Annotated in this window: 46 protein-coding genes (1 of these 46 only partly in view); 28 read left to right on the top strand and 18 right to left on the bottom strand. The window is 72.5% G+C overall.

Features of this window, described 5'->3' with window-relative positions; translation table 11 throughout:
* Positions 1 to 139: 139 nt before the first annotated feature.
* Positions 140 to 1,321 carry a YihY/virulence factor BrkB family protein gene (locus AQI88_RS14100; RefSeq protein ID WP_208615780.1) on the bottom strand — a complete coding sequence of 394 codons (1,182 nt, stop codon included), beginning with the start codon at positions 1,319 to 1,321 and terminating at the stop codon, positions 140 to 142.
* Between the two features lie 131 nt (positions 1,322 to 1,452).
* Between AQI88_RS14100 and AQI88_RS14095 the strand changes: the two genes are divergently transcribed.
* The 22 genes from AQI88_RS14095 (at position 1,453) to AQI88_RS13995 (ending at position 27,534) form a co-directional block, all read left to right on the top strand.
* Positions 1,453 to 3,090, top strand: coding sequence for an acyl-CoA dehydrogenase family protein (locus tag AQI88_RS14095; protein WP_066997604.1), 1,638 nt, complete (start codon positions 1,453 to 1,455; stop codon positions 3,088 to 3,090).
* Positions 3,091 to 3,519: 429 nt separating this feature from the next.
* Positions 3,520 to 4,794 (top strand): GAF domain-containing protein, encoded by a 1,275-nt coding sequence (locus AQI88_RS14090; protein WP_208615779.1) that lies wholly within the window; start codon positions 3,520 to 3,522, stop codon positions 4,792 to 4,794.
* Between the two features lie 141 nt (positions 4,795 to 4,935).
* Positions 4,936 to 6,270: a hypothetical protein gene (locus AQI88_RS14085; protein ID WP_066997598.1), complete on the top strand. Its 1,335-nt coding sequence runs from the start codon at positions 4,936 to 4,938 to the stop codon at positions 6,268 to 6,270.
* 87 nt (positions 6,271 to 6,357) lie between these two features.
* Positions 6,358 to 6,921, top strand: coding sequence for a GNAT family N-acetyltransferase (locus AQI88_RS14080; protein ID WP_066997595.1), 564 nt, complete (start codon positions 6,358 to 6,360; stop codon positions 6,919 to 6,921).
* Between the two features lie 92 nt (positions 6,922 to 7,013).
* Entirely contained in the window at positions 7,014 to 7,097 is an 84-nt protein-coding gene (locus AQI88_RS48785; protein ID WP_309486338.1) for a putative leader peptide, read from the top strand.
* A gap of 124 nt (positions 7,098 to 7,221) precedes the next feature.
* Positions 7,222 to 8,919, top strand: a complete 1,698-nt coding sequence (locus AQI88_RS14075) for a nitrite/sulfite reductase (RefSeq protein ID WP_066997593.1) — start codon at positions 7,222 to 7,224, stop codon at positions 8,917 to 8,919.
* A complete protein-coding gene (locus tag AQI88_RS14070; protein ID WP_066997590.1) occupies positions 8,916 to 9,098 on the top strand; it encodes a hypothetical protein in 183 nt (60 codons plus the stop codon). Before AQI88_RS14075 ends, AQI88_RS14070 begins: the two co-directional genes overlap by 4 nt.
* Positions 9,095 to 9,805 carry a phosphoadenylyl-sulfate reductase gene (locus AQI88_RS14065; RefSeq protein WP_066997587.1) on the top strand — a complete coding sequence of 237 codons (711 nt, stop codon included), beginning with the start codon at positions 9,095 to 9,097 and terminating at the stop codon, positions 9,803 to 9,805. Before AQI88_RS14070 ends, AQI88_RS14065 begins: the two co-directional genes overlap by 4 nt.
* A complete protein-coding gene (cysC, locus tag AQI88_RS14060; RefSeq protein ID WP_079057561.1) occupies positions 9,802 to 10,368 on the top strand; it encodes an adenylyl-sulfate kinase in 567 nt (188 codons plus the stop codon). Before AQI88_RS14065 ends, cysC begins: the two co-directional genes overlap by 4 nt.
* Positions 10,365 to 11,303: a sulfate adenylyltransferase subunit CysD gene (gene cysD, locus AQI88_RS14055; protein WP_066997585.1), complete on the top strand. Its 939-nt coding sequence runs from the start codon at positions 10,365 to 10,367 to the stop codon at positions 11,301 to 11,303. The genes cysC and cysD overlap by 4 nt, the downstream gene beginning before the upstream one ends.
* Positions 11,304 to 11,305: 2 nt before the next feature.
* Positions 11,306 to 12,634, top strand: a complete 1,329-nt coding sequence (locus tag AQI88_RS14050) for a sulfate adenylyltransferase subunit 1 (protein ID WP_066997582.1) — start codon at positions 11,306 to 11,308, stop codon at positions 12,632 to 12,634.
* Between the two features lie 232 nt (positions 12,635 to 12,866).
* Positions 12,867 to 13,979 (top strand): aliphatic sulfonate ABC transporter substrate-binding protein, encoded by a 1,113-nt coding sequence (locus AQI88_RS14045; RefSeq protein ID WP_066997579.1) that lies wholly within the window; start codon positions 12,867 to 12,869, stop codon positions 13,977 to 13,979.
* Between the two features lie 36 nt (positions 13,980 to 14,015).
* Positions 14,016 to 14,795 carry an ABC transporter ATP-binding protein gene (locus tag AQI88_RS14040; protein ID WP_066997576.1) on the top strand — a complete coding sequence of 260 codons (780 nt, stop codon included), beginning with the start codon at positions 14,016 to 14,018 and terminating at the stop codon, positions 14,793 to 14,795.
* Positions 14,782 to 15,678 (top strand): ABC transporter permease, encoded by an 897-nt coding sequence (locus AQI88_RS14035; RefSeq protein ID WP_066997573.1) that lies wholly within the window; start codon positions 14,782 to 14,784, stop codon positions 15,676 to 15,678. Before AQI88_RS14040 ends, AQI88_RS14035 begins: the two co-directional genes overlap by 14 nt.
* A 6-nt stretch (positions 15,679 to 15,684) precedes the next feature.
* On the top strand, positions 15,685 to 16,425 hold the full coding sequence (locus AQI88_RS14030) for a sirohydrochlorin chelatase (protein ID WP_066997570.1): 741 nt from the start codon (positions 15,685 to 15,687) through the stop codon (positions 16,423 to 16,425).
* A gap of 206 nt (positions 16,426 to 16,631) precedes the next feature.
* The gene (locus tag AQI88_RS14025; protein ID WP_066997567.1) at positions 16,632 to 18,833 is read left to right on the top strand and encodes a hypothetical protein; all 2,202 of its coding nucleotides are present in this window, start codon (positions 16,632 to 16,634) and stop codon (positions 18,831 to 18,833) included.
* A gap of 3 nt (positions 18,834 to 18,836) precedes the next feature.
* On the top strand, positions 18,837 to 20,078 hold the full coding sequence (locus tag AQI88_RS14020; protein WP_066997565.1) for a TRAFAC clade GTPase domain-containing protein: 1,242 nt from the start codon (positions 18,837 to 18,839) through the stop codon (positions 20,076 to 20,078).
* Positions 20,075 to 22,753, top strand: coding sequence for a GTPase-associated protein 1-related protein (locus AQI88_RS14015; protein ID WP_066997562.1), 2,679 nt, complete (start codon positions 20,075 to 20,077; stop codon positions 22,751 to 22,753). The genes AQI88_RS14020 and AQI88_RS14015 overlap by 4 nt, the downstream gene beginning before the upstream one ends.
* The gene (locus AQI88_RS14010; RefSeq protein WP_107118553.1) at positions 22,750 to 24,414 is read left to right on the top strand and encodes a TRAFAC clade GTPase domain-containing protein; all 1,665 of its coding nucleotides are present in this window, start codon (positions 22,750 to 22,752) and stop codon (positions 24,412 to 24,414) included. Before AQI88_RS14015 ends, AQI88_RS14010 begins: the two co-directional genes overlap by 4 nt.
* Positions 24,415 to 24,592: 178 nt before the next feature.
* Positions 24,593 to 25,270, top strand: a complete 678-nt coding sequence (locus AQI88_RS14005; RefSeq protein ID WP_066997560.1) for a vWA domain-containing protein — start codon at positions 24,593 to 24,595, stop codon at positions 25,268 to 25,270.
* Entirely contained in the window at positions 25,264 to 26,196 is a 933-nt protein-coding gene (locus AQI88_RS14000) for a protein phosphatase 2C domain-containing protein (RefSeq protein WP_079057559.1), read from the top strand. The genes AQI88_RS14005 and AQI88_RS14000 overlap by 7 nt, the downstream gene beginning before the upstream one ends.
* Complete coding sequence (locus AQI88_RS13995) at positions 26,197 to 27,534, top strand: protein kinase domain-containing protein (protein WP_066997557.1); 1,338 nt, start codon at positions 26,197 to 26,199, stop codon at positions 27,532 to 27,534.
* A 42-nt stretch (positions 27,535 to 27,576) separates the two neighbouring features.
* Here AQI88_RS13995 and AQI88_RS13990 read toward each other — a convergent pair whose 3' ends face one another.
* The 6 genes from AQI88_RS13990 to AQI88_RS13965 form a co-directional block, all read right to left on the bottom strand.
* Positions 27,577 to 27,900 (bottom strand): hypothetical protein, encoded by a 324-nt coding sequence (locus AQI88_RS13990; protein ID WP_066997554.1) that lies wholly within the window; start codon positions 27,898 to 27,900, stop codon positions 27,577 to 27,579.
* Positions 27,901 to 27,946: 46 nt separating this feature from the next.
* A complete protein-coding gene (locus tag AQI88_RS13985) occupies positions 27,947 to 29,467 on the bottom strand; it encodes a hypothetical protein (protein ID WP_079057558.1) in 1,521 nt (506 codons plus the stop codon).
* A 299-nt stretch (positions 29,468 to 29,766) separates the two neighbouring features.
* Positions 29,767 to 30,414, bottom strand: a complete 648-nt coding sequence (locus AQI88_RS13980) for a mycothiol-dependent nitroreductase Rv2466c family protein (RefSeq protein ID WP_066997551.1) — start codon at positions 30,412 to 30,414, stop codon at positions 29,767 to 29,769.
* Between the two features lie 67 nt (positions 30,415 to 30,481).
* Entirely contained in the window at positions 30,482 to 31,381 is a 900-nt protein-coding gene (locus AQI88_RS13975; RefSeq protein ID WP_066997548.1) for a sigma-70 family RNA polymerase sigma factor, read from the bottom strand.
* A 147-nt stretch (positions 31,382 to 31,528) separates the two neighbouring features.
* The gene (locus AQI88_RS13970; protein ID WP_066997545.1) at positions 31,529 to 32,554 is read right to left on the bottom strand and encodes a ketopantoate reductase family protein; all 1,026 of its coding nucleotides are present in this window, start codon (positions 32,552 to 32,554) and stop codon (positions 31,529 to 31,531) included.
* A gap of 47 nt (positions 32,555 to 32,601) precedes the next feature.
* Positions 32,602 to 33,153, bottom strand: a complete 552-nt coding sequence (locus tag AQI88_RS13965; protein WP_066997542.1) for a DUF1697 domain-containing protein — start codon at positions 33,151 to 33,153, stop codon at positions 32,602 to 32,604.
* A gap of 397 nt (positions 33,154 to 33,550) precedes the next feature.
* Between AQI88_RS13965 and AQI88_RS13960 the strand changes: the two genes are divergently transcribed.
* Positions 33,551 to 35,800, top strand: a complete 2,250-nt coding sequence (locus tag AQI88_RS13960) for an MMPL family transporter (RefSeq protein ID WP_107118552.1) — start codon at positions 33,551 to 33,553, stop codon at positions 35,798 to 35,800.
* A gap of 60 nt (positions 35,801 to 35,860) precedes the next feature.
* Here AQI88_RS13960 and mgt read toward each other — a convergent pair whose 3' ends face one another.
* From mgt to AQI88_RS13940, 4 genes are all read right to left on the bottom strand, one after another.
* On the bottom strand, positions 35,861 to 37,075 hold the full coding sequence (gene mgt, locus AQI88_RS13955) for a macrolide-inactivating glycosyltransferase (RefSeq protein ID WP_317931426.1): 1,215 nt from the start codon (positions 37,073 to 37,075) through the stop codon (positions 35,861 to 35,863).
* A gap of 61 nt (positions 37,076 to 37,136) precedes the next feature.
* Positions 37,137 to 38,417, bottom strand: coding sequence for an ABC transporter substrate-binding protein (locus tag AQI88_RS13950; protein ID WP_066997538.1), 1,281 nt, complete (start codon positions 38,415 to 38,417; stop codon positions 37,137 to 37,139).
* Positions 38,417 to 39,250: a carbohydrate ABC transporter permease gene (locus tag AQI88_RS13945; protein ID WP_066997534.1), complete on the bottom strand. Its 834-nt coding sequence runs from the start codon at positions 39,248 to 39,250 to the stop codon at positions 38,417 to 38,419. Before AQI88_RS13945 ends, AQI88_RS13950 begins: the two co-directional genes overlap by 1 nt.
* The gene (locus AQI88_RS13940; RefSeq protein WP_208615778.1) at positions 39,247 to 40,170 is read right to left on the bottom strand and encodes a carbohydrate ABC transporter permease; all 924 of its coding nucleotides are present in this window, start codon (positions 40,168 to 40,170) and stop codon (positions 39,247 to 39,249) included. Before AQI88_RS13940 ends, AQI88_RS13945 begins: the two co-directional genes overlap by 4 nt.
* Before the next feature lie 166 nt (positions 40,171 to 40,336).
* Here AQI88_RS13940 and AQI88_RS13935 point away from each other — a divergent pair, with 166 nt between their 5' ends.
* Positions 40,337 to 41,200 (top strand): phosphotransferase enzyme family protein, encoded by an 864-nt coding sequence (locus tag AQI88_RS13935; protein WP_066997527.1) that lies wholly within the window; start codon positions 40,337 to 40,339, stop codon positions 41,198 to 41,200.
* 102 nt (positions 41,201 to 41,302) lie between these two features.
* Here the strand turns inward: AQI88_RS13935 and AQI88_RS13930 are convergent, their stop codons facing one another.
* From AQI88_RS13930 to AQI88_RS13915, 4 genes are all read right to left on the bottom strand, one after another.
* Complete coding sequence (locus AQI88_RS13930) at positions 41,303 to 42,028, bottom strand: 3'-5' exonuclease (protein WP_066997524.1); 726 nt, start codon at positions 42,026 to 42,028, stop codon at positions 41,303 to 41,305.
* Positions 42,029 to 42,130: 102 nt separating this feature from the next.
* Complete coding sequence (locus AQI88_RS13925; protein WP_079057556.1) at positions 42,131 to 43,372, bottom strand: SAV2148 family HEPN domain-containing protein; 1,242 nt, start codon at positions 43,370 to 43,372, stop codon at positions 42,131 to 42,133.
* Positions 43,373 to 43,475: 103 nt separating this feature from the next.
* On the bottom strand, positions 43,476 to 44,816 hold the full coding sequence (locus AQI88_RS13920; protein ID WP_079057555.1) for a copper amine oxidase: 1,341 nt from the start codon (positions 44,814 to 44,816) through the stop codon (positions 43,476 to 43,478).
* 58 nt (positions 44,817 to 44,874) lie between these two features.
* Positions 44,875 to 45,690, bottom strand: a complete 816-nt coding sequence (locus AQI88_RS13915) for a Tat pathway signal sequence domain protein (protein ID WP_066997519.1) — start codon at positions 45,688 to 45,690, stop codon at positions 44,875 to 44,877.
* Positions 45,691 to 45,887: 197 nt separating this feature from the next.
* On the opposite strand from AQI88_RS13915, the gene glgX reads away from it, so the two are divergent.
* Positions 45,888 to 47,996, top strand: a complete 2,109-nt coding sequence (glgX, locus tag AQI88_RS13910; RefSeq protein WP_066997516.1) for a glycogen debranching protein GlgX — start codon at positions 45,888 to 45,890, stop codon at positions 47,994 to 47,996.
* A 20-nt stretch (positions 47,997 to 48,016) separates the two neighbouring features.
* Here glgX and AQI88_RS13905 read toward each other — a convergent pair whose 3' ends face one another.
* On the bottom strand, positions 48,017 to 49,309 hold the full coding sequence (locus AQI88_RS13905; RefSeq protein WP_066997512.1) for an MFS transporter: 1,293 nt from the start codon (positions 49,307 to 49,309) through the stop codon (positions 48,017 to 48,019).
* An 81-nt stretch (positions 49,310 to 49,390) separates the two neighbouring features.
* Between AQI88_RS13905 and treY the strand changes: the two genes are divergently transcribed.
* On the top strand, positions 49,391 to 51,760 hold the full coding sequence (treY, locus tag AQI88_RS13900) for a malto-oligosyltrehalose synthase (RefSeq protein ID WP_208615777.1): 2,370 nt from the start codon (positions 49,391 to 49,393) through the stop codon (positions 51,758 to 51,760).
* Between the two features lie 6 nt (positions 51,761 to 51,766).
* Here treY and AQI88_RS13895 read toward each other — a convergent pair whose 3' ends face one another.
* Entirely contained in the window at positions 51,767 to 52,699 is a 933-nt protein-coding gene (locus AQI88_RS13895; protein WP_066997506.1) for a LysR family transcriptional regulator, read from the bottom strand.
* 87 nt (positions 52,700 to 52,786) lie between these two features.
* On the opposite strand from AQI88_RS13895, the gene lpdA reads away from it, so the two are divergent.
* Both lpdA and AQI88_RS13885 read left to right on the top strand, forming a co-directional pair.
* Positions 52,787 to 54,220: a dihydrolipoyl dehydrogenase gene (gene lpdA / locus AQI88_RS13890; RefSeq protein WP_066997503.1), complete on the top strand. Its 1,434-nt coding sequence runs from the start codon at positions 52,787 to 52,789 to the stop codon at positions 54,218 to 54,220.
* A 135-nt stretch (positions 54,221 to 54,355) separates the two neighbouring features.
* Positions 54,356 to 55,606, top strand: a complete 1,251-nt coding sequence (locus tag AQI88_RS13885) for a M14 family zinc carboxypeptidase (RefSeq protein ID WP_066997500.1) — start codon at positions 54,356 to 54,358, stop codon at positions 55,604 to 55,606.
* A gap of 45 nt (positions 55,607 to 55,651) precedes the next feature.
* On the opposite strand, the gene AQI88_RS13880 is transcribed toward AQI88_RS13885, so the two are convergent.
* Positions 55,652 to 55,670, bottom strand: partial view of an SSI family serine proteinase inhibitor gene (locus tag AQI88_RS13880; RefSeq protein WP_066997497.1) — the final stretch only. Its footprint extends 404 nt past the window's final position; the window shows 19 of its 423 coding nt (coding positions 405-423); its start codon lies off the right edge, out of view — the gene reads right to left on this strand; the stop codon is at positions 55,652 to 55,654.

Genomic DNA, 55,670 nt, shown 5'->3' with positions numbered 1-55,670 from the left:
ACGGGTGCCGGGCGTCGGGCACCGCCCGGGGCCCCCAGGTCCGCCGGGTCCACCCGGTCCGCCGTCGAGCTTCGCGTCGTTGCGGCGGTCTCGGACGGCGGCCGGTGCCCGAACACGCTCCCCGAGCTGCCGGTGCCGGTTACTTGCGGTGTGGTGGTGGGCTCCCGTTCGCGCCGTTGGCGCCCTTCACGCCGTGCTCCTTGTGCGGGTGGTGCGGGTTCTTCGCGTGGGTGCGCAGGCGGGCTGTGACGTCCTCCGGGGGAAGGAAGCGGGACCAGCGCTCGGGGAACTCGGAGGGCATGTCGGGATCGTCGGGGTCGGCCTCGCGGGCGGCGGCGACGCGGGCGACGTACTCGACGACCTCCGCCTCGCGCAGCCGCACGTTGGCCGCGCGGGCGGCGGCCGTGGCCGCGGCCGGCCAGACCCGGTCGATGGCGGCGTTCACCGCCGCGCCGACGAGCACGGCGAAGGCCGACACGCCGATCCACAGGAGGACGGCGACGGAGGCGGCGAGGGAGCCGTAGATCGTGGCGCCCTCGATGGTGTTGGTGAGGTAGATGCGCAGGAGGAAGCTGCCGAGGACCCACATGGCCAGGGCGACCAGGGCGCCGGGGACGTCCTCGATCCAGGGGGAGCGGACGGGCACGGACACGTGGTACAGGGTCGTCAGGAAGACGATGGACAGGACGATGACGACCGGCCAGTACAGGACCTGGATTCCCGTCTCCGACCAGGGCACGATCCCCACCACCGCGTCCGGTCCGGCCACCATCAGCGGCAGCGCGACCGAGCCGATCAGCAGGGCCACGATGAACAGCAGGAAGGACATCATCCGGGTCTTGACGATGCCGCGGACGCCGTCGAGGCCGTACATGACGGTGATCGTGTCGATGAAGACGTTCACCGCGCGGGAGCCCGACCACAGCGCGAACAGGAAGCCGATGGAGATGACGTCCGGCCGGCCGCCCCTCATCACGTCGTGCAGGATCGGCTCGGCGATCTCCTTGACACCCTTGTCCGACAGGACCGTGCGGGAGGCCTCCAGGATGTTGTTCTCCAGGCTCTGGATGGTGTCCGCGCCGGTCCAGGCGTCGACGTAGCCGAGGAGGCCGATGAGGCTCAGCAGCAGCGGCGGCACGGACAGCAGCGTGAAGAACGCCGCCTCCGCCGCCAGACCCAGGATGCGGTACTCCATGCAGGAGTTGACGGTGTCCTTCAGCAACAGCCAGGCGGTCCTGCGCTTGGAGACGTTCCGGTAGAGGACTCTGGCCCGGTGGAGCCGGCCCGGGGGCCGCTCGGGGGTTTCACTTCCTGGCTGCACGACCTAACGGTATCCGCCGTACCGGGCCGCCCTCACCTTCCGGGGCCGGTGACCGGCGCCGACGCGCCCGTGGGCGGTGCTGTGTCACTCTGGAAGCCCCCGTCGCCGCCGTCCCGGGTAGGTTCGCAATCATGGCAGGCAACTCCACCCACACCGTGACGAACCAGCCTCCTGCGCTGGTGGGATACGACCTCTTCACCGCCGACCGGGCCCTCGTGGAGGCGGTCGGGCGGTACACCGGTCCGGACGTGCTGGACGAGGTGCGCGACGAGCTGTCCGCGCTCGGCCGGGCCTCGGGTTCGGCGCAGGTGCAGGAGTGGGCGGTGCAGGCGAACGAGCACCCGCCGCGGCTGCGCACCCACGACCGCTACGGCCACCGGATCGACGACGTCGACTTCCACCCGGCCTGGCACCGGCTGCTCGGCAAGGGGGTCGGGGCGGGGCTGACCGGCGCCTGGACGCGCCCTGCCGGGCATGTGCGCCGGGCGGCCGGGTTCCTGATCTGGACGCAGGTCGAGGCGGGCAACTGCTGCCCGCTGTCGATGACCCACGCGGCCGTACCCGCGCTGCGGGCCGACCCGGAGCTGGCAGCGGAGTGGGAGCCGCGGCTGACGTCCACGATCTACGACCGTGAGCTGCGACCCGCCGCGCAGAAGCCCGGCGCCCTCTTCGGCATGGGCATGACCGAGAAGCAGGGCGGCAGCGACGTACGGGCGAACACCACCGAGGCCCGGCCGCTCGCCGAGGCGGGGACGTACACGCTGACCGGGCACAAGTGGTTCTGCTCGGCGCCGATGTCGGACGGCTTCCTCGTCCTCGCCCAGGCCCCCGGCGGGCTCACCTGCTTCCTCGTCCCGCGTGTCCTCGCCGACGGCAGCCGCAACGTGTTCCTGATCCAGCGGCTCAAGGACAAGCTGGGCAACCGGTCCAACGCCTCCGCCGAGGTGGAGTTCGACGGCACCTGGGCCCGCCGGGTCGGCGAGGAGGGCCGCGGGGTGCGCACCATCATCGAGATGGTCACGGCGACCCGGCTGGACTGCGCGCTCGGCTCGGCGGGCCTGATGCGGCAGGCGGTGGCGCAGGCCGTCCACCACTGCACGCACCGGGAGGCCTTCGGCGGGAAGCTGCTCGACAAGCCGCTGATGCGCAACGTACTGGCGGACCTCGCACTGGAGTCCGAGGCTGCGACCGCGCTGACCCTCAGGCTCGCGGCCGCCTACGACGACGGAGGCGAGCAGGAGCGCGCCTTCCTGCGGCTCGCGGTGCCGGCCGCCAAGTACTGGATCACCAAGCGCTGCGCACCGGTGGCGGTGGAGGCCGCCGAGTGCCTGGGCGGCAACGGGTACGTCGAGGAGTCGGGGCTGCCCCGGCTGGTGCGCGAGTCGCCGCTGAACTCCATCTGGGAGGGCGCCGGGAACGTACAGGCGCTGGACGTGCTGCGGGCGCTGCAGCGCGAGCCGGGCGCCCTGGACGCCTGCCTCACCGAGATCGGGCGGGCGCACGGCGCCGACCACCGGCTGGACCGGGCGGTGAAGGACCTGTTCACCGAACTCGCCGACCTGGACGGCATCGAGGGCCGGGCCCGGCGGCTGGTCGAGCGCCTCGCACTGGTGCTCCAGGGATCACTCCTGGTACGGCACGCGCCGCCGGAGGTCGCCGACGCCTTCTGCGCCTCCCGGCTCGGCGGCGACCGGGGCGCCTCCTTCGGCACCCTGCCGTCCGGCTTGGACTTGAAGTCGGTGGTGGAGCGGGCCCGGCCGACTTCTTAAGGCACTCGCGACGCCCGTCCCAAGGGGCGCGGGGCTCTGCTGGTATGCGGCTCCGCCGCGTGGGCGCGACCAGCCACGACGGCCCCGCAGACGCCAACGCACCTCACGCCGCACCCCCTGTCGCGCCCTCGCCGAACCCCCGGAAGGGGTGGTGCTGCGCCGACACGGCACCACCCCCGCCTCATGGGCCCGTTCGAGGCCACGAACACCGCTCGGAGGCGGTGTCGTGGTCAAGTCTCAGCCACCTTCGTGCGGTTCACCAGGGTTGCAGGGGGTTGCAACTTGTTGGTGTCTGTGCGCGGAGTGTGTGCCTCCGGCATGGTCCGGGCGGCAGTATGAGAGATACAGCCGGACCGGAAACCGCCGCCGGAACGGCTTGACAAGTGTGTTCGATGCCTTTCCCGGAGGACCCCAGTGGTGAACCCGCCGATGAACGTGGCGCGCCTGGCCGCCGTGGACGCGGCGCAGGCGGCGCGGGTGCTGAGCGAGGTGCGCGAGGCCACGCTGGCAGGACATCGGGCACGGATCGCGCCCCGGCCGGTGATCGAGCAGTCCTGGGGACGGATGCTGCGCAGCGGGGTCGACCCCGACCACGACTTCAGATCCCGGCTGCTGCCCTTGGACGAAGTGCGGCGCAGACGGGAGGAGTCACCGCTCAGGCACATCCTGCCGGTGCTGCGCGAAGGTCTGCTTTCGGTCGCGGACGTGGCCCAGCACATCATGGTCGTCGCGGACGCCGAGGGCCGCGTGCTGTGGCGGGAGGGCTCCCCGCCGGTGCTGCGCAAGGCCGACGGCCTCGGGTTCCTGCTCGGCGCCGACTGGCGGGAAGACGTCGTCGGCACCAACGGCGTGGGCACCCCGGCGGTGGTGCGGCGGCCCGTGCAGGTCTTCGCCGCCGAGCACTTCGTCCGCTCGCACGCCTCCTGGACCTGTACGGGCGCTCCGATCACCGACCCCAGGGACGGCCGGCTCATCGGCGTGGTGGACGTGAGCGGCCCGCTGGAGACCATGCATCCGGCGACCCTCGCCTGGGTGGACTCAGTCGCCAAGCTCGCCGAGGCCCGCCTGCGCGAGCTGCACCTGGCCTCGCTGGAGCGGCTGCGCACGATGGCCGCCCCGGTGCTGGCCCGGCTGGACGGGCGGGCGCTGGTGGTGGACCGGGACGGCTGGGCGGCCGCCGTGACCGGGATGCCCTACGTACGGCGCCTCGCGCTGCCCAAGTCCCTTGCGCCGGGGCGCCGGTGGCTGCCCGCGCTCGGCTCGTGCGCGGTGGAGCCGCTGGCCGGGGGCTGGCTGCTGCGGGCGGCGGAGGAGGACCCGGCGTCCGCCGCCACCCGGATCGTGCTGGACCTGAGCCGGCCGGTCCGCGGCTCGGTGACCGTGACCGCCTCGGCGGGCTCCTGGTCACGCGAACTCAGTCCCCGGCACGCCGAGTTGCTCTATCTGCTCGCCGCACACCGCTCCGGGCGCGGCGCGGCGGGCCTCGCCGAGGATCTGTTCGGCGATCCCTCCAGAACAGTGACCGTAAGAGCAGAAATGTCCAGAATTCGCCGATATCTGGGGGACCTTCTACGACACCGGCCGTATCGTTTCTGCGAGGACGTGGAGGTCGAGGTGCTGCTGCCCGGCGACCTCTGCGACCTGCTCCCCCAGTCGACGGCACCGGCGGTGGCACGGCGACGGGCGGCGGTGGGGGCCGACTGACAGCGCGGGCGGCTTCCGCATATTTGCGGCGCCTTGGCCCCGCAACGCCCCTCACTGCCGTAGCATCCCTATGGGCCTCCCCACCTGCTCCTCGGTCAACGTACGGACCGCCAGGCGCAGTTGGCCCGCTCGGGAGGAAATATGAAGCATCGCGGCAGACACCGTCGGCGCAGGCGGGGCGCGGCCCTGCGTGCGGTCCTCGCCGGGACCGCGCTGGCCCTCACCGCGGCCGCCACCCTGATCAGCGCCTCGCAGGCCGGGGTCGCCGAGAACCCCGGCGCGCTCAGGCCGCTGACCTCCCCGGCGGACACCGGCCCCCTGCAACTCCAGGAGCACCTGGTACCCGCCCCCACGCTGAACCGGCTCGCCGCCTCCATGGGCCGCCCGGTCGGCGTGGACGCCGTACTGCAGGACACCGACCGCACCCTGGGCGAGGGAGCCGGCTGCACCGACGAGGACCGCGCGAGCCTGCCCGTCACCCCGGCCGCCGTCCGCGCCTACTGCTGGGACCGGGCCGATACCGCCACCACCGCCTGGCAGCCGGCCTCGGTGACCACCTCCGGGGACGCCGACGACGACGGTGTCTGGGGCACCCACCGGGTGATCCTCACCGGCTGGACCCACAGCACCACCACCGGCCCCGCCGCCGAGCGGGGCCTCGCCAGGGTCGCCTTCGTCGACGCCGACGCCCCGAGCCGCCCCGCCTACCGCTGGGTGCTCCTGGTGGTGCCCGTCGACGGCGGCCGTGACTACCGCGGCCTGGCCTCCCGTGTCTCCGGCATGGTCTGGTACCAGGACAAGCTGCTGGTCACCACCACGACCGGCAGCGCCGACGCGCTCTACGTCTACGACCTCGACCGCATCCAGCGCGCCACGGTGGACGGGCCCGCGATCGGCCGGGTGCCCGGCGGCTGGTCCGCCGACGGCTACCGGTACGTGATGCCCGCCGTCGGCTCCTACCGCTTCTCCGCCGGCCGCTGCGCCGCCTCCGGCCCGCCCTGCCCCGGCACCCTCTCCCTCGACCGCGGCACGGCACCCGACAGCCTCGTCGCCGGCGAGTGGACCGCCCCCGGCGGCGGCCGGCACGCCCGGCTGTGGCGGTACGCGTTCAGCACGGACCCCGCGCGCGGCGGCCTGCTCGCCACCGACGCCGCCGGACGGGCCGACGCGGTGGAGGCCTACCGGACGCGGACGTCAGGGATCCGGGGCGTGCTGTCGTACCGGCAGCCCGGGGCGGCACGTCCGTCCTGGTATGTGGGACGGCTGTCCGGCTCCATGGACGGCCATGGCGGGCTGTGGCGCCAGGACACGAAGGGGGCGTCGGCGGCACACTGCGGCTCGGAGGGCTCGCACCACTGCTGGGCCGCGTCCGCGGGCTCCCTGTCCTACTGGCAGGAGACCGGCGAGGTGTGGTCCCTGTCGGACCGGATGCTGTTCGCGGTGCCGCTGGCCGCGCTGGACCGGTCACTGGGCTGACGGCCCGGCCCCGGCGCCGATCGGAGTGATCTGCGCAGTGACCCGGACGATCGACAGACGGCCGGGCGGGATGATTCCCTGGCACGCATGAGCAGCGTCCCCGTCACCACCTGGTCCCTGGAACAGACCTCACCGGCCGACCTCCTGCCGTCCGCGGCCCCCGAGGGCGATGTCCGGATCGTCCGCGCCGAGGTCCCCTCCCCCGAGTTCAGCCGGTTCCTGTACGCCTCGGTCGGCGGCGACATCCACTGGACCGACCGCCTCGGCTGGACCTACGCCCGGTGGCAGGAACACCTGGACCGTCCCGGCGCGGAGACCTGGGTGGCGTACGACCGCGGCACCCCCGCCGGCTACGTCGAGCTGGACCCGCAGGACGAGGGCGTGGTCGAGATCGTCTACTTCGGTCTGATCCCGGCCTTCCGCGGCCGCCGGATCGGCGGCCCCCTGCTGTCGTACGGCACCGCCCGCGCCTGGGACCTGGCCGAGCGGTGGCCCGAGCGGACGCCGACGAAGCGGGTGTGGCTGCACACGTGCAGCAAGGACGGCGAGTTCGCGATGGACAACTACCAGCGGCGGGGCTTCAAGCTGTTCGACACGAAGGTGGAGCTGGAGCCGGACGTGGCGACGCCGGGTCCCTGGCCGGGAGCGTGACCCAGAACACTCTGTCTCGCCATTCAGAATAGTTCCGTCCAGATTATGGACAATGGTGGACTGGCCAGAGATCCCCGTGACACGCTTCCGTCATGTCTGGAACTGGAATTGCCTTGGTGAGTCGGCGGCACGTCGACCTCGGCCGCATGTCCAGCGCCATCTGTCCGGCGAGCTGACCGCCCCAGCACCGCCGACCTCCCCGTACCTGTTCCCTGCTGCGCAACGCCGCGCACGCATGCCTCCATGCGCGCGTATGCGCAGGTCAGAGCCGCTTTCCGCCTGTCCGAAGGACGTAGAACCATGGCCGCCACCCCGCAGAATCCCGCCGCGCCAGCGCCCCGCCGCAAGGTGAGCCGTCACCGCGGTGAGGGTCAGTGGGCCGTGGGTCACTTCACCCCGCTGAACGGCAACGAACAGTTCAAAAAGGACGACGACGGTCTCAATGTGCGGACACGCATTGAGACGATCTACTCCAAGCGTGGCTTCGACTCGATCGACCCCAACGACCTGCGCGGCCGGATGCGCTGGTGGGGGCTGTACACCCAGCGCAAGCCCGGGATCGACGGCGGCAAGACCGCCATCCTGGAGCCGGAGGAGCTGGACGACAAGTACTTCATGCTGCGGGTGCGGATCGACGGCGGTCGCCTCACCACCCAGCAGCTGCGCGTGATAGGCGAGATCTCGCAGGAGTTCGCGCGCGGCAGCGCGGACATCACCGACCGGCAGAACATCCAGCTGCACTGGATCCGCATCGAGGACGTCCCGGAGATCTGGAACCGCCTGGAGGCCGTCGGGCTGTCCACGACCGAGGCCTGCGGCGACTGCCCGCGTGTCGTCATCGGCTCGCCGGTCGCCGGCATCGCCGAGGACGAGATCATCGACGGCACCTGGGCGATCGACGAGATCCAGCGGCGCTACATCGGCAGCAAGGAGTTCTCCAACCTGCCCCGCAAGTTCAAGTCCGCGATCTCCGGCTCGCCCCTGCTCGACGTGGTGCACGAGATCAACGACATCGCGTTCGTCGGCGTGGAGCACCCCGAGCACGGCCCCGGCTTCGACCTGTGGGTCGGCGGCGGCCTGTCCACCAACCCGAAGATCGGCGTCCGGCTCGGCGCCTGGGTGCCGCTGGACGAGGTCCCGGACGTCTGGGCCGGCGTGATCGGCATCTTCCGCGACTACGGCTACCGGCGCCTGCGCACCCGTGCCCGCCTGAAGTTCCTGGTCGCCGACTGGGGTCCGGAGAAGTTCCGCCAGATCTTGGAGGACGAGTACCTCAAGCGCAGCCTGGTCGACGGTCCCGCGCCCGCCGAGCCCACCGAGCGCTGGCGCGACCACGTCGGTGTGCACCGGCAGCAGGACGGCCGTTTCTACGTCGGTTTCGCCCCGCGCGTCGGCCGCGTCGACGGCGCCACGCTGACGAAGATCGCCGAGGTCGCGGAGGCCCACGGCTCGGGCCGCGTCCGTACCACGGTCGAGCAGAAGATGATCGTCCTCGATGTCGAGGAGGCGCAGGTCGAACCGCTGGTCGAGGCCCTGGAGGCGCTGGACCTGACGGCCAAGCCGTCCCCGTTCCGGCGCGGCACCATGGCCTGCACCGGCATCGAGTACTGCAAGCTCGCCATCGTCGAGACCAAGCAGCGCGGCTCCTCCCTGATCGACGAACTCGAGCGCCGCATCCCGGACTTCGACGAGCCGATCACCATCAACCTCAACGGCTGCCCGAACGCCTGCGCCCGTATCCAGGTCGCGGACATCGGTCTCAAGGGCCAGCTGGTCCTCAACGACCAGGGCGAGCAGGTCGAGGGCTACCAGGTGCACCTGGGCGGCGCGCTCGGCCTGGAGGCCGGGTTCGGCCGCAAGGTCCGTGGCCTGAAGGTCACCTCCCAGGAGCTGCCCGACTACGTCGAGCGCGTCCTGAAGCGCTACCAGGCGGAGCGCGAGGACGGCGAGCGGTTCGCCACGTGGGCTGCGCGGGCTTCCGAGGAGGCGCTGTCGTGAGCGAGCGTGCGGCGCCCTTCCACTGCCCCTACTGCGGTGACGAGGACCTGCGTCCGAATGAGCAGGGCCACGGCGCCTGGGAATGCGGGGCGTGCAACCGCGCATTCCAGCTGAAGTTCCTCGGGCTGCTCGCCCGGGGTCTTCAGCGAGCCGACAACGGAGGGGACGACCGGATATGACGACGGCTCAGGAAGAGCGTACGAGCGAGGAGCTGAAGCAGCTCGCCGAGCAGGCGGGCCGCGACCTGGAGGACGCCTCCGCGATGGAGATCCTCCAGTGGGCGGTGGACACCTTCGGCAAGCGGTTCTGCGTGACCTCGTCCATGGAGGACGCGGTGGTCGCCCACCTCGCCTCCCGCGTCATGCCCGGCGTGGACGTCGTGTTCCTCGACACCGGCTACCACTTCCCGGAGACCATCGGCACCCGCGACGCGGTCGAGGCCGTGATGGACGTCAACCTCATCACCCTCACGCCGCCGCAGACGGTCGCCGAGCAGGACGCCCAGTACGGCCCGAAACTGCACGACCGTGACCCCGACCTGTGCTGCAAGCTGCGCAAGGTGCAGCCGCTGGAAGAGGGTCTGAAGGGCTACGCCGCCTGGGCGACCGGGCTGCGCCGCGACGAGTCCCCGACCCGGGCGAACACCCCGGTCGTCGGCTGGGACGAGAAGCGCCGGAAGGTCAAGATCTCCCCGATCGCCCGCTGGACGCAGGACGACGTGGACGCCTACGTGGCCGAGCACGGCGTCCTGACCAACCCGCTGCTGACGGACGGCTACGCCTCCATCGGCTGCGCCCCGTGCACCCGCCGGGTCCTGGAGGGCGAAGACGCACGCGCCGGCCGCTGGGCCGGGCGCGCCAAGACCGAGTGCGGGCTGCACGGATGACGACCACCGACAACCAGGAGAACCACGTGACCACCGGAGCCACCGTCTGGCTCACGGGTCTGCCGAGTGCCGGCAAGACCACCATCGCGTACGAGCTGGCCGGCCGGCTGCGCGAGGAGGGCCACCTCGTCGAGGTGCTCGACGGCGACGAGATCCGCGAGTTCATCTCGGCGGGCCTCGGCTTCAGCCGCGAGGACCGGCACACGAACGTGCAGCGCATCGGCTTCCTCGCCGAGCTGCTCGCCCGCAACGGCGTCAAGACGCTCGTCCCGGTGATCGCGCCCTACGCGGACAGCCGGGACGCGGTCCGCAAGCGGCACGACGAGAACGGCACGACGTACGTCGAGGTGCACGTGGCGACCCCGGTCGAGGTGTGCTCCGTACGCGACGTGAAGGGTCTGTACGCCAAGCAGGCCGCGGGCGAGCTGTCCGGGCTGACCGGGGTCGACGACCCGTACGAGGCGCCCGAGTCGCCCGATCTGCGGATCGAGTCGCAGCACCAGACCGTCCAGGAGTCCGCGGCCGCGGTCCACGCGCTGCTCACCGAAAGGGGACTGGCATGACGACGACCGTCGCCGAGGTCGAGGAGGGCAGGGGCTCCCCGTACGCCCTCTCGCACCTGGACGCCCTCGAGTCCGAGGCGGTGCACATCTTCCGCGAGGTGGCGGGCGAGTTCGAGAACCCGGTGATCCTCTTCTCCGGCGGCAAGGACTCCATCGTCATGCTGCACCTGGCGCTGAAGGCGTTCGCGCCCGCGCCGGTTCCCTTCACGCTGCTGCACGTGGACACCGGACACAACTTCCCCGAGGTCCTCGAGTACCGCGACCGTACGGTGGCCCGGCACGGCCTGCGGCTGCATGTCGCGTCCGTGCAGGACTACATCGACCGCGGTGTGCTCAAGGAGCGCCCGGACGGGACCCGCAACCCGCTGCAGACCCTGCCGCTGACCGAGAAGATCCAGGCCGAGAAGTTCGACGCGGTCTTCGGCGGCGGGCGTCGCGACGAGGAGAAGGCCCGCGCCAAGGAGCGCGTGTTCTCCCTGCGCGACGAGTTCTCGCAGTGGGACCCGCGCCGCCAGCGCCCCGAGCTGTGGAACCTGTACAACGGCCGCCACGCGCCCGGTGAACACGTCCGTGTCTTCCCGCTGTCCAACTGGACCGAGCTGGACGTCTGGCAGTACATCGCCCGCGAGGGCATCGAGCTGCCGGAGATCTACTTCGCGCACGAGCGTGAGGTGTTCGCCCGGAGCGGTATGTGGCTGACGGCGGGCGAGTGGGGCGGGCCCAAGGACGGCGAGACCGTCGAGAAGCGGCTCGTCCGGTACCGGACCGTCGGTGACATGTCCTGCACGGGTGCCGTCGACTCCGACGCCGTGACGCTGGAGCAGGTCATCACGGAGATCGCCGCCTCCCGGCTCACCGAGCGCGGCGCCACCCGCGCCGACGACAAGATGTCCGAGGCGGCGATGGAAGACCGTAAGCGCGAGGGGTACTTCTAAGCATGAGCACGACCACGGAACTCTCCGAGACGACCCTTCTGCGGTTCGCGACCGCCGGTTCGGTCGACGACGGCAAGTCCACGCTGGTGGGCCGGCTACTGCACGACTCCAAGTCGGTCCTGGTCGACCAACTGGAGGCCGTCGAGCGCGCCTCGGCAAGCCGCGGCCAGGAGGCCCCCGACCTCGCGCTGCTGACCGACGGCCTGCGGGCCGAGCGCGAGCAGGGCATCACCATCGACGTGGCCTACCGCTACTTCGCCACGCCGCGGCGCCGGTTCATCCTGGCCGACACGCCGGGCCATGTGCAGTACACCCGCAACATGGTGACGGGTGCCTCCACGGCCGAGCTGACGGTGATCCTGGTCGACGCCCGCAACGGTGTCGTCGAGCAGACCCGCCGCCATGCCGCGATCGCCGCGCTCCTGCGCGTCCCGCACGTGGTCCTCGCCGTCAACAAGATGGACCTCGTCGGCTACCAGGAGTCCGTGTTCGCCGCGATCGCCGAGGAGTTCACGGCGTACGCGCTGGAGCTGGGCGTCCCGGAGATCACCGCGATCCCGATCTCGGCGCTCGCCGGCGACAACGTGGTGGACCCGTCCGCGACCATGGACTGGTACGGCGGCCCGACCTTCCTCGAGCACCTGGAGACGGTCCCGGTCGCCCACGACCTGAGCCACTGCCACGCCCGGCTGCCGGTGCAGTACGTGATCCGGCCGCAGACCGCCGAGCACCCGGACTACCGGGGCTACGCGGGCCAGATCGCCGCCGGTACGTTCCGGGTGGGCGATCCGGTCACCGTCCTGCCCTCCGGCCGCACCACGACGATCTCCGGCATCGACCTGCTCGGCACGCCGGTCGGCGTGGCCTGGACGACGCAGTCGGTGACCGTGCTGCTGGCCGACGACATCGACGTCTCGCGCGGCGACCTGATCGTGCCGACCAAGGACGCGCCGGCCACCACGCAGGACGTGGAGGCGACCGTCTGCCACGTCGCCGACCAGCCGCTGACCGTCGGGCACCGGGTGCTGCTCAAGCACGGCACCCGCACGGTCAAGGCGATCGTCAAGGACATCCCGTCCCGCCTCACCCTCGACGACCTCTCCCTGCACCCGCACCCGGGACAGCTCGTCGCCAACGACATCGGCCGGGTCAAGATCCGCACCGCGGAACCGCTGCCGGTCGACTCCTACGCCGACTCGCGCCGTACGGGCTCCTTCATCCTGATCGACCCGAGCGACGGCACCACGCTCACCGCGGGCATGGTCGGCGAGTCCTTCGCCGCCCCCGACCCGGTCAGGGACGAGACCGAAGACGACGGCTGGGACTTCTGACCATGAACCCGACCGATGTCTACTCGACCTTCGCGAAGGAGGGCGGCCGCATCGGCAGCGGCGCCCTCGGCAGCGGACAGGGCGGGGTGGCGCGATGTGTGCGTTGACGTACGCGCACTGCCTGCGCGCCCTCACCCCCCACCCGACGTCCCGGATGCGACGAAGACCTGCCGACCTCCCGGCCACGACCTGAGAGACCGTGACCGCCGGGCCAACGAGAGGAACGCCTCCCGTGCCTGCCAACCGCTCACTTCTGCTTCGCCGCGGCATAGCCGCCCTCGCCGCACTCCCCCTGCTCACGCTCGCAGCTTGCAGCTACGGGTCCGAGTCCAAGAACGACACCTCCGACGCGAAGATCGCCGCCGGGGCCAAGAAGATCGACGGACTGGACTCCGTCAAGATCGGCTACTTCGGCAACCTCACCCACGCCACCGCGCTGGTCGGCAACCAGAAGGGCTTCTTCCAGAAGGAGCTGGGCGCGACCAAGGCCGACTACCAGCTCTTCAACGCGGGTCCGTCCGAGATCGAGGCGCTGAACTCGAAGTCCATCGACATCGGCTGGATCGGCCCGTCCCCGGCGATCAACGGCTACACCAAGTCCGAGGGCAAGAACCTGCGCATCATCGGCGGTTCGGCCTCCGGCGGTGTGAAGCTGGTGGTCGACCCGAAGAAGATCAAGTCCCTGAAGGACGTCAAGGGCAAGAAGATCGCCACGCCTCAGCTGGGCAACACCCAGGACGTGGCGTTCCTCAACTGGGTTGCCGAGCAGGGCTGGAAGGTCGACGCACAGAGCGGCAAGGGTGACGTCTCCGTCGTCCGCACGGACAACAAGGTGACCCCGGACGCCTTCAAGTCCGGCTCCATCGACGGCGCCTGGGTGCCGGAGCCGACCGCGTCCAAGCTGGTCGCCGAGGGCGGCAAGGTACTGCTGGACGAGGCCTCGCTGTGGCCGGACAAGAAGTTCGTGATCACGAACATCATCGTGTCGCAGAGCTTCCTCAAGGCGCACCCGAAGGCCGTCGAGGCGGTGCTGAAGGCGTCGGTCGAGACCAACAAGTGGATCAACGCCAACCCGGACCAGGCGAAGGCCGCCGCGAACAAGCAGCTGGGCCTCGACGCCGGCAAGGAGCTGCCGGCGGGCGTCCTCGACCCGGCCTGGAAGTCCATCCGGTTCACCGACGACCCGCTGGCCGCGACCCTCGGCACCGAGGCGCAGCACGCCGTCAAGGCGGGCCTGCTGGAGAACCCGAAGCTGGACGGCATCTACGACCTCACCCTCCTGAACAAGGTCCTCAAGGCCCAGGGCGGGAGCACCGTCAGCGACGCCGGACTCGGCACCAAGTAAGTTCCGAAGCCGGTGAGTTCCCAGGAGGTGACGACCATGTCCACGACTTACGTCAAGGCGGCCGAGTCCGTCGAGCACGCGGCACGCCTCGAGCACGTCTCCAAGTCCTTCGCAGGACCGGGCGGACAACAGCTGGTCCTGGACGACATCAGCCTCGATGTCGCCCCGGGCGAGTTCGTCACCCTCCTGGGGGCATCGGGCTGCGGCAAGTCGACCCTGCTGAACCTGGTGGCGGGGCTCGACAAGCCCTCCGCCGGCAGCATCACGACCCACGGGCGTCCGGCTCTGATGTTCCAGGAGCACGCCCTGTTCCCGTGGCTGACCGCGGGCAAGAACATCGAACTCGCCCTGAAGCTCAGGGGGGTTCCGAAGAGCGACCGGCGCGGACGGGCCGAGCAGCTGCTCGAACTCGTCCGGCTCAAGGGCTCGTACGGCAAGCGGGTGCACGAGCTGTCCGGCGGTATGCGCCAGCGCGTGGCCATGGCCCGGGCGCTCGCCCAGGACAGCCAGCTGCTGCTGATGGACGAGCCGTTCGCGGCGCTGGACGCGATCACTCGCGACCTGCTGCACGACGAACTGACCCGGATCTGGGAGGAGACGGGCCTGTCGGTCCTCTTCGTCACGCACAACGTGCGCGAGGCGGTGCGGCTCGCGCAGCGGGTGGTCCTGCTGTCCTCCCGCCCCGGCCGGGTGGCCCGCGAGTGGCAGGTGGACATTCCGCAGCCGCGGCGCATCGAGGACGCGCCGGTCGCCGAACTGTCCCTGGAGATCACCGAAGTCCTGCGTGGGGAGATCCGCCGTCATGGCCAGCACTGAGACGACGAAGACGAGCGCCCTGCGGGACGTGATGAGCGTCGAGGCGGGCCTGGACGCCCTGGAGGCCGGTGTCACCGGCGGCCGAACGCCGTTCCGGCAGACCTTCGGCAACAAGATCCTGCCGCCGATCGTCGCCACCTTGGTGGTGCTGGCCGTGTGGCAGGCGCTGATCTCCTTCAAGATCGTCGACGATCCGACCAGGCTGCCGTCCCCCGCCGACGTGGGCAGCGAGTTCAAGAGGGCCTGGCTCGAAGGCACGCTGCTCGACTACATCTGGACCAGCGTCTCGCGCGGTCTGCTGGGCTTCCTGTTCGCGCTGGCCATCGGCACCCCGCTGGGCCTGGTGGTGGCCCGGGTGAAGTTCGTGCGCGCCGCCATCGGCCCGGTCCTGTCCGGTCTCCAGTCGCTGCCGTCGGTGGCGTGGGTGCCGCCGGCGGTCATCTGGCTGGGCCTGAACAACTCGATGATGTACGCGGTGATCCTGCTCGGCGCGGTGCCGTCCATCGCCAACGGCCTGGTCTCCGGCATCGACCAGGTGCCGCCGCTGTTCCTGCGGGCGGGCCGCACGATGGGCGCGACCGGTCTGAAGGGCGCCTGGCACATCGTCCTGCCGGCCGCGCTGCCGGGCTATCTGGCGGGTCTGAAGCAGGGCTGGGCCTTCTCCTGGCGCTCGCTGATGGCCGCGGAGATCATCGCCTCCTCTCCGGACCTGGGCATCGGCCTGGGCGCACTGCTGGAGAACGGCCGCAACGCCAGCTCCATGTCCATGGTGTTCGAGGCCATCTTCCTGATTCTGTTCGTCGGCATCGCCATCGACCTGCTCATCTTCAGCCCGCTGGAGCGGTGGGTGCTGCGCAGCCGCGGCCTGCTGGTGAAGAGCTGACGCCCCATGCACAGCAAGCCGGTTCTCCTGATCATCGCCCACGGCAGCCGCGATCCGCGGCACGCGGCGACCGTGCACGCCCTCGTGGAGCGGGTGCGGTCGCTGCGGCCGGGCCTGCGCGTGGAGACCGGCTTCCTGGACTTCAACATCCCGTCCGTGCACGGGGTGCTGGAGTCGCTGGCGGCGCAGGGCGTACGGGACGTGGTGGCCCTGCCGCTGCTGCTGACCCGTGCCTTCCACGCCAAGGCCGACATCCCGGCCGTCCTGCGGGATGCGCCGCCACGGCTGCGGATCCGGCAGGCGGACGTGCTCGGCCCGTCCCCGCTGCTGCTGTCGGCGCTGGAGCGGCGGCTGTACGAGGCGGGGCTGACGCCCGCCGACAAGTCCTCGACCGGGGTCGTGCTGGCCTCGGCGGGGTCCTCCGACCCGGAGGCGATCGCAGTGATCGCCGACATCGCGCGGGAGTGGTGGCACACCGGTTGGTGCGCCGTGCGGCCTGCGTTCGCCTCCGCATCTCTGCCCCGCACCGAGGACGCCGTACGGGAGTTGCGTGCCCGCGGCTGTGAGCGGGTCGCCGTGGCACCGTACGTGCTGGCCCCCGGCTTCCTGCCGGACCGCATCGCGCGCGGCGCGGCCGAGGCGGACGTCCTGGCGGACGTCCTGGGCGCGGCGCCGGAGGTGGCACGGACACTGCTGGAGCGCTACGACGCGTCCCGCCTGCCGGTACCGGCGGTGCTCGGCGCCTAGGGTGCCTGTGCTGACGAGACACCGTTGCCCGGAGCCGGCCTGATCCGTCGGACAGGCCCCGGGTCACCCGTCCGGTCGCGGTGCGCCTGGGGAACCCGGCCCAGCGCGGTCCGTCCCGACCTGCTCGGTTTCCCCGAAACCCCTTCCTGGCCCCGCCCGGATCTGCTGGGATGGTTCCTCGAAGCACTATCGGGGGAGCAGTTCGCGTGGCCGGTCAGGAGTTCGGGCATCACCTGGGGCTGCCCAGGGCCCTGTCGGGTCTGCCGCTGAGCCCCCTCGTGCCCGGTTACGGCGTCCTCGCCGCCGCTCAGCACGCGGCCGGGCTGCGCCATCTCGGCGAGATCGTGGGCCCCTCCCCCGCGGGGTTACGCGTCCTGGACGGGCTGTACGTACCGGCGGGCCCGCGCGGCCGGCGCCGGGTGGACGGCCTGTTCCTGGACGGTCTCGCCCAGGGTGCGGGCCCGGCGGCCGCGCTCGCCGCCCGGCTGGCCGCGCTGCACCGCAGTGATCCGCAGGCCCTGCGCCGTATCGTCCTCTACCAGCTCATCGGCCTGTTGCAGGACCGTCCGGCGGCCCAACGCGCCCGTTTCGCCGCCGAGTTGGGGGTGCATGCCGACGAGGTCGCGGGCCTGGTGGCGGCCGCCCGGCTGCGGCCCGCCCTGGACCGGCGCGGGCGCGACGCCGCCGAGTCCCTGGCCGAGGCGTGGGAGCGGCGGCGGCTGCACCGGCTGCGTGGGCTGCTCGACCGGCTGCCGGCCGACGGCGGGGACCCGGCGCTGACCGCGCTGCGTACCGAACTGGCCGAGCGGCTGGGCGTGGTCGAGGATGCGCTGCGGTCCGCGCGGCGCGCCGAGGAGCGCGGGGACCGGGAGGCGGCGAGCAGCGCGTATCTGACGGCCCTCGGGGAGGCCGCCGACGACCGGCGCGCCCTGGGCGGGCTGGTCCGCGTCCACCGGCCCGGCTCCGGCCACCGCCCCCTGCTGGCGGCGGAACTGCGCCCGGACCACGTGGAGTTGACCTGGCAGGACCCGGACGGCCCGCCGTCCGACTGGCGGCTGCTGCGGCTGTACCGCACGGACCGCGGCCGGCCTGCCGTACGGAGCGTGTCCGGCGCGGACCCCACGCCGGCCGGGACCGTCCGGGACAAGGAGGCCGCGCTCGGCTCCACCGTCCGCTACGCGGCCCTCCCCCTGCGGGACGGGCGGGTGGCGGGGCCGCCGCTGGTGTCACGGCGGCTGCTCGTCGCCCCGGAGGTGGGGCGTCCGGCACTGACCGACGGGCCCGGCCGTATCGACGGCACCTGGCAGCGGCCGGCGGGCGCCGACGAGGTGACGGTCGAGCGCACCGGTGACACCGGGCAAGTCGGCACGCGCGCCGACGGATTCACGGTCACCGGCCTTCCGGCCGGGACGCACACCTTCCGCATCGTCTGCCACTACCGGGCGCCCGACGGCAGCCGCGTCGGCTCCCCGGGCGTCAGCGTGACCGGTACGGTCCACCCCTGGCCGGAGCCCGTGGGCACCCTGACCGCCCGGCCCGAGGGCGGCGCCGTACGGTTCGCCTGGACCGGCGGGCGAGGCGCCGAGGTCCGGCTGGTGGTCTGGCCCGGCCGGGCACCCGCGCCGGGCACCGAGCTGCGCACCGAGGATCTGCCGCCCCGGCTGGACTGGCCCCGGCAGGCGGGCGCCCTGTGCCCTCCGCCCGGCACCTGCGCCGAGGTCACCGCGGTCGCCGTGCTCGGTGCGCGGGCGCTGGCCGGTCCGGGTGTCGCCGTGGAGGCCGTGCACGCCGTGCCGGGGCTTGGCGCCCACCGGCTCCCGGACGGGCAGGCGCAGGTCACCCTGGACTGGCCCGAGGGCGCAGGGCACCTCGTGGTCAGCTGGGACGCCCCGGGCGGCGAGGTGGCCGCCGGGGAGCGGACGCTCACCGCGCACGCCTACCGGCGCAGCGGACTGCGGCTGCCCGTCGGCCCGGGTGCCGTGCGGATCCGGGCGGCGACCGTGCCCCGGGTGCCCGGCGCCGTCGTCGTGGTGCCCGACGCGGCCGAGACGCTGCTGCCGCCGGACGCCGCCGTCAGCTACCACCTGGTGCGCGCGTCGTCCCGGCGGTTCCTGGGCCGGGGCCGCACCCTGCTCCGGGTCACCCTGTCCGCGTCCGGCGCGCTCGGGGACGTACCGGAGTTCGTGTGCGTCGCGCGCAGCGGCACGCTCCGACCGCGCAGCGCCGCCGACGGCACGACCGTGCTGCGGGTCCCCGGTCCCGACCTGGCCCGGCACGGGACCGTCGAACGGGAGCTGCCGGCCTCCCCCTGCCCGACCCCCTACACCCTGCGCGGCTTCCTGCTCGGGGAGCACGCGGCCTTGGTACGACTGGAAGAACCCTCCCTCGCCAGCCTGGTGGTGCGCTGAGCCATGACGACCGTGATCTGCCCCTACTGCTTCGACCGCGCGTCGGCGGCCAAGCTGCCGTACCGCTGTCAGATGACCCCGAGCGGAGTGCGCGGCAGCGCGCCCTGCGGGCCCGAACGCGACGACGCCTGGGCCGGGTTCATGGGTCCCAGTGTGCCCCCGGCGGCCCGGATGCGCGGGCCGCTGTTCACCCCTGCCCGCAAGGTCGCCGGGCTCGGCGGCGGGGGCAGCAGCGTGCCCTGCCCGAAGTGCGGGGTGCCCACACCGATACGGGTGTGCCGGTCCTGCCACAGCGATCTGCCCAGCGACTACTGCGACCAGGACAGCCGGATCATCGCCCTGGTCGGCGCGAAGGCATCCGGCAAGAGCACCTATGTGTCCGTGCTGGTCAACGAGTTGAACCACCGGGTGGGACAGGCCTACCACGCCTCGCTCGCGGCGATGGGGCAGAGCACCCAGCAACGGGACAAGGAGATGGCCGAGGACCTGTACGAGCGGCTGCGGCTGCCGGACGCCACCCGGCCGGCCGCCCTCGGCTTCAACGACCCGCTGCTGTACCGGCTCAGCCTGCCCCGCAAGGGGCTGCTGGGCGGCTCGGGGACCCGGCACACCACGCTGGTCTTCTTCGACGCGGCCGGTGAGGACCTCGCGGGCGCCGAGGCGATGAACCGCTACACCCGCTACCTCAGTGCCGCCGACGGGATCATCCTGCTCGTGGATCCGCTCCAACTCGGTTCCGTGCGCGACCGGTTGCCGGTGCACGAGGGGCCGCCGCTGCCCGTGGTGGAGACCTCGCCGCAGCAGATCGCCGCCGACCTGGCGGCCCAGCTGCGGGCCCACGGCAAGGGGAAGGCGCGGGGACGCGTGTCCACGCCGATCGCGGTGGCCGTCACCAAGACGGACATGCTCAGACCGCTCCTCGACCCGCACTCCCCGCTGCTGCGCAACGCCCCGCACAGCGCCGGCAGCTACGACACCGAGGACCGGCTCGCCGTGCACGAGGAACTCCGGTCCCTGCTGACGGACTGGGACTCCGGCGCGCTGCTGCGCCAACTGGAGCTGGATTTCGCCGAGTTGTCGCTGTTCGGGCTCTCCGCGCTGGGGGCGCCGCCGCCCGCGGACGCCCCGGCGGACGCACCGAAGTCGGGTCCGCAGCCGGTACGGGTGGAGGATCCGCTGCTGTGGCTGCTGTCCCGGCGCGGGCTGCTGCCCGTCCGCGCCGCCGGGAAGGGACGTGACCGGTGAGCCTCGCCCAGCTGCACTACACCTCGGCTCCGCCCGGACCGGACGGATCCGGGTTCCGGTTCACCGCGGTCAGCCCCGGCGTGCCGCCCACGCTGCTGCGGGAGGCCGAGCAGCTCATCGGGTACGAGCCCCCGCGCGACCTCGCGGCCCGCCCGGACGCCGAACAGCTCAAGAGCTTCCCGAAGGCCTTCAGCTTCAGCGAACTCTCCGACGGCGGCATGCTGCTCAGCCGCTCGGTGTACACCGGCGCCGACTACAGCGGCCGGTGGGGCAACTTCCACGCCCACGCCTTCCATCTGCCACCGGGCATGCGGCTGCCGGACGGGGCGCTGCCCATCACGGCCTGGGAGTCGCCGCGCTGGGCCGATGCCACGCCCCCGGGCGGGCGGCCCGAGCCCGTCGACCGGTTCGAGCCGTGCGGTCTGCTGCGCAGGGACGGGCTCGTGGCCTTCGCGCGCTCCCGCGCGGACCGGCTGACCGCGTTCTTCGCGGACCTGCGGGCCCTGGTCGAGGGCACGGACACTCGGCAGATCGTGCTCGTGGAGCAGGACAGCGCCGATGTCGCCCAGTGGATCGCGCTCGCCTGCACCGTGCTGGCGCGCGAGCAGGCGCACCGGCTGACCTTCACCACGTACACCCGCCGTCCGCAGCAGGCCCGCCAGCAGATCGTCGGGGCACTGCCGTCCTCCGAGCCGGCCGGGCACGACCACCGGTTCCGGGTGCACGACTGCACCGCCCGCGCGGACAGCGGGCCCGTCCAGGACGCCTGGGCCGACGTGTGCGCGCGGGTCTGGAGCGCCGGGCGGCCCGAGTTGTTCCGCGACGGCTCCGGCGAGCTCGGCCCGCTCGCGGTGGCCGCGCTGGTCGACGGCGTCGCGCTGCGGGGCGACGGGCGGGCGGCGGCGGCCCGCTGGGCCGTGGATCACGCCTTCACGCTGGCCGAGGAGAGGCTGACCGCGCTGGTCGCCGCGCTGACGGGCGGGGCCACGGACGCGTACGCCGATGCGGGCACGCGTAAGGCCCGCTACAGCCCCACCGGTACGCCCCTGGACGACGAACCGGCCGCGCTCACAGCCCTGCTGGCCCGGCTGGACGGACGGGTGCCCACTGCGGTCTCGGCGCCCCTCGCCGCCCGCGTGCTGGCCTCGGCGGTACTCGACCGGGGCCCGATTCCCGCGCTGGGCGCCGGTTCCCTGACCCCCGCGCTCCGCGCCGGACTGGCCCGGGACCTCGCCCCGGCCCTGCGGCAGGGCGTCGCCGACCCGGGCGAGCCGGCCGCCGGCCGCCCCCTGTCCCTGCTGCGCGTCGCCGACCTGCTCGACGTGGACTGCACGGACGTACTCCCGGAGTTCGCCGGCCGCATCGCCCGGGACCTGGTGAGCGGGCGGGCGACGAGCCCGGCCGGGACGGACGGCACCCCGCAGGCAGGCCGGGACGCAGGGGCCGTAGCGCCCGAACCGGGCGGGCCGAGCGGCGCCGCGCACCCCGGCCAGGGCGCGGCCTCCCCCGCGAGAGACGGCGGCACACACGCCGGTCACGGTCCGGCCTCCGCCGCCGACGGCCACCCGGGCGACGGGAACTGTCCGCCCGCCCTCCTCGACGTCATTCACGGTCACCCCGCCGTGCGCACCGCCCTGTTCGGGGCGCTGGACGCGCTCGCGGCCGCCAACCCGCCCGGGGTCGCCGGGCGGCTGACGGGGTCCGGGCTGCCGGTCTCGCTCGACCCCGGCTTCCCGCATCTGCGGATGTGCGTCCAGGCCGACGCGGCCGGGCCGCTCCGGGGTGACCGGCTCCGGCGGTTCCACGAGGCGCTGCGCACCGCGGGGGTCTCGCCGCACGCCGAGCCCGCCGTCCTGCACACCGCCTTCCACCTGGTGTGGCCGGACGGCCTGCCCACCGGGGAGGAGGCGAGCCTGCTGCTCAACGAGCTGGGCTCGGACGCACACCGGCTGGCCGGCACCCGGGACCTGCTGGTCGAGGCCGCGCTCGCCGCCCCGGCCGACGACCCCGCCGTACCTGCCCTCGCCACCGACCTGCTGCGCTGCTTCACCGGGGAACTGCGGCCCGCGCACCAGGTGCCGCTGCTCCTGCTGGAGTACGCGGGACTGCTGGACACCGGCCAGGACGTCGAGGGGTGGGTGAAGTCCGTACTGGACCTGCGGGACGGCGCGGTCGAGCCGGTCCCCGATGCGGTGACACGGCGGGCGTACGACGCCCTCGCGCGGCGGCTGTTGCCGGCCGCTCCCGCCCCCGAGAGCGAGCTGTACGCGCTGGCCCGCTCGGGCGATCCGGCGCTGCTCGCCGCGTACGAGCGGCTGGCGCGCTCGGACCGGGTCGGCGACCGGCTGCGCACCGTACCGTCGTACGTCGCCGCCTGCTTCTGCGACTGGAGTGCGTACCCGCAGTCACACACGCTGTGGGACGAGACGCGCACGGCGCTGCTGACCAAGGTGCTGCGCCCCGTCGTGCGGGCGCTGCCCGCCGAGGACCAGAGCGAGGTCGAGGAGGAGCTGCGCCGCACCGGCCGGGGCCGCCTGGACGCCTATCGCGCGTGGAACCGCCCCGGGGCGCTGGGCAGGCTCGCGGGCCGCCTGACGGGGCGCGGGCGGCGCGAGGACCGGCAGGCGACCTGGTACGGCGATGTGGAACCGCCGGCCGAGGAAGGCCGCCGATGAACGGGGGCAAGGACGAGAGCGTCGAACTGCTGGTGGTCCTGGCCCTGTTCGGCTGGGCCGCGGTGGTCGCCGCCGCGGTGTGCGGGTGCCGCACGCTGTGGGAGTTCCTCGGGCGCGGCATACAGGCCGTGTGGCGGGGGCTCGGGCCGTGGCAGACGGGCCGCGGCGATCCGCGCCTGACCGGGGTCGGCGGCGGGGAGCCCGCGCACCTCGCCTACTGGTGGCGGCAGTCGTGGGCGGACGCCCTGTCCGCCGGGCGCGCCGGGCTGCGGACCGTCTGGTCCGCGTTCACCGGCCCGTGGCTCAACGGGACCGTCAAGAACCTGTTCCGCGGGCGCCGGCCCGCAGGCCGCCCCGGGTCGATGCCGCTGACCCGGTTCCTGCTGGCCGTGCTCATCGCGCCCGGAACCGCCGCGGGCGCGCTCGTCGGCGCCGTGCTGGCCACACTGCTCCTCGGCTGGGGACTGGTGCTGTTCGCGCTGCTGCTGGCCGTGGTGTGGCTGGGCTGGGCCGCCGCCGTGCCGGTGCTGCGCGGGCTGGAGCGCGGCTGGGCGCTGGTGCGGGGTATCCGCGCCCGATGCCCCCACCCCGGCTGTTACGCGCCCGTCCCGCTGGCTCTGCACCGCTGCCCCAAGTGCCAGGCGCACCATGCCGAGTTGCGGCCCGGGCGGTACGGCGTGCTGGGACATGTGTGCCGGTGCGGGCACCGGCTGCCGGCCACCCGGCTCGCGGGCCGCGGGAAGCTCACCGCGCTGTGCCCGCGCTGCGAACAGTTCCTGCCGCGGGCGGGCGGCACCATGCGGGTGGTGCACATGCCGCTGGTCGGCGGCACCTCGTCGGGCAAGACGATGCTGATGGCCGCCATGGTGGAGGGGCTGCACGCCTGGGCCCGGCAGGGCGAGCTGCGGGTCGAGTACGCCACCGTCGACGACCAGCGCACCCAGACCGGGCTCACCCAGGAGCTGAACCGCACCGGCTGGGCGCACGCCACCACCGGCGGCCCGCCGCGCGCCCTGATGCTGACCGTGACCCGGGGCCGCAGGCGCCGGCTGCTGTACCTGTACGACCCGATGGGCGAGTCGGTGAGCGACGCCGAGCGGGTGCGCGCCCAGCAGTACCTGGCGCACACGGACGGAGTGGTCCTGGTCGCCGACGTGCTGGCCGACCCCAAGGTGCGCGGGCTGCTGAGCCCCGCCGACAGCGACCGGGCGAACCGGGCGCGCCCCTCGTCCCAGGGGCCGTGGGAGACGTACCAGCGGCTCACCGGCGAGCTCGCGGCGCTCACCGGCCGGCGCTCCCGGATGTCCGTGGCGACCGTGGTGACCAAGCGGGACGTGCTGGACCAGCTCGGCTCGCTGCCAGTGCCCGGCGCACACATCGGCGAGTGGCTCACCGGCATCGGTCTCGACCGGCTGGTGCGCGCCCTCGGCCACGACTTCGGGGCGGCCCGCTACTGGGCGGTCAGCGCCCATGCGGCCACCGGAACCGGGCCGCTGGAGAGCGAGCAGCGCCGGGCCGCCGAGCCGGTGCTGTGGCTGCTCGCCGCCTCCGGCCTGCGCACCGGCCCGCTCACCGGATCCGGCGGCAGCGCGGCCGGCCGGCTGGTCCGGCCCCGGCGGCGCCCGGACGAGACCCGGGAAGGGAGGTACAGCAAGGCATGAGCCAGGTCACCCCCGCGGTCTCCCGTGCCCGGCGGGCCCTCGCGGGCCTGTTCGTCACCGCCCTGGTCCTGGCGGTGGCCGCACTCGGCTACGGCGCACGGCTGCTGCTGCCCTGACGTCCCTCAACCACCCATCAACGGAAAGGAATCACGGCGTGAGCGACATTCCCGGCGGGCCCATGGCCAACCGGCCGGTCCACTTCATCTGGCTGCTCGACTGCTCGTACTCGATGCAGGGCGAGAAGATCGCGAAGCTCAACTACGCGATCAGAGAGGCCATTCCGGAGATGCGGTCGGTGGCCCACGACAACCCCGCGGCCCAACTGCTGCTGCGTACCGTCACCTTCTCCAGCACCGCCCAGTGGCACCACCAGACCCCGGTTCCGGTCGACGACTTCACCTGGCAGGACGTGCAGGTCGACGGCATGACCAACCTCGGCGAGGCGCTGCATCTGGTGGCGCGGGAGCTGCAGACCCCGCCGATGCCGCAGCGGGCGCTGAAGCCGGTGCTCGCGCTGGTGTCGGACGGCGTGCCCACCGACGACTGGAAGGCCGGCCTGAAGGCGATCGACGCCACCCCCTGGGGCCGCAAGGCCGTGCGGGTCGCCATCGCGATCGGCACGGACGCGGACCGCGGGGTGCTCCAGGAGTTCCTCGGCAACCCGGAACTGCAACCCCTGGACGCCAACAGTCCCAAGCAGCTGGCCGCCGCCATCCGGTGGGCGTCCACCGCGGCCGTGAAGGCCGCCTCCCAGCCGGTCGCGGGCGGCGACACCGCCGGCCCGGGCGTGACCATGGCGAAGCAGCCGTACGCGCCGCCGGTGCTGGACGACGACGATGACGACGACGTGTGGTGACGCTCGGGGTGCGACGATGGGAGACGCTGGCCGACAGCGTCCAGGGCGTCAACAAGCGGCGCAACCAGGACTGGTACGAGTGCCGGGGCACCGGATCCGGTGAGGACCCGCTGGTCCTCGCCGTGGCCGACGGGCACGGCTCGGCGGTGCACGCGCGCAGCGAGCTGGGCGCGCGGTTCGCCGTGGACCGGTTCGTCTCCCTGGCCGCCCACTTCGGCCGGGCGGCACACGACTGCCATGAGCCGGGGCGGCTCGCGCGGCTGATGACGTACGCGCGGGACGACTTCCCGCGTGCCCTGGTCCACGAGTGGCAGCAGGCGGCCCTCGGCCATTGGGACCGGAACCGTCCGGTCGTCGAAGAGGCCGCCCGGGAGCCGGCGCCCGAGGACAAGCTCGTGCTGTACGGCACGACGCTGATCGGCGCCGTGCTCACCCCGTGGCTCTTCGTGGCCTGGCAGCTCGGCGACGGGGACCTCGCGGTGGTCGAGCACGACGGCACGCTGAGCCGGCCGCTCGCGCCCGCCGAGGAGGACCTGGGCGACGAGACGGAGTCGCTGTGCGGGCGTGCGGCCTGGCGGTCGGTGCGGATGCACTGGGCGCCGGTGTTCGAGGAGGCGCGCACCCCGCGCCTGGTGGTGCTCTCCACGGACGGGCTGTCGAAGAGCTTCGCGTCGGCGGACGGGTACCGCGAGTTCGTCGCGGGGCTGGCCGGGCGGCTGGCCGAGGAGGGCGGCCCGGGCGTGCGGAAGGTGCTGCCCGAGTGGCTGGCGCAGGCCTCGCGCTACTCGGGCGACGACACGACGCTGGCGGCGGCGCTGCGCTCGGCACCGGAGGTTCCGGAGCCGGTCGAGGTGACGGTGGACGAAGAGTCCTCGGCGGTGGCGGGCGATGCCGCCGGGGCGGAAGAACGGAAGACGGAGACGTAGATGAGCGGCATGCTCGATGGCGGGACGCGCCTCGCGGCGGAGAACGGCGCCGAGGTCGAGATCGTCGACTTCCTCGGCGCGGGCGGCCAGGGCGAGGTGTACCGGGTCCGCACTCCGGACGGGGAGCGGGCGCTGAAGTGGTACTACCCGACCTGTGCGACCGGCGAACAGGAGGGGATCGTACGGGAGTTGGTCGCGCGGGACTTCGCCGACGACCGTTTCCTGTGGCCGGAGGCGTATGTGCCCGCGCACCGCGGCTCGTTCGGCTATCTGATGGGGTTGCGCCCGGACCGCTACAAGGGGCTTCCGGCGCTGTTCCGAAGGCAGTTGCGCACCAGCCCGCGCGCCCTGCTGACGGCCTGCCTGTACACGGTGGAGGCCTATCAGGCGCTGCACTCGCGGGGCATCGCCTACCGGGACATCTCCTGGGGCAACATCTTCTTCGACCCGGCCACCGGTGACGTGCTGGTGTGCGACAACGACAACGCGGTGGTGGAGGGGGACGCCAGCGGCATCTCGGGGACCATGGAGTTCATGGCGCCCGAGCTGGTGCGTGCCGAGCCGGGCGCGCGCCCCGGCACCCAGTCCGATCTGCACTCGCTCGCCGTGCTGCTGTTCATGTTCCTGATGAACCATCACCCGCTCAAGGGCAAGCGGGAGTTGGGCATTCACTGCCTGGACGAGGCGGCCGAGCGCAAGCTGTACGGCAGGAGCCCGCTGTTCGTGTTCGACCCGGCGGACGACTCCAACGCGCCGGACCCGATGGAGCACGCGACCGTGCTGGCGACCTGGTCCGCGGCGGCCGGGACGCTGCAGGAGCTGTTCCGGCGCTCCTTCACGGTCGGGCTGCACGATCCGGCGGCCCGGGTCCGCGAGTCGGAGTGGCGCAACGCGCTGCGGGCGGTGCTGGACTCGGTGGTCGAGTGCGCGTCCTGCGGGCGGCAGAACATGACCGATCCGGGCGAGATGCCGCCGCCGCGGCACTGCTGGGGCTGTGGGGTGGTCCTGGTGCTGCCGCCGCGGCTGACGGTGACCACGCCCCCGCCGCGCACCGAGCACCACATCCGGCTGCGCCGGGGGGCCCGGGTGCAGGCCCACCATCTGCTGCCGGAGCCGACGCGGCACGACTGCTCGGACGCCGCGCTGGTGGCGGAACTCGTCGAACACCCTGCCAAGCCGGGCCGGTTCGGCTTCGCCAACCGGTCGCAGCAGACCTGGACGGGCACCCGGTCCGACGGCACCGTGCAGAAGGTTGCGCCCGGTCAGACGGTGCCGCTCAGGTCCGGCCTGGAACTGGACCTCGGCGACGGGGTACGGGCGGTGGTACGGGCCAAGTGAGGCGCGGTGGGGGCCCCGTGGCGGCGGGGCCCCTCCTGCTGCCTACAGGCCAAGGACATGCATGAGTTGCTGGACGAAGGTGAGGCTGCTGGTGCCGGCCGCGGCGCCGATGCTGATGGTCTCCAGCGACGAGCGGATCCGGCCCCGGTTGGGCGGACCGCCGTCCGCCTCGGACTCCGCCAGCGCGCCGCGGATGATCTCGCCGTGGCGGACGAGCACCGGGTACTCGGCGCGCAGCGCCTCGAGAAGCCCCTCCGAGAGTTGGATGACGCCTTCGAGGTTCAGTCCGTGGGTGATGTCGATGCGGCCGTGATCGCCCATATTGGCGGGGCCGTTGATGTTCCCGTGGAAGTTGTAGGTACTCACTGTCGTGTCCTGACTCCTGGTCCGAGGGGCAGTCGGGGTTGGGGCTCTACGGCGCAGGCGGGCCGGATCCTGCGGGTCCCGGGCCGCCCTGGGGTCCCTGGCCGCCGTGCGGCCCGGGGCCCTGCTGACCGCCCATGGTGATCCGGCCGTCGTTGCCGAAGATGCTGGGACCGCTGACGTTACCGATGTTGTAGGTCTGTGTGCTGATGACCTGAACGGCTTTGTCGTACGAGCTGGTGTCCACATGGTGGTCCTGAAGGAACCGTTCCGTGGCGACGAGCACGCCCTGCTGAAGCCGGAACAGGAAGTCCTGCGCGTCGGTGCGCTCGGCATAGCCCGCCGCGTCCCAGGCGCCCAGGTCCTCGCGCAGGCTGCCTTTCGCGCCGTAGTCGTACAGCACGTGCTGCTTGGTGATCGCCCGGCGCACCCGGGTCAGCGCGCGGTCGTGGTCGCGCTGCCAGCGACGGCGGGCGCCGAGCCTGCCGAAGGCGCCGCGCAGTTCCCGGCCCGTGTGCGAGGTGGCGTACTTGACCAGGTCCCACCAGCGTTCGCGAGGGGCCACCGGGAGCCGGTCCACCCGGTGGAAACGGCCGTCCAGCGGGGGTATCGCGTAGGCGGCGACTTCCCAGGTCAGGCTGGGCGGGTGGAGGATCGCGCGCAGGTACATGGAGACGATCATGTGTCCGCCCTCGCCGATGCGCTCCAGGCAGAGGTGGGTGCGCATGCCCGCGCCGGGGTTCTGCAGGCCCGCCTGCACCAGGTCCTTGGGTATCTGGGCGTGCGGGCGGGCGGTGCGGTCGGGCAGCAGTTCGGGCAGGAAGCTCGCGTTGCTCCCGAGGACGTAGAGCCGGTTCCTGGCCCTGAGGCCCGGCAGTCCGGCGATGCCCTCCAAGTGCCGGGCCACGTAGGTGTGCAGGTCGACGGCGTCGAAGGCCAGCAGCGGGAGCTTGCCGCCGCCGGGGGCGTCGGCGGGCCTGCTGATGTCGATGGGCTGCCAGACCACCTCCTTGATCTTCGAACCGCTGCCGACGAACGGCGTGGTCTGGGCGGCCGCGTCCGCGTACGGCAGGACGTTGGCCCTTTTCAGCTCGTTCAGCCAGGCCTCCGCCTCGGGCTCCACGGGCGGCGCCGTCTGCTCGGGTTTCCCGGCCGACCGGAACACCTCGCGGGCCGTGTCCCGTCCCACGGACTCCTTGCGGTGGACCAGGGTCCAGGCGGCCGCGTAGACGCCGAATGGGCCGAAAATCGTCACCCATCCGAGTGAACCGTGTCCGTTGACCAAGCCCCATACGCCCGCCAGGACCGCCACGGGCACGACCGCCGCGAGCCAGGCCAGCCGGCGGTCGAGGGTCTCGCGTCGGCGGGTGGCCTTGCGGGCGTGCCGGGCGAGGGCCACGAAGTTGATGCCGAGGCTCAGTCCCAGGGCGTCCAGCCGGTCTCCGGTGAGCGCCCGGTCGACGTACAGGGCGAAGGCGTCGTCGAGGTGCACCGAGGCGCACAGGCGCCGCGTCACCGAGTCCTTCCGGTACTGCGGCAGTGACGGCAGTGGTCTGCCCGTCGAACTCATCCGTCCCCCTCCGGCCTTTCCGCGCGCTTCACCCTAGGGACAACCTGAGGGGTTTGTCGCGGGGTTCCGGCGAGCAGGGCCGCCGCGGTCCGGCGTTCCCCTGTGACGTCGGACCGCGGTCGGCTCTTGGTTCTGCGTCAGTTCCGGCGCAGATGTCACTGGCAACGACCAACCGTCACACCACAGGGACGTTTATCAGCCAATCTCTCTTGTATTGCTGGTAACTTGACTGCGTGACCCTCCCGCTGTAATGGCAGAGAGGGGCGCAAGTGGCCACGCCTTCCCGCCGATCCATCAGGTCACTCGAAGCGGAGCGCTCCGGTGCGGGTGCGCTTGAGTTCGAAGAAGTCGGGGTGGCGGGCCAGCACCCGGAAGCTGTCGAAGAGTTCCGCCGCCTCGGCACCGCGCGGAATCGCCCGCAGGACGGGCCCGAACCACACCGTGCCGTCGACATGGATCGTGGGCGTGCCGACATAGCCGCCCGACTCCGGCTCGGTGCCCGCCTCGTGGCTGCGGCGCACGGCTTCGTCGTACGAAGGGTCGTGAGCGGCGGCCGCCAGGTCGGCGGGAAGCCCGAGTTCGGCGAGGGACTCGGCGACCACCGCGTCGAAGTCCTTGGTCCCCTGCTCGTGAATCCGGGTGCCGAACGCGGTGTACAGGTCGCGCAGCACCTTGTCGCCGTGCCGTTCGGCGGCGGCCACGGCGACCCGCACGGGACCGATCGACCGGTCGACCAAGTCCCGGTACCAGTCGGGGAGTTCGTTGCCGGTGTTGTGCAGGTAGAGGCTCATGGCATGGAAGCGGAGGTCGAGCGGGCGCTCGCGCTCGACCTCCAGCAGCCAGCGGGAGGTGATCCAGGCGAAGGGGCAGGCGGGGTCGAAGAAGAAGTCGACCCGGGTGGCCGGGCCGGGGGCGGTCGTACGGGCGTGATCGGAAGGCGTCGTCATGGCAATGACGTTAGTCCGCCAATGGTGCTGAATCCCGGCCCAATCCCTTCCTGTTTCCCTGGTCCACTTACGGCCTCTGGGGGCTGGAGACCTCGATCCCCCGCAGGCGTTCGGGTTCGGCGACGACCTCGATCCGCGTGATCCGGCCGGCGTCGTCGAACGTGAACGCCAGGACCAGGCGGATGCGCCCGTACGGCGCCATGACCAGGCCGATCCGGCCGTCCAGCAGGGCGAGTCCGGTGAACTCGGCGCGGGCCATGGCCGCCATGGCGCCCCGGGCGACGGATTCGGCGCCGCGGACCGTGATCGGTGCGGGCGTGGGGACGACCCGGGCGTCGGCGTGCAGCACCACGTCCGGGGCGAGCAGGGCGAACAGGGCGGCGAAGTCGCCGCCCCGGGTCGCGGCCAGGAAGGCCTCGACGGCCTTGCGGCGGCGGCCGGCGTCATCGGTGGGCGCGGGGGTCCGGCCGCGGACCCGGCGGCGGGCGCGGCTGGCCAGCTGCCGGGTGGCGGCCGGGGTCTTCTCCAGCAGCGGGGCGATCTCGTCGAAGGGCACGGCGAACATGTCGTGCAGGACGAAGGCGACCCGCTCGGCGGGCGCCAGGGTGTCGAGGACGACGAGCAGGGCGACGCCGACCTCGTCGGCCAGCAGCGCCTCCCGGGCCGGGTCGCCCGCCGCGCCGCCGAGGGCCGCGTCCTGCTCCTGTGCGTCGAGGGGGTCCTCCCGCCGGTTCCGGCGGGTCCGCAGCTGGTTCAGGCACACCCGGGTCACCACGGTGGTCAGCCAGCCGGTGAGGTTTTCGACCTCGCCGATGTCGGCCTGCTGGACGCGCAGCCAGGCGTCCTGCAGGGCGTCCTCGGCCTCGGCCGCCGAGCCGAGCAGCCGGTACGCCACGGCCGTCAGATGCGGCCGGTCCGCCTCGAACCGCGCCGCGAGCCGCGCACTGTCTCCTGTGACCTCGTCCACTGTTCCCCCGTCTCCTGCTTCGCGCCCGCGCACCGCGAGCCCCGGGATACGAAACGCCAACCCGGCTGGAAGATCAACTGTCCTGCCGCTCGGCAGAGTTCCCTGGTGTCTCTCGCCCAGACCTCAAAGTCTCCTTGCGGCGCCGATTCAGCCCGCTTTCCCGGCGGCCGTCACCGCCTCGTCGGCCAGGCGCTCCAGCTCCCTGACGGGCAGGGAGCCCGCCGGCCGGTGTTCGCGCGCGAACCGGTTGGCGAGGCGCTGGAGCAGCTCGTTCAGCGGAGTCGGTACGCCGTGCAGGCGGCCGAGGAGGACGATCTCGCCGTTGAGGTAGTCGGCCTCGATGGTGCCGGTGCCGCGCGCCAGTGACTGCCAGGAGGAGCCGCCGCCGCGCGGGGCCCCGTCGAGCGGGACCAGGGTGACCTTGTCGCCGCGCGCCTGCTTCTGCTCCTCGGCGCTCGCGCAGGCGATCCCGGCGGCGTCGAGCACGGCCTCCCCCTCCGCCCGCAGGCGCGCGTACAGGGCCCGGCCCCGCGCGTCGGCGACGGGCCCGCTCACCGCTTCCAGGGCGGTGCCGAGATTGTGGAGCAGCTTGGCGTACTGCCAGCGGGACACGTCCGGCACGACCGGCGCCTCGAAGCGGGCGGCCTCCAGGTCGGCGGCGATGCGCCGGGCGGTGTCGTCGGTGCCGTGCGGATACCGGCCCAGGTGCAGGATGCCGGTGAGCGGGCTGCCCGCTGCGGAGACGAGGCCGGGTTCCACGAAGGTCGAAGGCAGCCAGACGCAGACGCCGTACACCTGCCGGAAGCGGCGCAGCGCCAGCCGCGAGCTCTCCACCCCGTTCTGGAGGCACACCAGGGGCAGCTGCTCAGCCGCCGTCCCGCCGCCCGCCACCGGCGCCTCGCCCCAGCTCTCCAGGGCGGTCGCGGTGTCCTGGGTCTTCACGGCCAGGACGAGGACGTCGTCGGCGCGCAGTTCGCCGAGCGGTTCCGGTCCCTCGACCGCGGGCAGCCGGTACGTCAGTTCGCCCTCCGGCACCCGCAGCCGCAGCCCGTGTTCGCCGAGCGCCGCCAGATGCCGGCCGCGGGCGACGAGCACGACCTCGCGTCCGGCCTGGGCCAGCCGCCCGCCGACGGTGCCACCGACCGCCCCTGCCCCGATGATGATGTAGCGCATGGGCAGAGCCTCGCACACCGGCTGGTGACCTCTGCCCGGAGCTCCCGTCACCCTTCCGGAGCGGTCAACTCCACCAGTTTGAGCACGGTGTTCCAGTTCCTGGTGGTGGCGATCAGGCCCTTGGTGATCCGCGGCCGGGACAGTGCCTCGGCGAGCTTGGAGCGGCCGAGGCCCTCCGGGGCGTACAGGTACAGGCAGCGCTCGCCCAGGCGGAACTCCTCGGGGAGGTGGGCCTCGGGGTCGATCTGGGCGAAGCGCTCCGGGGTGGGGGGTGCGGAGAAGTACGTGACGTGCAGCTGCCTGGCCGCGAGTTCGGCGGCGGGGAACGGGCAGGCTTCGGCCACCGCCTTCAGATAGCCGTGGTCGCGCACGAGCACGTCGACCCGGAAGCCGAACCGCTCCTCGATCGCCTGCGTCAACTCGGCCGCCAGGGACTCCTCGTCACCGCGGTCGGTGCTGAAGACGGCCTGGCCGCTCTGGAGATGGGTGCGTACGCCGGCGTGGCCGAGGCCGGCCAGGAGCGTGCGCAGCTCGGCCATCGGGAGCTTCCTGCTGCCGCCGACGTTGATTCCGCGCAACAGCGCCGCATAGGTCGTCATCCGGCCACCTTAGAACGGCCGTCGTGCCCCGTGGGGGCGGGCACGACGGCCGTACCCGGGCGCGCCGGGCTGCGCGAAACTCTCGCCGATCGGAAGGGCACGGATCAACTCCTACACGCAGCTGTGACTTGTTCAACAAGCCTTCGTCATCACAAAGGTGATCTCTCTCGGCGGATCGGACATCCCATGAGCCGCCCGAGGGCCGCCCCCTACAACCACCCCCGAGAACCACCGATAGATGTAAGGGGCCGTTGTACTCCCCCATGGTGAGCCGGGGCCGCCGTACTTCACCGGGCAGTACGACGAGACGGCCTTATCCGGCCCATACCGTCGAAGTGCAGCAAGCGAAGACGTGGCGGCAGGGGGTCGTCACCGCACACAAGGGGGAAAGCCCGTCATGGGGAAAACGGACGTGCGCGTGCGGGGCCTGGCCGCCCGCGCCGGCGGCTGGAGCGCCCGGCACCGCTGGGCCGCCGTCGGCATATGGGTGCTGTTCGTCGTCCTCGCCATGGGAATCGGCTCGGCCGCGGGCCGGGTCAACGTGGACGAGAACGACCAGCTCAAGGGCGAGACGCACACCGCCGCGCGGATCATCGACGACGCGGGCATCAAGGAGCCGGCCGGGGAGACCGTCCTGATCCAGTCCAAGGACGGCGCCGCCAAGGCCACGAGCGACGAGTTCCGCACCGCCGTCGCCGACGTCGTCAAGGCCGTCGGGGACACCGGCAAGGTCACCGGCGTGACCTCGCCGTACGACTCCCACGCCATCTCCCGGGACGGCCGCAGCGCGCTGGTGCAGTTCGACATGCGCGGCGAAGCGGACACCGCCTTCAACCGGGTCCAGCCGGTGATGGACGCCGTGGCCGGAGTGCAGAAGGCGCATGGTTCGCTGCGGATCGAGGAGATCGGCGGCGCCAGCATGACCAAGCAGTACAAGGACGCCTTCGGGAACGACTTCAAGCAGGCCGAGTACTCGGCGGTGCCGGTGGCCCTCGGCATCCTGCTGATCGCCTTCGGTGCGCTGGTGGCCGCGCTGCTTCCGGTGGGTCTTGCGATCACCGCGATCATGGCGACGATGGGCCTGATGGGCCTCGTCAGCCATGTGCAGGCGATGAGCGACACCGCCAACTCCGTGATGCTGCTGGTCGGTATGGCCGTCGGCGTCGACTACTGCCTCTTCTACCTGCGCCGGGAGCGCGAGGAGCGGGCCGCCGGGCGGGACGCGGGCACCGCGCTGCGGATCGCCGCCGCCACCAGCGGCCGCGCGGTCATCGTCTCCGGTGTCACCGTGTGCGTGGCGATGGCGGGCATGCTGTTCACCGGTCTCGCCACGTTCGAGGCGATGGGTCTGGCCTCGATGATGGTGGTGGCCGTCGCCATGGTCGGCTCGGTGACGGTGCTGCCCGCGCTGCTGTCGCTGCTGGGCGAGCGGGTCGAGAAGGGGCGGCTCCCGTTCCTGCGCCGCCGGCAGAGGCGCGCCCCGGACAGCGGGAGCCGGTTCTGGACCGCGGTGCTGCGGGGCGTGCTGGCCAAGCCGCTGCTCTCCGTGGTCGTGGCGGTCGGTGCGCTGCTGGCGGTGGCCGCGCCCGCGCTGGGCATGAAGACGCAGCAGCTCACGCTGGACCAGGAGTTCGGCAACTCGCTGCCGATGGTGCAGACCTACGACCATCTGAACGAGGCGTTCCCGGGCGGCTCCGAGCCGGCCCAGGTGGTCGTCAAGGCCAAGGACATCAACGCGCCCGAGGTGCGCCAGGCGCTGGCCGACTTCCGCAAGCAGGCGGTCTCCTCGGGTGCCTCGCGCGGCCCGGTCGACGTCAAGCTGCACGCGGCGCAGAACGTCGCCGTGGTCTCCGTGCCGCTGGTCGGCGGCTCCGACATGGACCAGGCCGTCAAGAGCCTGGACAAGCTGCGCGACGAGGTCCGGCCGGCCACCCTCGGCAAGGTCGAGGGCGTCCAGGCGCCGGTCGCCGGACAAGTCGCGGGCAACCACGACTTCAACGACCAGCTGCTCGGCTCCGTCGTCCCGGTCTTCGCGTTCGTGGTCGTCTTCGCCTTCCTGCTGATGCTGCTGTCGTTCCGCTCCCTGACCGTCGCGATCACGTCGATCCTGCTCAACCTGCTCTCGGTGGCCGCCGCCTACGGCATCCTCGTCGCCGTTTTCCAGCACGGCTGGGGTGCCTCGCTGGTGGGCGCGGAGGGCGTCGGCGCGATCGTCACCTGGCTGCCGCTGTTCCTCTTCGTGATCCTGTTCGGCCTGTCCATGGACTACCACGTGTTCGTGGTCTCCCGGATCCGCGAGGCACGGATGCGCGGCCGTACGACGAGGGACGCCATCCAGCACGGTGTGGTCACCACGGCCGGTGTCGTCACCAGTGCCGCCGTCATCATGGTCGCCGTGTTCGCGATCTTCGGCACGCTGTCCATGCAGTCCATGAAGCAGATGGGCGTGGGCCTGGCCGCCGCGGTCCTCATCGACGCCACGATCATCCGCGGCGTGCTGCTGCCGGCCGTGATGGCCCTGCTGGGCGAGCGCAACTGGTACCTGCCGAAGTGGCTGCACCGGCTGCCGGACCTCACCCACGACGAGTCGCCGGAGCCGGTCGCGGCGGCCCCCGCGCACGGCGAGGGTGAGCGGCTGGGCGTCTGATCCCACCTGGTGCCCGAGGGCCCGCCGGTTCCCCGGAACCGGCGGGCCCTGTCGTGTCGGCTACCTCTGGCCCCTCCCCGGCAGTTCGGCCTCGATCAGGTCCGCCGCCCGCCGGGTGCCGCCTTCCTCGGCCATCCGGGCCTGGATGTCCTTCAGTCGCCGGGCCACCTCCGGGTCGTCGGCCAGGGCGAGGGCGGCTTCGCGGAGACGGCTCGCTGTGGCCTCCTCGGTGGGCAGGTGCCGGGCGACGCCGAGGGACTGGAGCATGTCGGCGTTGCCGAACTGGTCGACGGCCTGCGGCACGGCGATCATCGGCGTGGCGGTGGCCAATCCCTCCTGGCTGCCGCCCGCACCGGCGTGCGTGACGAACAGGTCGGCCTGCCGCAGGACGGCCAACTGCGGCACCCAGCTGTGCACTTCGACGTTGCCGGGTACGTCGCCCAGCCCGGCGGGGTCCAGGTGCCTGCCGATCTGGAGGACCAGGTGCCAGCCGGGCAGGTCCCCGAAGGCGCGCAGGCATGCGCGGTAGAAGGCGGGCTGCTTGGTGAAGGCCGAGCCGAGAGAGACCAGGACCACCTTCTCGGCCCCGGCCGGCCGCTGCCAGTCGCCCTGGTCGGCGCGGTCGCCCTGGCAGGCGCCGACGAAGGTGTGGACGCGCTCGTCGACCCGGTCGGCGTGCGGCTGGAGGGCCTTCGGGATGAGCACGAGGGAGCGGGCGGGGCGGCCGACGAAGGGGTCCGGGTGCTCGCTGATCCCGTTCTCCGCCAGCCAGGCCGCGAAGCGGGCGTAGTAGGCCTGCCCGCGCTCGGTCCTCCTCGGCTCCGCCCACATCGGCTCGGCGACCTCCTCCTCGTAGCCGTCCCAGGCGACGAGGTTCGGCGAGAGGGAGATCGCGGGGACGCCCCAGCGGTGGGCGAGGACGCGGGCCGGGTAGGAGGTGATGTCGTGCAGGACGAGGTCGGGCCGGTCACCGGCGTAGGCCTCGATCAGCTGGGGAAGCGCCTGGATCGCGTCGTCCAGGAAAGGTTCCACGTTGTCCAGCAGGGTCGTCCCCCAGGCCTCCGGGTCGGCATCGGGCCCGGGCAGGGTGGAGCTGTAGGGCACGGGCCGGGCTCCCGTCGCTGCCACCTTCTCGGCGAAGGCCGGCGGGATGGCGTACGTGACCCGGTGCCCGCGGGCGACGAGTTCACGGATCACCTCGAGGCCGGGGTTCACATGGCCGTGGGCGGCGATGGAGAACATGGCGATATGGGCGGGTTCAAAGGGAGCGATCACGCCTCCCAAGCTAGACGAGACGATACGTCTCGTTCAATTCAATTACGGCGCCCGCACACGGTCAGCGCTGGTAGCGCGCCAGCACCAGGTTCCCGTCCCGCTCCAGGCGTCTGCGCAGCTCGGCCAGGCCGATCGAACCGCTGTAGTACTCCTGGAAGGCCGGGGTGGCCACCTTGTCCTTCCACTCCGGATAGCCGCGCACGGACTGGGCGGGCGCCGACCGGAGGCGGGACGCCAGGGCGGTGCCGGTGGCCCAGCCGTTCTCCGCGGTGTGCAGCGCGGGGTCCTTCAGGGCCTGGGTGCCGGTGGGCAGCAGCCAGTCACCGAGGGCGAGGCGGACCATGTTCTTCGGCCGCAGCAGGAAGTCGATGAACCCGGCCGCCTCCTTCTTGTGCGGGCAGTCCGCGGCGATGGACAGGGTCTGCGGGCTGACGCCCTGGGCGAGTCCGTCGGCGCCCGCGGGAGCGGGCAGCACCTCCCAGTCGAAGCCCTTCGGGGCCTGCTGCACGATCTGCTGCCGGTAGGAGAAGCCCAGCGGCACCATCGCGTACCGGCCGGCGAAGAAGCCGGGCAGCGTGTCCGAGCCGCCGCTGCCCAGCGTCGAGGCGGGGGCACTGCGGTCGGTGGCCAGCTGGTCGTGGATGGTGCGGGGTACGACCGCGTCACCGGCCTCGAAGCGGACGGTCACCTTGCCGTCGGCGCCCCGGTGGAAGAGCTGCCCGCCCGCCGACAGGCCGAGGTTGAGCGTGGCGGAGACGGGTTCCTTCAGCGGCCAGGCCACGCCGTACTTCCCGTCGCCGCCGAGCTGCCCGGTGATCTGCCGGAACTCCGCCCAGCTCCAGGGGTGTCCGGGTGTCGGTATGCGGACCCCTGACCTGCGCAGCCAGGCCGCGTTCGCGATCAGCACCCGGGGCTCCTGGAGGAAGGGCACGCCGTAGATCCCGTCCCCGAAGGTCGCCGTCTCCCAACTTCGCTGCGGAATACCGGACTTGAGCCGGGCCGACAGCAGGCCGGTGAGGTCCGCGAGGTAGCCGCCGTAGGCGAAGTCGGCGAGGTCGTCGGAGGCGTCGTGGATGACGTCCGGGGCCTCGCCGCCCTCGAAGGAGGTGAGCAGCTGGTCATGGACGCTGTCCCAACTCCCCTGGATGTACTCGACCTTCACCTCTGGGTGGGTCGCGTTCCACTCCTTCACCAGTTCCCGGTTGGCGGCGACGGACTCCTGCTGCCAGGCCAGGGACTGGAAGCGCAGGGTGATCGGCCCGCCCTGCCGGCCGCCTCCCGACGAGCAGCCCGCGAGGAGCAGGAGGAGTACGACGAGCGCCGCGACGGCTCTGGTCCGCATCAGCTCTTCACCGCCCCGGCGAGCAGCCCGCCCGTGATCCGCCGTTGGATGAGGGCGAACAGGAGCAGGGAGGGCAGCGTGGCGAGGAACGCGGCCGCGGCCAGCGGGCCGAGGTCGGCGACACCCTCCGCGCCGATGAAGTGGGTGAGGACGACCGGGAGGGTCTGCCTGCCCGGACTCTTCAGCAGCACGAGCGCGAAGAAGAACTCGTTCCACGCGGTGACGAACGCGAACAGCGCCGTCGCCGCGATCCCCGGCGCGAGCAGCGGCGCCGTCACCGACACCAGGGTCCTGAGCCGCCCGGCCCCGTCGACGGCCGCCGCCTCCTCCAGCTCGGCGGGCACGGCCCTGACGTAGCCCGTGAGCATCCACAGCGCGAACGGCAGCGCCCACACCACGTACACCAGGACCAGCCCGAACAGGGAGTCGATCAGCCGCAGGTGCTTCAGCACCAGGAACAGCGGGATGATCACCAGCACGAACGGAAACGCCTGACTGACCACCACCCATCCGGTCGCCGCCCGGGACAGCGGGGAGCGGTGCCGCGCCATGACGTAGGCCATCGGTGTCGCGAGCAGTACGGCGATGAGGGTGGCTCCGAGCGCCACGAGCAGGGAGTTGAGGGCGGCGTGCAGCAGCGGCTGCTCGTCGAAGGCCTGCCGGAAGTTGCCCGGGGTGGGGTGGCGCGGGATCCAGGAGGGATGGAGACTGCCCAGCTCGCGCGGTGACTTGAACGCGGTGGACAGCAGCCACAGGAGCGGGAAGGCCAGGAAGACGAGGTAGGCGAGCAGGGCGGCGTACTGGCCGGCGCGCGCCGCGGGGCGGGTCCTCATGCGTCCTCACCGCCCCGCAGCCGGCCCGCCAGGAACACCGCGAGCAGGATCGAGACCACCGCGACCAGCACGCATCCCATCGCCGCCGCGTATCCGAACTGACCGTAGCGGAAGGCCTCTTCGTAGGCGAACAGCATGGGCAGCCGGGTCTTTCCGCCGGGCCCGCCGTTCGTCAGCACGTACACCAGGGCGAAGGAGTTGACGTTCCAGATGAGATTGAGGGCGGTGATGGCCAGGGCCACCGGTCTGAGGGCGGGCCAGGTGACCGTGCGGAAGCGGCGCCAGGCGCCGGCGCCGTCCACGGCCGCCGCCTCGTGCAGTTCGCGCGGGGTGTTCTGCAGCCCGGCGAGCAGGGCGACCGTGGTCTGCGGCATGCCCGCCCAGATGCCGACGACGATGACGGCGGGCAGCGCGGTGGCGAGGCTGCTGAGCCAGTCCCGGCCGTCGCCGAGGCCCAGGTCGCGCAAGGTCTCGTTGAGCACACCCGCGTCCGGGTTGTAGACCAGCCGCCACATGATGCCGACGACGACCTCGGGCATGGCCCACGGAACGATCGCGAGGGCGCGGGCGAGCCGGCGCAGCCGTAACTCCTCGTTGAGCAGGAGAGCGAGGCCGAGGGCCAGCAGGAACTGGGGCACGGTCACGCCGACCGCCCACACCAGCCCGATCCGGAACGACTCCCAGAACAGCGTGTCGTGCCACAGGTCCCGGAAGTTGAGGGTGCCGATCCACCGGGTGGCCGCGGTCCGGCCGGACTGGGCGTCGGTGAACGCCAGCAGGATGCCGTACAGCAGCGGGCCCACGCTCAGGACGAGGATCGGGATCAGGGCGGGCAGGACCAGGAACCAGGCGCCGTGACCGGCCGCACGTCCTGCCGTGCGTCCGGCGGCGCGTCCGGCCGGTCGTGTCGCTGCGGCCATAGATGTCACGGAATCAGCCCCTTTGCCAGGTCCGGTTGGCGTGTTCATGGTCGTGAAGGGGCGGAACCTCGTCAAGGGCCCGCGCACACGGTCCGACCTGTGCGAATGCGAGACTGGCCGAAGACCGGACACGCACGGCACGGGAAGAACGGCACGGAGGCGGACGATGGACGAGGCACGGGCGCGGGACGTACTGGCCGCGGCGAAGGTGCTGCCGGGCCGGGCACGGGACGCACGACTCCTCGCCCTCGGTGAGAACGCGGTGTTCGCCGCCGGTGACCTGGTGGTCAAGGTGGGCCGCGACGCCGAACTGCTGGAGCGGGCCCGGCGCGAGCTGGACATCGCCGGCTGGCTGGCCGGGGCGGACGTGCCCGCGGTGCGGGCGGCCGAGCCCGAGCCGCTGCTGGTCGAGGGGCACCCGGTGACCGTGTGGCACCGGCTGCCCGACCCGGTACGACCGGCCGAGCCGCGTGATCTGGCCCGGCTGCTGCGGATCGTGCACGCACTTCCCTCTCCCCCTTTCCCTCTCCCGCCCCGCGAACTGCTGGGCGGTGTGGAGCGCTGGCTGCGGCTCGCGGGCGAAGCGATCGACCCCGAGGACGTGGCGTATCTGCGTGCGCGCCGGGACGGCTTCGCGGCGGCCGCGGCAGCGCTGACGCCGCATCTGACGCCGGGGCCGATCCATGGCGACGCGCTGCCCCGCAATGTGCACATAGGCCCCGAGGGTCCGGTCCTGGTCGACCTGGAGACCTTCTCCGCCGACCTGCGCGAGCACGACCTGGTGGTCATGGCCCTCTCCCGCGACCGCTACGGCCTGCCCGCCGAGGCGTACGACTCCTTCACCGAGGCCTACGGCTGGGACGTGCGGGAGTGGGAGGGCTGCGGGGTGCTCCGCGGGGCTCGCGAGACGGCCAGCTGTGCGTGGGTTGCGCAGCATGCGCCGAGCAATCCGAAGGCGCTGGCCGAGTTTCGCCGGCGGGTGGCGTCGTTGCGGGACGGGGATGAGACGGTGCGGTGGTGTTCGTTCTGAGGTTGCTGCACGCTCCGGCGTCCTTCAGACGCCCGATGTCGGTGCTGAGGCCGGGGAGTCGCGCAGCCCGGCACTGACGGGGTGCCGCTTGCGCCCTGCAGCCTACGCAGGCCGGCTCTCCGCCGGCTCCCACAGCGGCCACACGCCGTCCACCACCGCCTCCGCATCCCCCTTGCGGCGCAGGAACGCCTGGAAGTCCGCCGCCCACTCGGCGTACCACTCGATCTGCCGCCGGTGCAGTTCCGCCGGGCCCAGGGATGCGATCTTCGGGTGGCGGTCGGCTATCGCGGAGGCGAGGCGGGCCGCGGCGAGGGCGTCGGCCGAGGCGTTGTGGGCCGAGTCGAGGACTATGCCGTATTCGGCGCAGACCGCTTCCAGGTTCCGCTTGCCGCGGCGGTAGCGGTCGACCCAGCGGTCGATGGTGTACGGGTCGACGACCGGCGCCGGGTCGAGGCCGCCGAGCCGGTCGGAGAGGGACGGCAGGCCGTACCGACGCAGTTCGGCGGAGAGCAGGGTCAGGTCGAAGGCCGCGTTGTAGGCGACGACCGGCACTCCCGTCTTCCAGTAGGAGACCAGCACATCCGCGATGGCGTCGGCCACCTCGTCGGCCGGGCGGCCCTCGGCCGCCGCGCGTGCGTTGCTGATGCCGTGCACCGCCACCGCGTCGGCCGGGATCTCCACGCCCGGATCCGCCAGCCATTCCCGGCGCCCCATGGGCTCACCGGCCCTGACCTCGATCACCGCGCCGGTGACGATGCGCGCCTCGCGCGGATCGGTCCCGGTCGTCTCCAGGTCGAAGCCGATCAGCAGCTCCCGGTGCCAGCCCATGGGCGGCCCCCCTTCTTGGTGGTGCTTTCCCCCAGTGGCCTCCACCATCGCATGGGGCACTGACAATCCGAGGACCGCGTTCCGCTTGCCGGGCCGGACGGCTCAGGACACCGGGCGCGAATCCACCCAGGACAGCTCGAATTCCTCGCGGTATGTCGGGAATAGTCCACCTTCGAGCACATCGTCCGACTTGACCAGCCGGCTGCCGTTGCGCAGCACCAGCACCGGCGACTCCATCCCGCGCGCCCCGCGCAGATAGGACTGCACCACGGCGATGCCGTCGGCGCCGTCTCCGTCCACGAGGTAGGCGGTGAAGCGGGGCGTCTCGTCGTAGACCTGGATCTCGAAGGCGCCGGGGTCGCGCAGCCGGGACCGCACCCGGCGCATGTGCAGGATGTTCATCTCGACGGACCGGCTCAGTTCGCCCCGTTTCATCCCGAGTTCGCGCTCGCGGCGCTTCACCGCGCTGGAGGCCGGGTTGAGGAAGAGGAGCCGCACCCGGCAGCCGGACTCGGCGAGGCGGACCAGGCGCCGGCCGGAGAAGTTCTGCACCAGCAGGTTGAGGCCGATGCCGATGGCGTCGAGCCGGCGGGCGCCCCCGAAGATGTCCTCGGCCGGGAACTGGCGCTGGAGCCGCACCCGGTCGGGGTGGACGGCGACCACGTCCGCGTACCGGTCGCCGACCAGGTCCTCGACCGCGTCGACGGGCAGCCGGCGCGCGGAGGGGACGTCACCGCCCGCACCGAGCATCTCCAGCAGCCGGGCCGAGGCCCGCTCGGCCTGGTTCAGGACGGCCTCGGACAGGGCCCGGTTGCGGGAGACGACGTTGCGGGTCACTTCCAGCTCGTCCAGAGCGAGTTCGAGGTCGCGGCGCTCATCGAAGTACGGCTCGAAGCACGGCCAGTGCTGCACCATCAGCTCGCGCAGCTGCGGGAGGGTGAGGAAGCTGAGCACGTTGTCGTCGGCCGGGTCGAGCAAGTAGCCCTTGCGGCGGCTGACCTCGCGTACGGCGACGGCGCGCTGCACCCATTCCTGTCCGGCGGGTCCGGCCGCGGCCACCACCCAGTCGTCCCCGTGGACGGGTTCGTAGATGGGGCGCAGCACGGCGGCCACGACCGTGCGCAGCCGCTGTTCCACGAGGTTCAGCCAGATGTAGGCCCGGCCCGCCCGCTGGGCGCGGGTGCGCACTTCCAGCCAGGCGTCGGCGTCCCAGTCCAGTTCCGGCCCGATGGACCCCGCCGCGTCCATCGGCCGGGCCAGGGACACCGCACCGGGCGGGACGTCTGTGGAGTTCCCCTCGTGACCCTCGTCACCAGGGGGCAGCTCCAGCCCTCCCGAGCCCACCCGTGCACCGCCTTCCGCCACCCCGGGCCTTCCCCGTCTCAACGATCAAGGAAGGGTACTCCGGGAGCGGTCGGCGATGCAGCCGGATGGACAGGTCGGTTTCTCAACTACGCGGCCGCCAATGACCGTTCTGCCACGCCAGCTCGTCGGGAGTGAGCGGATTCATAGCCGTGACGTCCCTCGGGGCGATGGCGAAGCCCTGCCAGTGAATGGGCATGGGCTGCTGGTCCTCGTCCCGGGCTATGTGGTGGAAGCCCACATTCATCCAGACGACGGGGTGTGTGAGGGGCTGGCCGTTGACCCACTTGTCGACGGACGTGGCATAACCGCGAGGGCAGCTCGGATTGTTGCTGGCGAACTGCTCGCACTTGTTGTACTCGGTGAAGTACACGTCGTGCCTGGTGAAGCTGCGCCCCGGGTACTTCGTGGTCGGACCGGGGACGATCTCGTACGAACGGGCGTGCCCGTCCTTGTTCTTGCCGGTCTCGCTGACCACTCGCCACCAGCGATAGGTCTTGGAGTCGCCCGCGAGCTCCTTGGTGACCTTGGTGCGGGTGGTCTTGTTGGTCGGGGCCTGCTGTCCGTGGGCGGGCGCGGTGACGGCCGAGTCGTACTGCTCGACGTTCGTCTTGGAGGAGCCGTCGAGGCCGAAGTCCAGCCGCCAGAAGACGTTGTGGCTGTGGCTGGTGGCGTAGGCCTTGGCGCCCTTGCCGATGGGCCAGCCGCGGCCGTCGCCGGCGTCGTAGTCCTCGAAGGAGAGGCTGCCGGTGGCTCCGACGTTCATGTTGATCGTGCCGTCGTCCTGGAAGCGCCACTCGGTCATGTACTCGTACCAGCCGACCTTGTTGACCGTGTACACGAGCAGGTCCTTGCCCTGCGTCTGGAAGACCTTGTTCGCGGTGTCGCCCTGCATACGGTAGGCATGACCGCGCGAACGGGTGGTCGTGCACAGGCCCTTGACGTTCGGGTGCTCCGGGTCACCGTCCGGGACGCGGACGGTCTTGATGGTGCCGCCGGGACATTCGCCCGGCGCCAGGTCCACCAGGCCCTGGGCGAAGCCGAAGCCGGTCAGGTCGTCGTACTCGACGCTGCCGTCGTCGTAGGGGACGTCGATCTGGGCGAGGCGGCCGCTGTTGAGGACCTTGATCGGCTTCGACTCCCCCTTGGGCTGGTAGGAGACGTTCTCCAGGACGAGGCCGGCCTTGCTGTCGTAGCGCCAGCACATGCGCCAGGTGGTGCCGGTGGAGAGCTTCTGCTCGATCTTGTAGGCGGCGCTGCAGTCGGCGGCCGCCGCGGCGGCGGTCTTGGGCTGGGCGACGGCCGGCCCCGCGCCGGCCGTCACACCGGCGGTGAGTGCTGCCACGGTGAGACCGACGGCTGCCCGGGTGCGGGTGCGGCTGATTCTCCGCGGCCGGACGCCGCTGATCGAACGCTGTACGCGCATGACGAAGTGACTCCCCTACAGGAGAAGCAAGTGGGAAAAGTGAACTGACGGCTGCCGCTCAGTGGCGGTCGAGCTTGGCGACCTTGCGGGCGCTCAGGTCGACGATCAGCGACCGGGCGTCGATCCACGGGCCGTTCTTGACCTTCGGGAACAGCCGCACACAGCGGTGCTCGCCGCACTTGTCGAGAGCGGCGGGCTGGGCGCCGGGGACGGCTCGGAACACCGCACCGTCGAGCTGGAGCTGGTCCGGGGAGGTCAGTTCGTGGCCGGTGGCGTCCTTGTAGTCCGCCTTGAGGCCCGCGCCCAGCGGGTCGGCGATCAGCAGCTTGGCCGCCTCGGCGTTCTCGGCACGGCTCAGCGGCGGCTGGACGCCCTGGCTGACGACAGTCCGCTCGACCTTGCCGGTCCCCAGGTCGACCGTCTTGGTGACGAGCGAGTCGGTCTTGTAGTCGTAGAAGGTCACGACGGCCTGGCGCGGCGCGTTCGGGTCGTCCAGTTCGTCCGTATCCGGGTCGGCCAGGTCCACGCTGAGGCGCTGCGGACCGCGGCCTCCGTCGACGTTCTCGCCCGTATGGAGCAGCTGCTGGTTCAGGGCGATCTTCTCGACCCGCTGGATCTCGTCGTCGGTCAGCGGGTCGCGGCCCGTGCCCTTCCTGCCCTCGGCGGGCGCCTGCTCCACCACACCCGGCGGGGCCCCGTCCGGCCCCTGACCCGCCACCTGCGCGGCGCCGGTGCCACCGCCCTTGGTTCCTCCCGTTTCGTCCGCCCCTGCCGTGCCGGGCAGGGTGATCGCGACCATCGCGGCGGTCCCCGCCACCGCCAGGGCCGCACCGGCCACCATCTTGCCCAGATGGCGGTGCACTATCTCGCGCACATCTTCCCCCTACTCCCCCAACTTCCACGGGAGTACGTGTCTGCCCCACTGGTTCGGCACACGGCAGGTGGTCGAGTCGCCGTATGCACTGGTCGGCCGGTAAGAGGGGCGTAAGTCACAGGAGGTTCCCTCACTTTCGAGGAGACTCACGCCCAACGCGCCCCCGGCGGGGCGGCACACCTGGAAGAGTCGTGTCCATGCAGGTCTGGCCTGGAGAGGCGTATCCGCTCGGCGCCACCTATGACGGCGCCGGAACCAATTTCGCGGTCTTCACGGAGGCCGCGGACCGAGTAGAGCTGTGTCTGCTGCACGATGACGGCTCGGAGACGGCGGTGGAACTGCGCGAGAGCGACGCGTTCGTGCGGCACGCGTACGTGCCGGGCGTCATGCCGGGACAGCGGTACGGGTTCCGGGGGCACGGCCCGTACGCCCCCGAGCGCGGGCTGCGCTGCAATTCCGCGAAGCTGCTGCTCGACCCGTACGCGAAGGCGATCAGCGGGGCCGTCCGGTGGGGCGAGGAGGTGTACGGCTACCACTTCGGCGCCCCCGACCGGCGCAACGACCTGGACTCGGCGCCGCACACCATGACCTCGGTGGTGATCAACCCGTACTTCGACTGGGGCGACGACCGGCCCCCGCGCACCGAGTACCACCACACGGTGATCTACGAGGCCCATGTGAAGGGCCTGACCATGCGCCACCCGGGGCTCCCGGAGGAACTGCGCGGCACGTACGCGGCCCTCGCCCATCCGGCGATCATCGACCACCTGACCAGGCTCGGGGTGACGGCGCTGGAGCTGATGCCCGTCCACCAGTTCGTGAACGACCACCGGCTGGTCGACATGGGCCTGAACAACTACTGGGGCTACAACACCGTCGGTTTCTTCGCCCCGCACAACACGTACGCCTCCTGGGGCGACCGCGGCCAGCAGGTCCTGGAGTTCAAGTCGGCGGTCCGGGCGCTGCACGAGGCCGGGATCGAGGTCATCCTGGACGTGGTCTACAACCACACCGCCGAGGGCAACCATCTGGGCCCGACGCTGTCCTTCAAGGGCCTCGACAATCCGTCGTACTACCGGCTCGCGGACGATCCGCGCTACTACACGGACACCACGGGCACCGGGAACTCGCTGCTGATGCGGTCCCCGCACGTGCTCCAGCTGATCATGGACTCGCTGCGGTACTGGGTCACCGAGATGCACGTCGACGGCTTCCGTTTCGACCTCGCGGCGACGCTCGCCCGGCAGTTCCACGAGGTGGACCGGCTGTCGTCGTTCTTCGACCTGGTGCAGCAGGACCCGGTGGTCTCCCAGGTGAAGCTGATCGCCGAGCCGTGGGACGTGGGCGAGGGCGGCTACCAGGTGGGCAACTTCCCGCCGCTGTGGACCGAGTGGAACGGCAAGTACCGCGACACCGTCCGGGACCTGTGGCGGGGCGAGCCGCGGGCGCTCGCGGAGTTCGCCTCCCGGCTGACCGGCTCCTCGGACCTCTACCAGGACGACGGACGCCGCCCGCTCGCCTCCATCAACTTCGTGACCTGCCACGACGGCTTCACCCTGCACGACCTCGTCGCGTACAACGACAAGCACAACCGGGCCAACGGCGAGGACAACCGGGACGGAGAGAGCCACAACCGCTCCTGGAACTGCGGGGCGGAGGGCGAGACCGACGACCCGGGCGTGCTCGGGCTGCGCGCCCGCCAGATGCGGAACTTCCTCGCCACGCTGATGCTGTCCCAGGGCGTGCCGATGCTCAGCCACGGCGACGAGTTCGCCCGCACCCAGCGCGGCAACAACAACGCCTACTGCCAGGACAGCGAGGTGTCCTGGGTGGCGTGGCCCGAGGACGGCGGCGACCTGCTGGAGTTCGTCCGCGCGATGGTCTGGCTGCGCCGCGACCACCCGGTCCTGCGCCGACGGCGCTTCTTCCACGGGCGGCCGGTGGAGGGCACCCACGACGAGCTGTCCGACATCGCCTGGTTCACCCCCGAGGGCGGCGAGATGGCCCAGCGGGACTGGGACTCGGCGCAGGCGTCCGCGCTGACGGTGTTCCTGAACGGCAACGCGATCTCCGAACCCGGTCCGCGCGGGGAGCGGATCACCGACGACTCCTTCCTGCTCATGTTCAACGCCTCGCCCGGGCCGCTGGACTTCCTGGTGCCGGTCGACCACGGGCGGCAGTGGCAGGTGGTCGTCGACACGGCCCGCCCGGAGGGGGTCCCGCCGGGGACGGGAGGCAAGGTCGCGGCGGGCGAACGGATCACTCTGCCGGACCGCAGCCTGACGGTGCTGCAGCGGCCCGCCTGACCCTCACGTACGGCCCCCGTTCAGGGGGTCGTGCGCGCCTGCTCGTCGCACGCGCGCGCGTGGAGGGCATCTTCCGGCTGTCCCGCGTACGTCGTCGGGCGGGCCGTCAGGGCGATGGCGCAGGCGAGCGCGGCGGCCGTGCTCGCCGCGGCGAACGCCGCCGAGGGGCCGTAGGACTCGGCCAGGCGGCCGGTGACCGCGACCGCGAAGGCCTGGCCCCCGACCAGGGCGCTCGTCGCGCACGCCATCGCCTCGGACAGCCGGGACGGCGGCACCGTGCGCTCGGTCAGCCCGAACACCGTGACGAGGTGCGGGGCGTAGGCGGTCCCGAGGACGGTGACGACGGAGTACAGGCCCGGCAGGCCGTCCGTGCGCAGCAGCGGCAGGGACAGCGCGAAGGCGGCGCCCGTCGCCAGCCGCCAGCGCGCCGGGAGCCCGAGGCGTGCCGGTACGGCGGCCATGGCGAGCCCCGCCACGGCGCTCATCACGCCCATGGCGGCGTACACGAGCCCGGCCTGGTCCTCCTGCCCGAGCCGGGCCGTGAGCGCCGTGATCCCGGCCTGGCAGGCGCCGAACATGGCGCCCTGGAGGGCGAGGGCCGCGCGCAGGGCGTGGACGGAACGGGGCATGGGGGCGGGTGACGCGGAAGCGGTACGCGCGCGTGCCGCGCCGGGCCGGACCGCCCGGGCGGTCGGGTGCAGGGCGAAGCCGGTGCCGCAGGTGGCCACCAGGAGGGCCGCGCCGCCCAGTGCGTACGCCGGGTGGGCGAGGACGGCGGCCAGGCCGACCAGGGCCGGGCCGAGGACGAAGGACAGCTCGTCCAGGGTGCTCTCGAAGGAGAGCGCGGCGCCGACGGTGGGCTCGGGGGCGCCGCAGCGGCGGGCGAGCGCAACCAGGCGGGTGCGGGCCAGCGGGCCGACGAGCGGCACGGTGGCGCCGGCCGCGGCCCCCAGGAGGGCCAGGACGGGTGTGGGCAGGCCGGCGAGGGCGCCGGTGACCAGGGCGGCCACCGCGAGCGCGTTGGCGAGCGAGAACACGAGCACGACCGTCCGCTGGCCGTGCCGGTCGGCGAGCCGGCCCACCAGTGGCCCGCAGGCCACCTGGCCGAGGGCGAGCGCGCCGCCGGTCAGTCCCGCGGCGGCCGGCGAACCGCTCGTCCGGGCGACGAGCAGCACACTGCCGAACTGGATGGTGGCCGTCGGCAGCCGCCCCAGGAACGACACGCCCGGCAGCAGCGGCCCGGTCAGGCCGATCACCTCGCGGTAGGTGTCCAGCGTGCCGCGCCGTCCCCGGGGCCGTTCCCTTCTTCCCATCACTCGAAGCTAGGCACGCGTGCGTGGGTCCGTGCAGGGGTCGATGACACGAAAGACGGCGGGCTGGGTACGTAGGTTTCCATGACCTCTGCGCGACCCCGACCGGACGTGCCCACGGCCACCTACCGGCTGCAACTCCAGCCCGCGTTCCCGTTCGCCGCCGCCGCGGCGGCCGTACCGTACCTGGCGTCGCTCGGCGTCTCGCACCTGCACCTGTCCCCCGTCCTGGAGGCCGTCCCGGGCTCCGCGCACGGCTACGACGTGGTGGACCACGCGCGCGTGCGCGAGGAACTGGGCGGTGAGGAGGGGCTGCGCGCGCTGGCGCACACCGCGCGGGAGCACGGCCTGGGCCTCGTGGTGGACATCGTGCCGAACCACATGGCCATGGTCCCCCGGCACAACCGCGCGCTGTGGGAGGTGCTGCGCGAGGGGCCCGGCTCGCCGTACGCGCGCTGGTTCGACATCGACTGGGAGGCGCAGGGCGGACGGGTGCTGCTGCCCGTGCTCGGCGGTCCGCTCGGCTCGGAGCTGGACCGCCTCGTCGTCGACGGAGACGTCCTGCGCTACCACGACCACGCCTTCCCCCTCCGCGCGGGCACCGAGGACCTGCCGCTGCCCCGGCTGCTGGACGCGCAGTGGTACCGCCCGGTGTGGTGGCGGCTCGCCCGCACCGAGCTGAACTACCGGCGCTTCTTCAGCATCTCGGAGCTGATCGGGGTGCGCGTGGAGGACCCCGAGGTGTTCGAGGCCACCCACGCCAAGATCCTCCAGCTGCTGGCGGAGGGCGTGCTCGACGGGCTGCGGATCGACCATCCGGACGGACTCGCGGACCCCGACGGCTATCTGGAGCGCCTGCACGAGGCGAGTGGCGGGCGCTGGACGGTCGTGGAGAAGATCCTCGCCGACGGCGAGCGGCTGCCGGCCTCCTGGCCCGTCGCGGGCACCACGGGCTACGACGCCCTGCGCCAGGTCGACGGCCTGTTCACGGACCGCGCCGGGGCGTACGAACTGCTCGGGCGGTACCGGGCGTTCGCGGCGCCGCAGACGGACCGGGGCGGCAACTGGGAGGCCACGGTGCGGCGGGCCGCCTACAAGGTGCTCACGCACGAGCTGGCCGCCGAGACCGACCGGCTCACCCGGGTGGCCGCCCGGCTGTGCGCCGCCTCGTCGGACCTCACGCTGCGCGACCGGGCGCCCTGGGCGCTGCGCACGGCCGCGGAGGAACTGCTGGTACGGCTGCGCGTCTACCGGCCCTACGCCTCCGGTGACGCCTGCGCCGTCCTCACCGAGCAGGCCGCCGAGGAGGCCCGGCTGGCCTTCGTGGTGCCCGAGGAGGCCGAAGCCGTCGGCATCGTGCGCCGGCTGCTGGTCGAGGCGCCCGGTGAACCTTCGGCACCGGACCACGCCGACCGGCTGGAGTTCCGCACCCGGTTCGCGCAGACCGCGTCGGCGCTGCGCGCCAAGTCCGTGGAGGACACGGCGTTCTACCGCTATGTGCCCCTGCTGTCGGCGACCGAGGTGGGCGGCGACCCGGGCAGCCCCGGCGTGTCCCCGGAGGACTTCCACGCGTACTGCGCGCGCGTGCAGCGCGAGTGGCCGCTCACCGGCACGGTCGTCTCCACCCACGACACCAAGCGCAGCACCGACGTGCGCGCGGCACTGGCCGTGCTCACCGAGTGCCCCGGCCGCTGGGCGGAGTTGCTCGCCGAGGTGACCCTGCCCGAGGAGGGCGCACCGGACGGGCAGCTGGCCTGGGCGGCCTGGCAGACGGTGTTCGGGCTGGGACCGGCGCAGGCGGAGCGGGTCCAGGGGGCGCTGCTGAAGCATGTGCGGGAGGCGGGCATGTACACGAGCTGGACGGAGCAGGAGCCGCCGTACGAGGAGGCGGTGGCGGCTTTCGTCACGGCCGGGCCGTGCGGACCACCCGGGGAGCGCGTGGCCGCCTTCCGCAGGGCGCTGGAGCCGCACATCCGGGCGAACGTCCTCGGGACCGCGCTGGTCCATCTGACGATGCCGGGGGTGCCGGACGTGTACCAGGGCACGGAGGGCGAGTACCGGGCGCTGGTGGACCCGGACAACCGGCGGCCGGCGGCGTTCCCGCCGGAAGCGCCCGGCGAGAAGAACGCCCTGACGGCGGCGGCGCTGCGGCTGCGTGCCCGCAGGGCCGAGGCCTTCGGCGCGGCGGCGACGTACGCGCCGCTGGAGGCCGAGGGTCCGGCGGCGCAGCACTGTACGGCGTTCGTGCGCTCCGGGGAGGTCGTGACGGCGGTGACGCGCCTGTCGCTGCAGCTGGCGGAGGCGGGGGGCTGGCGGGAGACGCGGCTGCCACTGCCACCGGGACGGTGGGCGGACGTGCTGACGCCGGAGCGGGAGTTCACCGGGCACGCGCGCGTGGCGGACCTCTTCGAACGGCTCCCGGTGGTTCTGCTGGAGCGGGTCCAGGATGCCTGAGGAGGCTCAGGCGGGCAGCTCGCAGTCCTCGTACCCACGCGCGGGTGGCGGCGCTCCGAGGGAGGGCCAGACGGCGCGCAGGAGGTCCACGAAGGCCTCGGCGGCCCCGGTGGGCGCCGCGCGCGCGTAGACGCTCAGGGCGCGCTTCCAGGGCGGGTCGGGGGTGAGGAGCACGCAGTCCTCGCCGACGGCACCGCGCACGATGTGGGCGGGCGCGGCGCACACCCCCACCCCGGCGGCGGCCATGCGCACGGCCGTCGAGGTGTGCTCGGTCCACACCGCGGTCCGCGGTCTGAACCCGGCCTTGCCGCACGCCCAGTCGAGGAAGCGCTCGCCGTGGACGACGGGTTCCATGGCGCAGCGGATCCAGGCGCGGTCGGCGAGTTCCGGCAGCGTCACGGTCGTACGGCCTGCGAGACGGTCGTCGAACGGCACCACGAGGACCAGTTCCTCCTCGCCGACCGGGACGACGGTGCCGGGCGGGTCGGCGGGTGCGGGGCCCACGGCGAGGTCGGCGGTGCCGCGCTGCACGGCCTCCTCCAGGGCCTCGGTGGTGGCGTACTCGTGCAGGCGCAGCAGGACCTGCGGGTGCCTCGCGCGCCAGCGGGCGAAGACGTCGGGCAGGGCGCCGACGGCGATGGAGTGCAGGGCCGCGACGTGCAGTTCGCCGCCCTCGGCGCCGGCGGCGGCGCGGGCCGCGCGTCGGGCCTGGGAGGCGCTGCGGACGGCGAGTTCGGCGTGCGGCAGGAATGCGCGGCCCATCGGGGTGAGGCGCACTCCGCGCGGCAACCGCTCCAGCAGGGCGCCTCCGACCGACTTCTCCAGCGCCTTGATCTGGTGCGAGAGCGCGGGCTGGGTGACGTGCAGGGCGTCCGCCGCGCGCGTGAAGGACGCCTCCTGGACGACCGTCAGGAAGTACTCCATCTGCCGCAGGCTCAACTCCGCACCCTCCCATGAAGATCCTGCATGGATTCTACAAGAACATTGCCTTGGACTCATGGCAAGGGATGGACGGAGGGTGGGGCCATGAGCATCAACACACCGGATGTCATCGTCATCGGCGGGGGCACGGGCGGGTACAGCACCGCCCTGCGCGCCGCCTCCCTCGGTCTCGACGTCGTACTCGTCGAACGCGACAAGGTCGGCGGGACCTGTCTGCACCGGGGCTGCATCCCGAGCAAGGCGATGCTGCACGCCGCCGAACTCGTCGACGGCATCGCCGAGGCCCGCGAACGCTGGGGCGTGAAGGCCACGCTGGACTCCGTGGACTGGCCGGCGCTGGTGGCCACCCGGGACGACATCGTGGCGCGCAATCACCAAGGGGTGGAGGCTCATCTTGCGCATGCAGGCGTGCGGGTGGTCCGAGGCAGCGCGCGGCTCACAGGGCCGCGCGCCGTACGCGTCGAGGATGTGCACAACGAACCCGCGCTCGGCGTGCGCGACTTCATCGCGCACCGTGGGATCGTCCTCGCGACCGGCTCACGCCCGCGCATGCTCCCGGGGCTCTCGCCGGACGGCCGGCGCGTGGTGACCAGCGACGACGCGCTGTTCGCGCCGGGGCTCCCCGCCTCCGTGCTGGTGCTGGGCGGGGGCGCGATCGGCGTGGAGTACGCCTCCTTCCACCGGTCGATGGGCGCGCAGGTCACCCTGGTGGAGGCCGCCGACCGGATCGTGCCGCTGGAGGACGCCGAGGTGAGCCGTCATCTGACGCGCGGCCTGAAGAAGCGGGGCATCGACGTGCAGGCGGGCGCGCGGCTGCTGGACGCGGAGGTACTGGAGGACGGCATACGCGCGCGCGTGCGCACCGCGCGCGGAGAGACCCGGGTAGTGGAGGCGGAGCGGCTGCTGGTGGCCGTCGGCCGGGCCCCGGTCACCGAGGGCCTGGACCTGGCCGCCGCCGGTCTGACGACGGACGAGCGCGGGTTCGTCGCACCGGCGGACTGGAGCCGGCTGGAGACGGCCGTACCGGGGATGCATGTCGTGGGCGACCTGCTGCCGCCGCCCTCGCTCGGCCTGGCGCACGCCTCGTTCGCGGAGGGTCTGCTGGTGGCCGAGACACTGGCGGGGATGTCGTCGCCGGCGGTCGAGTACGCGGCGGTGCCCCGGGTGACGTACTCGTCGCCGCAGACCGCGTCCGTGGGGCTCGGCGAGGCGGAGGCACGCGCGCGTGGGCACGAGGTCGAGGTCAACACGATGCCGCTGACCGCCGTCGCCAAGGGCATGGTGCACGGGCAGGGCGGCATGGTGAAGGTCGTGGCCGAGGCCGGCGGCGGGCAGGTGCTCGGGGTGCACCTGGTGGGCCCCCATGTGTCGGAGATGATCGCCGAGAGCCAGCTGATCGTCGGCTGGGACGCCCAGCCCTCGGACGTGGCCCGGCACGTGCACGCGCACCCGACGCTGTCGGAAGCGGTCGGCGAGGTGTTCCTGACGCTCGCGGGACGCGGCCTGCACCAGCAGTGAGTACCCGGAGCACGGCGGCCGACCGCGGTCCGGGAGTGCGTCCGGGCGCCCCCTGGAGCCTCCCCCGTCGAGTGCTTGACAGTTCACCCATGCCGTGCGGCACTGGGAGGGCGAAGCCGGGCGGACAAGTCGGGGGTGAGTCTCCTGCCGGAGCTGCGCTACCCCAGCGTTCCCGAACTGGTCGCCTCCGCCCGGGCGTTGGCCGCTCAGCAGCCCGGGCTGTGCGCGCTCAGACAGGTGGGCGTCTCGCGGGCCGGCCGGCCCCTGCACCTGCTGTCCGTGGGGCACGCCCGGCGTGCGGTGCTGGTCGTCGCGGGCGCCCACGCCAACGAGCCGACCGGCGGCTCCACCCTCCGGGTGCTGGCCGAGCGGGTGCTGGCCGAGCGGGAGTTGCGGGCCGGCACCTCCTGGCACTTCCTGCTGTGCGCGGACCCGGACGGCGCGAGCCTGCATGTGACCCCGGCGCCGCGCAGCCTGCTCGACTACCACCTCGGCTTCTACCGGCCGACGGGCGCGGAGCAGCCCGAGTGGTCGCCGGCGGTACTGCCGCCGGACCGGCTGCCGCCCGAGACCCGGACCCTGACCGGGGTGATCGACGAACTGCGGCCCTATCTCCAGGTGACGCTGCACGGCACCGATCTGGGCGGCAGCTGGGTGCAGTTGACGAAGGACGTGCCGGGCCTCGCCGAGCCGTTCGCCAAGTCCGCGGCGGAACTGCACATCCCGGTGGAGGCGGGTGCCTCGGACGCCGCGGGCTGGCCGGCCTCCGGGCCCGGGGTGCATGTGATGCCCGGCCCGGAGACGGGCGTCGCGTACCCGAGCATGCCGGACGACGCGCGGCACAGCACCTGGTACCACACGCACCGCTACGGCGGTCTGACGGCCGTCGTGGAGGTCCCGATGTGGGCCAGCGACCTGGTGGACGACCCGGCGCCGCACCCGGCGCCGGCGGCGGCGATACGCCGGCTGGCACAGCGGCTGCTGCGGGACTCGCTGGAGGTGGAGCGGGTGCTCGCCGAGGCGCTGCCCCGGCTGGAGGGCGCGGACGGTCCGCTGCTGCGGGCGGCCCGGTGGGCGCTGGAGCTGATACCGGGCCTGGCGCAGGACTGGACCCACACACCGCCGGCCGGCACGACGATGGCGTACGTCGGCAGTGTGGACGCCTTCGGGCGGCGGCTGCCGCTGCGGGCAGCGGCCATGCTGCTGCGGGTGCTGCGGGAGACGGACGACCGGGCGGCACCCCGGCTGGAACAGCTCGTCGCTTCCTGGTGCGAAGCCTTCGCGGGGCGTTTCAGAGCCCGCTGGGTGCCGTTGGAGCACCAGGTGGAGCACCAGTCCAGGACGGTGCTGGTGGCGGCCCAGCAGGCCCGGGAGCGGGCGGCGTGAGGCCTTCACGCCGCCCGTGTCTTACCCGCCTGCCGACAGCCGGGCTCACCTGTCCAGGGCGAAC

Source organism: Streptomyces cellostaticus (assembly GCF_001513965.1).
Classification (GTDB): Bacteria; Actinomycetota; Actinomycetes; order Streptomycetales; family Streptomycetaceae; genus Streptomyces; species Streptomyces cellostaticus.
The sequence above is the reverse complement of the archived record's forward strand: the minus strand, read 5'-3'. Positions and strand labels throughout refer to the sequence as shown.

Coding starts and splice junctions, on each gene's coding strand:
- AQI88_RS13995 (WP_066997557.1), top strand. CDS start 26,197: ATGAGCGGCATGCTCGATGGCGGGACGCGCCTCGCGGCGGAGAACGGC.
- AQI88_RS14040 (WP_066997576.1), top strand. CDS start 14,016: ATGTCCACGACTTACGTCAAGGCGGCCGAGTCCGTCGAGCACGCGGCA.
- AQI88_RS14030 (WP_066997570.1), top strand. CDS start 15,685: ATGCACAGCAAGCCGGTTCTCCTGATCATCGCCCACGGCAGCCGCGAT.
- AQI88_RS14080 (WP_066997595.1), top strand. CDS start 6,358: ATGAGCAGCGTCCCCGTCACCACCTGGTCCCTGGAACAGACCTCACCG.
- AQI88_RS13940 (WP_208615778.1), bottom strand. CDS start 40,170: ATGGCCGCAGCGACACGACCGGCCGGACGCGCCGCCGGACGCACGGCA.
- AQI88_RS13985 (WP_079057558.1), bottom strand. CDS start 29,467: ATGAGTTCGACGGGCAGACCACTGCCGTCACTGCCGCAGTACCGGAAG.
- AQI88_RS13945 (WP_066997534.1), bottom strand. CDS start 39,250: ATGAGGACCCGCCCCGCGGCGCGCGCCGGCCAGTACGCCGCCCTGCTC.
- AQI88_RS13930 (WP_066997524.1), bottom strand. CDS start 42,028: ATGGGCTGGCACCGGGAGCTGCTGATCGGCTTCGACCTGGAGACGACC.
- AQI88_RS13965 (WP_066997542.1), bottom strand. CDS start 33,153: ATGACGACCTATGCGGCGCTGTTGCGCGGAATCAACGTCGGCGGCAGC.
- AQI88_RS13950 (WP_066997538.1), bottom strand. CDS start 38,417: ATGCGGACCAGAGCCGTCGCGGCGCTCGTCGTACTCCTCCTGCTCCTC.
- AQI88_RS13960 (WP_107118552.1), top strand. CDS start 33,551: ATGGGGAAAACGGACGTGCGCGTGCGGGGCCTGGCCGCCCGCGCCGGC.
- AQI88_RS48785 (WP_309486338.1), top strand. CDS start 7,014: ATGTCTGGAACTGGAATTGCCTTGGTGAGTCGGCGGCACGTCGACCTC.
- AQI88_RS13970 (WP_066997545.1), bottom strand. CDS start 32,554: ATGCGCTACATCATCATCGGGGCAGGGGCGGTCGGTGGCACCGTCGGC.
- glgX (WP_066997516.1), top strand. CDS start 45,888: ATGCAGGTCTGGCCTGGAGAGGCGTATCCGCTCGGCGCCACCTATGAC.
- AQI88_RS14085 (WP_066997598.1), top strand. CDS start 4,936: ATGAAGCATCGCGGCAGACACCGTCGGCGCAGGCGGGGCGCGGCCCTG.
- AQI88_RS14075 (WP_066997593.1), top strand. CDS start 7,222: ATGGCCGCCACCCCGCAGAATCCCGCCGCGCCAGCGCCCCGCCGCAAG.
- treY (WP_208615777.1), top strand. CDS start 49,391: ATGACCTCTGCGCGACCCCGACCGGACGTGCCCACGGCCACCTACCGG.
- AQI88_RS14095 (WP_066997604.1), top strand. CDS start 1,453: ATGGCAGGCAACTCCACCCACACCGTGACGAACCAGCCTCCTGCGCTG.
- lpdA (WP_066997503.1), top strand. CDS start 52,787: ATGAGCATCAACACACCGGATGTCATCGTCATCGGCGGGGGCACGGGC.
- AQI88_RS13980 (WP_066997551.1), bottom strand. CDS start 30,414: ATGACGACGCCTTCCGATCACGCCCGTACGACCGCCCCCGGCCCGGCC.
- cysD (WP_066997585.1), top strand. CDS start 10,365: ATGACGACGACCGTCGCCGAGGTCGAGGAGGGCAGGGGCTCCCCGTAC.
- AQI88_RS13920 (WP_079057555.1), bottom strand. CDS start 44,816: ATGCGCGTACAGCGTTCGATCAGCGGCGTCCGGCCGCGGAGAATCAGC.
- cysC (WP_079057561.1), top strand. CDS start 9,802: ATGACGACCACCGACAACCAGGAGAACCACGTGACCACCGGAGCCACC.
- AQI88_RS14005 (WP_066997560.1), top strand. CDS start 24,593: ATGGCCAACCGGCCGGTCCACTTCATCTGGCTGCTCGACTGCTCGTAC.
- AQI88_RS14090 (WP_208615779.1), top strand. CDS start 3,520: ATGAACGTGGCGCGCCTGGCCGCCGTGGACGCGGCGCAGGCGGCGCGG.
- AQI88_RS14020 (WP_066997565.1), top strand. CDS start 18,837: ATGACGACCGTGATCTGCCCCTACTGCTTCGACCGCGCGTCGGCGGCC.
- AQI88_RS14010 (WP_107118553.1), top strand. CDS start 22,750: ATGAACGGGGGCAAGGACGAGAGCGTCGAACTGCTGGTGGTCCTGGCC.
- AQI88_RS13935 (WP_066997527.1), top strand. CDS start 40,337: ATGGACGAGGCACGGGCGCGGGACGTACTGGCCGCGGCGAAGGTGCTG.
- AQI88_RS14065 (WP_066997587.1), top strand. CDS start 9,095: ATGACGACGGCTCAGGAAGAGCGTACGAGCGAGGAGCTGAAGCAGCTC.
- AQI88_RS14035 (WP_066997573.1), top strand. CDS start 14,782: ATGGCCAGCACTGAGACGACGAAGACGAGCGCCCTGCGGGACGTGATG.
- AQI88_RS13905 (WP_066997512.1), bottom strand. CDS start 49,309: ATGGGAAGAAGGGAACGGCCCCGGGGACGGCGCGGCACGCTGGACACC.
- AQI88_RS14050 (WP_066997582.1), top strand. CDS start 11,306: ATGAGCACGACCACGGAACTCTCCGAGACGACCCTTCTGCGGTTCGCG.